Annotated in this window: 65 protein-coding genes and 1 other RNA gene (1 of these 66 only partly in view); 35 read left to right on the forward strand and 31 right to left on the reverse strand. The window is 40.9% G+C overall.

Going from position 1 to position 56775, the window contains the following annotated elements; genetic code table 11:
• Positions 1-219 precede the first annotated feature (219 nt).
• Positions 220-492 (reverse strand): oxidative damage protection protein, encoded by a 273-nt coding sequence (locus Q0V26_RS06145; protein ID WP_297479347.1) that lies wholly within the window; start codon positions 490-492, stop codon positions 220-222.
• 118 nt (positions 493-610) lie between these two features.
• Complete coding sequence (gene mutY, locus Q0V26_RS06150) at positions 611-1663, reverse strand: A/G-specific adenine glycosylase (RefSeq protein ID WP_297479349.1); 1053 nt, start codon at positions 1661-1663, stop codon at positions 611-613.
• A 250-nt stretch (positions 1664-1913) separates the two neighbouring features.
• Here mutY and trmB point away from each other — a divergent pair, with 250 nt between their 5' ends.
• The 3 genes from trmB (at position 1914) to Q0V26_RS06165 (ending at position 4134) form a co-directional block, all read left to right on the forward strand.
• Complete coding sequence (trmB, locus tag Q0V26_RS06155) at positions 1914-2651, forward strand: tRNA (guanosine(46)-N7)-methyltransferase TrmB (RefSeq protein WP_297479351.1); 738 nt, start codon at positions 1914-1916, stop codon at positions 2649-2651.
• Between the two features lie 104 nt (positions 2652-2755).
• A complete protein-coding gene (gene glsB / locus Q0V26_RS06160; protein ID WP_297479354.1) occupies positions 2756-3676 on the forward strand; it encodes a glutaminase B in 921 nt (306 codons plus the stop codon).
• A gap of 113 nt (positions 3677-3789) precedes the next feature.
• Entirely contained in the window at positions 3790-4134 is a 345-nt protein-coding gene (locus Q0V26_RS06165; protein ID WP_297479357.1) for a DUF2884 family protein, read from the forward strand.
• Positions 4135-4254: 120 nt separating this feature from the next.
• Here the strand turns inward: Q0V26_RS06165 and hemW are convergent, their stop codons facing one another.
• The 6 genes from hemW to Q0V26_RS06195 all read right to left on the reverse strand — a co-directional run bounded on the left by hemW (position 4255) and on the right by Q0V26_RS06195 (position 8669).
• Positions 4255-5415 (reverse strand): radical SAM family heme chaperone HemW, encoded by a 1161-nt coding sequence (gene hemW, locus Q0V26_RS06170; RefSeq protein WP_297479360.1) that lies wholly within the window; start codon positions 5413-5415, stop codon positions 4255-4257.
• Between the two features lie 3 nt (positions 5416-5418).
• On the reverse strand, positions 5419-6009 hold the full coding sequence (locus Q0V26_RS06175; protein ID WP_297479363.1) for an XTP/dITP diphosphatase: 591 nt from the start codon (positions 6007-6009) through the stop codon (positions 5419-5421).
• A 172-nt stretch (positions 6010-6181) separates the two neighbouring features.
• Positions 6182-6478: a DUF167 family protein YggU gene (gene yggU / locus Q0V26_RS06180; protein WP_045037795.1), complete on the reverse strand. Its 297-nt coding sequence runs from the start codon at positions 6476-6478 to the stop codon at positions 6182-6184.
• Entirely contained in the window at positions 6475-7032 is a 558-nt protein-coding gene (locus Q0V26_RS06185) for a YggT family protein (RefSeq protein ID WP_080158262.1), read from the reverse strand. Before Q0V26_RS06185 ends, yggU begins: the two co-directional genes overlap by 4 nt.
• Positions 7033-7041: 9 nt before the next feature.
• Positions 7042-7860 carry a pyrroline-5-carboxylate reductase gene (proC, locus tag Q0V26_RS06190; RefSeq protein ID WP_297479371.1) on the reverse strand — a complete coding sequence of 273 codons (819 nt, stop codon included), beginning with the start codon at positions 7858-7860 and terminating at the stop codon, positions 7042-7044.
• A 98-nt stretch (positions 7861-7958) separates the two neighbouring features.
• A complete protein-coding gene (locus tag Q0V26_RS06195) occupies positions 7959-8669 on the reverse strand; it encodes a YggS family pyridoxal phosphate-dependent enzyme (protein WP_297479374.1) in 711 nt (236 codons plus the stop codon).
• 25 nt (positions 8670-8694) lie between these two features.
• On the opposite strand from Q0V26_RS06195, the gene Q0V26_RS06200 reads away from it, so the two are divergent.
• Together Q0V26_RS06200 and Q0V26_RS06205 are read left to right on the forward strand one after the other, a co-directional pair.
• On the forward strand, positions 8695-9732 hold the full coding sequence (locus Q0V26_RS06200; RefSeq protein ID WP_297479377.1) for a type IV pilus twitching motility protein PilT: 1038 nt from the start codon (positions 8695-8697) through the stop codon (positions 9730-9732).
• A gap of 16 nt (positions 9733-9748) precedes the next feature.
• A complete protein-coding gene (locus Q0V26_RS06205; protein WP_297479556.1) occupies positions 9749-10855 on the forward strand; it encodes a PilT/PilU family type 4a pilus ATPase in 1107 nt (368 codons plus the stop codon).
• 357 nt (positions 10856-11212) lie between these two features.
• Here the strand turns inward: Q0V26_RS06205 and ruvX are convergent, their stop codons facing one another.
• The 6 genes from ruvX to metK all read right to left on the reverse strand — a co-directional run bounded on the left by ruvX (position 11213) and on the right by metK (position 15948).
• Positions 11213-11644: a Holliday junction resolvase RuvX gene (gene ruvX, locus Q0V26_RS06210; RefSeq protein ID WP_297479380.1), complete on the reverse strand. Its 432-nt coding sequence runs from the start codon at positions 11642-11644 to the stop codon at positions 11213-11215.
• A complete protein-coding gene (locus tag Q0V26_RS06215) occupies positions 11641-12204 on the reverse strand; it encodes a YqgE/AlgH family protein (protein WP_080158257.1) in 564 nt (187 codons plus the stop codon). Before Q0V26_RS06215 ends, ruvX begins: the two co-directional genes overlap by 4 nt.
• A 120-nt stretch (positions 12205-12324) precedes the next feature.
• Positions 12325-13275: a glutathione synthase gene (gene gshB / locus Q0V26_RS06220; protein WP_297479383.1), complete on the reverse strand. Its 951-nt coding sequence runs from the start codon at positions 13273-13275 to the stop codon at positions 12325-12327.
• A 17-nt stretch (positions 13276-13292) separates the two neighbouring features.
• Positions 13293-14024 (reverse strand): 16S rRNA (uracil(1498)-N(3))-methyltransferase, encoded by a 732-nt coding sequence (gene rsmE, locus Q0V26_RS06225; RefSeq protein ID WP_297479385.1) that lies wholly within the window; start codon positions 14022-14024, stop codon positions 13293-13295.
• Positions 14025-14156: 132 nt separating this feature from the next.
• Complete coding sequence (locus tag Q0V26_RS06230) at positions 14157-14642, reverse strand: SprT family zinc-dependent metalloprotease (RefSeq protein WP_297479388.1); 486 nt, start codon at positions 14640-14642, stop codon at positions 14157-14159.
• A gap of 151 nt (positions 14643-14793) precedes the next feature.
• The gene (metK, locus tag Q0V26_RS06235; protein WP_297479390.1) at positions 14794-15948 is read right to left on the reverse strand and encodes a methionine adenosyltransferase; all 1155 of its coding nucleotides are present in this window, start codon (positions 15946-15948) and stop codon (positions 14794-14796) included.
• A 392-nt stretch (positions 15949-16340) separates the two neighbouring features.
• On the opposite strand from metK, the gene tkt reads away from it, so the two are divergent.
• The 4 genes from tkt (at position 16341) to Q0V26_RS06255 (ending at position 20226) form a co-directional block, all read left to right on the forward strand.
• Positions 16341-18353 carry a transketolase gene (gene tkt / locus Q0V26_RS06240; protein WP_297479393.1) on the forward strand — a complete coding sequence of 671 codons (2013 nt, stop codon included), beginning with the start codon at positions 16341-16343 and terminating at the stop codon, positions 18351-18353.
• 634 nt (positions 18354-18987) lie between these two features.
• The gene (locus tag Q0V26_RS06245) at positions 18988-19332 is read left to right on the forward strand and encodes a hypothetical protein (protein ID WP_297479396.1); all 345 of its coding nucleotides are present in this window, start codon (positions 18988-18990) and stop codon (positions 19330-19332) included.
• Positions 19333-19632: 300 nt separating this feature from the next.
• The gene (locus Q0V26_RS06250) at positions 19633-19911 is read left to right on the forward strand and encodes a beta/gamma crystallin-related protein (protein WP_297479399.1); all 279 of its coding nucleotides are present in this window, start codon (positions 19633-19635) and stop codon (positions 19909-19911) included.
• A gap of 12 nt (positions 19912-19923) precedes the next feature.
• Entirely contained in the window at positions 19924-20226 is a 303-nt protein-coding gene (locus tag Q0V26_RS06255; protein WP_297479401.1) for a hypothetical protein, read from the forward strand.
• A gap of 349 nt (positions 20227-20575) precedes the next feature.
• On the opposite strand, the gene Q0V26_RS06260 is transcribed toward Q0V26_RS06255, so the two are convergent.
• The 4 genes from Q0V26_RS06260 to Q0V26_RS06275 all read right to left on the reverse strand — a co-directional run bounded on the left by Q0V26_RS06260 (position 20576) and on the right by Q0V26_RS06275 (position 23599).
• Positions 20576-21748 (reverse strand): HAMP domain-containing sensor histidine kinase, encoded by a 1173-nt coding sequence (locus Q0V26_RS06260; protein WP_297479404.1) that lies wholly within the window; start codon positions 21746-21748, stop codon positions 20576-20578.
• Positions 21748-22443, reverse strand: a complete 696-nt coding sequence (locus Q0V26_RS06265) for a response regulator transcription factor (RefSeq protein WP_297479407.1) — start codon at positions 22441-22443, stop codon at positions 21748-21750. The genes Q0V26_RS06260 and Q0V26_RS06265 overlap by 1 nt, the downstream gene beginning before the upstream one ends.
• 297 nt (positions 22444-22740) lie before the next feature.
• Positions 22741-23154, reverse strand: a complete 414-nt coding sequence (locus tag Q0V26_RS06270) for a NirD/YgiW/YdeI family stress tolerance protein (RefSeq protein ID WP_297479411.1) — start codon at positions 23152-23154, stop codon at positions 22741-22743.
• Between the two features lie 232 nt (positions 23155-23386).
• A complete protein-coding gene (locus Q0V26_RS06275) occupies positions 23387-23599 on the reverse strand; it encodes a cold-shock protein (protein ID WP_297479413.1) in 213 nt (70 codons plus the stop codon).
• A gap of 723 nt (positions 23600-24322) precedes the next feature.
• Here Q0V26_RS06275 and epd point away from each other — a divergent pair.
• The 5 genes from epd to Q0V26_RS06300 all read left to right on the forward strand — a co-directional run bounded on the left by epd (position 24323) and on the right by Q0V26_RS06300 (position 30056).
• Entirely contained in the window at positions 24323-25375 is a 1053-nt protein-coding gene (gene epd / locus Q0V26_RS06280) for an erythrose-4-phosphate dehydrogenase (RefSeq protein WP_297479416.1), read from the forward strand.
• A gap of 85 nt (positions 25376-25460) precedes the next feature.
• Entirely contained in the window at positions 25461-26624 is a 1164-nt protein-coding gene (locus Q0V26_RS06285) for a phosphoglycerate kinase (RefSeq protein WP_297479419.1), read from the forward strand.
• A gap of 161 nt (positions 26625-26785) precedes the next feature.
• Positions 26786-27862, forward strand: a complete 1077-nt coding sequence (gene fbaA, locus Q0V26_RS06290; RefSeq protein WP_297479422.1) for a class II fructose-bisphosphate aldolase — start codon at positions 26786-26788, stop codon at positions 27860-27862.
• 330 nt (positions 27863-28192) lie between these two features.
• On the forward strand, positions 28193-29077 hold the full coding sequence (gene mscS / locus Q0V26_RS06295; protein WP_297479425.1) for a small-conductance mechanosensitive channel MscS: 885 nt from the start codon (positions 28193-28195) through the stop codon (positions 29075-29077).
• Between the two features lie 262 nt (positions 29078-29339).
• Entirely contained in the window at positions 29340-30056 is a 717-nt protein-coding gene (locus tag Q0V26_RS06300) for an oxidative stress defense protein (protein WP_297479427.1), read from the forward strand.
• A gap of 92 nt (positions 30057-30148) precedes the next feature.
• On the opposite strand, the gene serA is transcribed toward Q0V26_RS06300, so the two are convergent.
• The 5 genes from serA to zapA all read right to left on the reverse strand — a co-directional run bounded on the left by serA (position 30149) and on the right by zapA (position 33644).
• Positions 30149-31381 (reverse strand): phosphoglycerate dehydrogenase, encoded by a 1233-nt coding sequence (gene serA / locus Q0V26_RS06305; RefSeq protein ID WP_297479430.1) that lies wholly within the window; start codon positions 31379-31381, stop codon positions 30149-30151.
• Between the two features lie 238 nt (positions 31382-31619).
• Positions 31620-32279: a ribose-5-phosphate isomerase RpiA gene (rpiA, locus tag Q0V26_RS06310; protein WP_297479433.1), complete on the reverse strand. Its 660-nt coding sequence runs from the start codon at positions 32277-32279 to the stop codon at positions 31620-31622.
• Between the two features lie 184 nt (positions 32280-32463).
• Positions 32464-33072, reverse strand: coding sequence for a 5-formyltetrahydrofolate cyclo-ligase (locus Q0V26_RS06315; RefSeq protein ID WP_297479435.1), 609 nt, complete (start codon positions 33070-33072; stop codon positions 32464-32466).
• A gap of 81 nt (positions 33073-33153) precedes the next feature.
• Positions 33154-33337, reverse strand: a non-coding RNA gene (ssrS, locus tag Q0V26_RS06320) — 6S RNA.
• A 7-nt stretch (positions 33338-33344) separates the two neighbouring features.
• Entirely contained in the window at positions 33345-33644 is a 300-nt protein-coding gene (zapA, locus tag Q0V26_RS06325) for a cell division protein ZapA (protein ID WP_297479438.1), read from the reverse strand.
• Positions 33645-34036: 392 nt separating this feature from the next.
• Here zapA and Q0V26_RS06330 point away from each other — a divergent pair, with 392 nt between their 5' ends.
• From Q0V26_RS06330 to gcvH, 4 genes are all read left to right on the forward strand, one after another.
• Entirely contained in the window at positions 34037-34618 is a 582-nt protein-coding gene (locus Q0V26_RS06330; protein WP_080158236.1) for a YecA family protein, read from the forward strand.
• Between the two features lie 27 nt (positions 34619-34645).
• Complete coding sequence (ubiH, locus tag Q0V26_RS06335) at positions 34646-35833, forward strand: 2-octaprenyl-6-methoxyphenyl hydroxylase (RefSeq protein ID WP_297479441.1); 1188 nt, start codon at positions 34646-34648, stop codon at positions 35831-35833.
• A gap of 2 nt (positions 35834-35835) precedes the next feature.
• Entirely contained in the window at positions 35836-37047 is a 1212-nt protein-coding gene (locus Q0V26_RS06340) for an FAD-dependent 2-octaprenylphenol hydroxylase (protein WP_162841606.1), read from the forward strand.
• A 159-nt stretch (positions 37048-37206) separates the two neighbouring features.
• The gene (gene gcvH / locus Q0V26_RS06345; RefSeq protein WP_297479444.1) at positions 37207-37629 is read left to right on the forward strand and encodes a glycine cleavage system protein GcvH; all 423 of its coding nucleotides are present in this window, start codon (positions 37207-37209) and stop codon (positions 37627-37629) included.
• Between the two features lie 39 nt (positions 37630-37668).
• Here the strand turns inward: gcvH and Q0V26_RS06350 are convergent, their stop codons facing one another.
• Complete coding sequence (locus tag Q0V26_RS06350; RefSeq protein WP_080158233.1) at positions 37669-37872, reverse strand: DUF1107 domain-containing protein; 204 nt, start codon at positions 37870-37872, stop codon at positions 37669-37671.
• A gap of 690 nt (positions 37873-38562) precedes the next feature.
• On the opposite strand from Q0V26_RS06350, the gene Q0V26_RS06355 reads away from it, so the two are divergent.
• Positions 38563-39825, forward strand: a complete 1263-nt coding sequence (locus Q0V26_RS06355; protein ID WP_297479446.1) for a hypothetical protein — start codon at positions 38563-38565, stop codon at positions 39823-39825.
• Positions 39826-40112: 287 nt separating this feature from the next.
• On the opposite strand, the gene Q0V26_RS06360 is transcribed toward Q0V26_RS06355, so the two are convergent.
• Positions 40113-40268 carry a DDE-type integrase/transposase/recombinase gene (locus Q0V26_RS06360; protein WP_297479449.1) on the reverse strand — a complete coding sequence of 52 codons (156 nt, stop codon included), beginning with the start codon at positions 40266-40268 and terminating at the stop codon, positions 40113-40115.
• A gap of 214 nt (positions 40269-40482) precedes the next feature.
• On the opposite strand from Q0V26_RS06360, the gene Q0V26_RS06365 reads away from it, so the two are divergent.
• The 3 genes from Q0V26_RS06365 to nqrM are packed head-to-tail and all read left to right on the forward strand — an operon-like array spanning position 40483 to position 41456.
• Entirely contained in the window at positions 40483-40782 is a 300-nt protein-coding gene (locus tag Q0V26_RS06365; protein ID WP_297479450.1) for a DUF134 domain-containing protein, read from the forward strand.
• A 3-nt stretch (positions 40783-40785) separates the two neighbouring features.
• Positions 40786-41253: a NifB/NifX family molybdenum-iron cluster-binding protein gene (locus tag Q0V26_RS06370; RefSeq protein WP_297479452.1), complete on the forward strand. Its 468-nt coding sequence runs from the start codon at positions 40786-40788 to the stop codon at positions 41251-41253.
• Positions 41253-41456, forward strand: a complete 204-nt coding sequence (nqrM, locus tag Q0V26_RS06375; protein ID WP_297479558.1) for a (Na+)-NQR maturation NqrM — start codon at positions 41253-41255, stop codon at positions 41454-41456. The genes Q0V26_RS06370 and nqrM overlap by 1 nt, the downstream gene beginning before the upstream one ends.
• 70 nt (positions 41457-41526) lie before the next feature.
• Here nqrM and Q0V26_RS06380 read toward each other — a convergent pair whose 3' ends face one another.
• The 3 genes from Q0V26_RS06380 to ygfZ form a co-directional block, all read right to left on the reverse strand.
• A complete protein-coding gene (locus Q0V26_RS06380; protein ID WP_297479455.1) occupies positions 41527-42480 on the reverse strand; it encodes a LysR family transcriptional regulator in 954 nt (317 codons plus the stop codon).
• A gap of 70 nt (positions 42481-42550) precedes the next feature.
• The gene (locus tag Q0V26_RS06385) at positions 42551-43036 is read right to left on the reverse strand and encodes a YbaK/EbsC family protein (RefSeq protein WP_297479457.1); all 486 of its coding nucleotides are present in this window, start codon (positions 43034-43036) and stop codon (positions 42551-42553) included.
• The gene (ygfZ, locus tag Q0V26_RS06390; protein WP_297479460.1) at positions 43026-44006 is read right to left on the reverse strand and encodes a tRNA-modifying protein YgfZ; all 981 of its coding nucleotides are present in this window, start codon (positions 44004-44006) and stop codon (positions 43026-43028) included. Before ygfZ ends, Q0V26_RS06385 begins: the two co-directional genes overlap by 11 nt.
• A gap of 251 nt (positions 44007-44257) precedes the next feature.
• On the opposite strand from ygfZ, the gene Q0V26_RS06395 reads away from it, so the two are divergent.
• Together Q0V26_RS06395 and Q0V26_RS06400 are read left to right on the forward strand one after the other, a co-directional pair.
• On the forward strand, positions 44258-44518 hold the full coding sequence (locus Q0V26_RS06395; RefSeq protein WP_297479463.1) for a succinate dehydrogenase assembly factor 2: 261 nt from the start codon (positions 44258-44260) through the stop codon (positions 44516-44518).
• Positions 44487-44921, forward strand: a complete 435-nt coding sequence (locus Q0V26_RS06400) for a protein YgfX (RefSeq protein WP_158258950.1) — start codon at positions 44487-44489, stop codon at positions 44919-44921. Before Q0V26_RS06395 ends, Q0V26_RS06400 begins: the two co-directional genes overlap by 32 nt.
• Positions 44922-44980: 59 nt before the next feature.
• Here Q0V26_RS06400 and nadB read toward each other — a convergent pair whose 3' ends face one another.
• Both nadB and Q0V26_RS06410 read right to left on the reverse strand, forming a co-directional pair.
• The gene (nadB, locus tag Q0V26_RS06405) at positions 44981-46597 is read right to left on the reverse strand and encodes an L-aspartate oxidase (RefSeq protein WP_297479467.1); all 1617 of its coding nucleotides are present in this window, start codon (positions 46595-46597) and stop codon (positions 44981-44983) included.
• 26 nt (positions 46598-46623) lie between these two features.
• Positions 46624-46779 carry a hypothetical protein gene (locus tag Q0V26_RS06410; RefSeq protein ID WP_297479470.1) on the reverse strand — a complete coding sequence of 52 codons (156 nt, stop codon included), beginning with the start codon at positions 46777-46779 and terminating at the stop codon, positions 46624-46626.
• 337 nt (positions 46780-47116) lie between these two features.
• Between Q0V26_RS06410 and rpoE the strand changes: the two genes are divergently transcribed.
• From rpoE to acpS, 11 genes are all read left to right on the forward strand, one after another.
• Entirely contained in the window at positions 47117-47695 is a 579-nt protein-coding gene (gene rpoE, locus Q0V26_RS06415) for an RNA polymerase sigma factor RpoE (protein ID WP_297479472.1), read from the forward strand.
• Positions 47696-47721: 26 nt separating this feature from the next.
• A complete protein-coding gene (locus tag Q0V26_RS06420; RefSeq protein ID WP_297479475.1) occupies positions 47722-48369 on the forward strand; it encodes an RseA family anti-sigma factor in 648 nt (215 codons plus the stop codon).
• Entirely contained in the window at positions 48369-49382 is a 1014-nt protein-coding gene (rseB, locus tag Q0V26_RS06425) for a sigma-E factor regulatory protein RseB (RefSeq protein WP_297479478.1), read from the forward strand. Before Q0V26_RS06420 ends, rseB begins: the two co-directional genes overlap by 1 nt.
• Before the next feature lie 2 nt (positions 49383-49384).
• Entirely contained in the window at positions 49385-49882 is a 498-nt protein-coding gene (locus tag Q0V26_RS06430; protein ID WP_297479482.1) for a SoxR reducing system RseC family protein, read from the forward strand.
• Between the two features lie 75 nt (positions 49883-49957).
• Positions 49958-51754, forward strand: coding sequence for a translation elongation factor 4 (gene lepA, locus Q0V26_RS06435; RefSeq protein ID WP_297479484.1), 1797 nt, complete (start codon positions 49958-49960; stop codon positions 51752-51754).
• Positions 51755-51897: 143 nt separating this feature from the next.
• The gene (gene lepB, locus Q0V26_RS06440) at positions 51898-52797 is read left to right on the forward strand and encodes a signal peptidase I (RefSeq protein ID WP_297479486.1); all 900 of its coding nucleotides are present in this window, start codon (positions 51898-51900) and stop codon (positions 52795-52797) included.
• A gap of 15 nt (positions 52798-52812) precedes the next feature.
• Positions 52813-53487 (forward strand): ribonuclease III, encoded by a 675-nt coding sequence (gene rnc, locus Q0V26_RS06445; RefSeq protein WP_297479487.1) that lies wholly within the window; start codon positions 52813-52815, stop codon positions 53485-53487.
• Positions 53484-54389 carry a GTPase Era gene (gene era, locus Q0V26_RS06450; protein ID WP_080158218.1) on the forward strand — a complete coding sequence of 302 codons (906 nt, stop codon included), beginning with the start codon at positions 53484-53486 and terminating at the stop codon, positions 54387-54389. Before rnc ends, era begins: the two co-directional genes overlap by 4 nt.
• An 8-nt stretch (positions 54390-54397) precedes the next feature.
• Positions 54398-55108 (forward strand): DNA repair protein RecO, encoded by a 711-nt coding sequence (gene recO / locus Q0V26_RS06455; protein ID WP_297479489.1) that lies wholly within the window; start codon positions 54398-54400, stop codon positions 55106-55108.
• Positions 55105-55836: a pyridoxine 5'-phosphate synthase gene (gene pdxJ / locus Q0V26_RS06460; RefSeq protein ID WP_297479491.1), complete on the forward strand. Its 732-nt coding sequence runs from the start codon at positions 55105-55107 to the stop codon at positions 55834-55836. The genes recO and pdxJ overlap by 4 nt, the downstream gene beginning before the upstream one ends.
• Complete coding sequence (gene acpS, locus Q0V26_RS06465; protein ID WP_297479495.1) at positions 55836-56216, forward strand: holo-ACP synthase; 381 nt, start codon at positions 55836-55838, stop codon at positions 56214-56216. The genes pdxJ and acpS overlap by 1 nt, the downstream gene beginning before the upstream one ends.
• Positions 56217-56318: 102 nt before the next feature.
• Here the strand turns inward: acpS and barA are convergent, their stop codons facing one another.
• Positions 56319-56775, reverse strand: partial view of a two-component sensor histidine kinase BarA gene (gene barA / locus Q0V26_RS06470; RefSeq protein ID WP_297479498.1) — the final stretch only. 2330 nt of this gene lie beyond the right edge of the window; only the last 457 of its 2787 coding nucleotides appear in the window; its start codon lies beyond the right edge, outside the window; the stop codon is at positions 56319-56321.

A 56775-nucleotide genomic window follows, 5' to 3' on the forward strand; every position in this document is an offset into this window, starting at 1 on the left:
CCGACACGAGGATTTTCAATCCTCTGCTCTACCGACTGAGCTATCAAGGCAACGGGGCGCTATTAAAAGGTTTTTGAGCCTTTTCGTCAACCCTTTTTTTAATAAAAAATGATTATTATATTTGAGTGTTGACTTTTTGTTCGTTGTGGTTTGATTTTTTACTTTTTTTAATGTTTTCCGCCGTTTGAGTCACGGCGGAATATCTCTTTGATCTTAATATTATTTTGTAGGTGGTGTGTAACCATCAATTACGACATCTTTACCTTCAAACAAAAAATTGACCATTTCTGTCTCAAGTAACTGGCGATGTTCAGGATTCATCATATTCAATTTTTTTTCATTGATCAGCATAGTTTGCTTTGCTTGCCATTGTGCCCATGCCTGCTTTGATACCGTATCAAAAATGCGTTGGCCAAGTTCACCTGGGTACAATTGAAAATCTAGACCTTCAGCTTCTTGCTGTAGACGAACACAAAAAACAGTACGGCTCATGGAATATTCCTTATGCATTCATTATTAAATTACAGCGGGATAGCTGTATTTATAGTAATAGTTATACCAGACTCGGCCTGTAGCGGCTAGGGTCGAGACTGTAATAACAACCGTGTAATTATTGAGGGTATAATAATCCATCAAGGATCTTTTGCACTGGCGCTGCGAGACCAATTTTAGCGGGATCATGCAGATCATACCATTGCCCTTGGCGCTCATGAACCACCTTTGGAAGAGTGTTTAAGGTAAATAAAACTGGCACAATATCAAGGTGATAATGACTAAATGTGTGTCTGAATGCAATGAGTTGCTGTTGGTTGGCGATCATGGTTTGAGGTTGTCCGAGCTGCTGTAACAGCAAATCATCAAGATCGTCATTGTCATGTTGAGGGAAACACCATAAGCCACCCCAAATCCCCACTTGTGGCCGCTGTTCAAGCCATACTTTGTCGCCATAACGTAAAATCGCGAACCAAGTTTGTTTTTCTGGCATTACTTTTTTAGGTTTTTTGCCTGGAAATTCAGTTTGGCGCTGTTGGGCTTTAGCAATACATTGGGCCTCAATGGGGCACAAATCGCATTTAGGTTTGCTACGAGTACAAATCATCGCGCCCATATCCATCATCGCTTGGTTGTAACGTTCCACGCCAATGGCTGGTGTATTTTCAGTTGCGATGTCCCACAATGCATTTTCAACGGTTTTTTTCCCCGGCCAGCCTTCAATCGCATAGCAACGAGCAAGAGTACGCTTAACATTGCCATCTAAAATAGGGTGGTGTTGGTTTAATGATAGCGATAATACCGCGCCAGCCGTTGAGCGTCCGATACCGGGCAGGGCTTCAACGTCTGCAATCGTTGTCGGAAATTCACCATTATGCTCAGCGACAATTAATTGGGCTGCTTTGTGAAGATTACGAGCACGAGCGTAATAGCCTAGGCCGGTCCATAAATGCAGTACTTCATCTTGCTCGGCAGCGGCTAAATCTGTCACCGTTGGAAAGCGTGCCATAAAACGTTCAAAATAAGGGATCACGGTAGCAACTTGAGTTTGTTGTAACATGATTTCAGATAACCAGACTTTATAGGGCGTCTTTTGATGTTGCCATGGCAGGGTTTTACGGCCGAATTTGTCATACCACGCTAAAATAGCGTCGGAAAAAGCTGTACTCACGTTGGGCTCACTTTACTTATAGACATGAAAAAATGTCAGGTTGCGCTTTATTGTTGAATGAGCTTGCGGAAAGTTGGAGTCCGTGGGAACGATCCCTTATACTGCAAGTCATCAATGTTATGGCGTCTATAATGACGTTATTGACTAAGGTTGCATCATAAACTGGCGATTGTCACACTTGATAGACTTGAATTGAGCCTATAAGTTTGGATAATGCCGTTCCGTTTCTTTTTTTGTTTGGATAGTTAGCATGAGCGAAGTTTCAAAAAAGTCAGGTGACGTAACTCTGACTGAATTTACCGATGAAGGCAAAATGGTTCGTAAGATCCGTAGTTTTGTTCGTCGTGAAGGCCGTTTAACCAAGGGTCAAGAACATGCGATGGAAAAAAACTGGCCAGCCATGGGTATTGATTTCGCCACTGAAATGCTTGACTGGACACAAGTCTTTAACCGTGAAGCGCCAGTTGTGTTAGAAATTGGCTTTGGCATGGGTGCATCATTAGTTGAAATGGCACAAGCTGCGCCAGAGAAAAACTATGTGGGTATTGAAGTTCATAGTCCAGGTGTTGGTCACTGTTTAATGGGCGCTGAAGCGGCTAATTTAACTAACTTACGCGTAATGTGTCATGACGGTGTGGAAGTGTTTGAACACATGATCCCTGATGGCAGCCTTGATATGGTACAGTTGTTCTTCCCTGACCCATGGCATAAAGCACGTCACCATAAGCGCCGTATTGTTCAGCCTGAATTTGCTGAGATGCTACGTAAAAAGCTTAAAATTGGTGGTATTTTCCATATGGCAACTGATTGGGAAAACTACGCAGAGCATATGGTTGAAGTAATGGATGCGGCACCTGGCTACAAAAACACTGCCACTGATGGTGCTTACATTGTTCGCCCTGAAGATCGTCCTTTAACCAAGTTTGAAGCACGTGGTCATCGCCTAGGTCATGGCGTATGGGATATGAAGTACATGCGTACTGAATAATTGCAGAGATTGCTGTGACCGTCGAGTAGGGTGACAGCAGTGATTGCGTTATTTATTTAGAAAGCCAACTTTTGTTGGCTTTTTTGTTATTGGAGATGAAATAAATGAAGCCGACAGAGACCTTACTCAATGGCATTTTAGATGAAGTTAGACCATTGATTGGTCAAGGGAAAGTCGCTAACTATATTCCAGCTTTAGCTGAAGTTCCTGCGAATAAATTAGGCATCGCTGTGTGTTATAACGATGGTGAAATTATTCAAGCTGGCGATAGCCAAGAAAGCTTTTCTATTCAATCAATCTCCAAAGTTTTATCACTGACATTAGCGATGGCACTTTATGAACCCGATGAGTTATGGGCGCGAGTAGGGAAAGAGCCTTCAGGTCAGGCATTTAATTCAATGATTCAGTTGGAATTAGAAAATGGTATTCCTCGAAATCCATTTATTAATCCCGGGGCGATTGTGATTTCTGACATGTTGTATAGCCGCTTGTGTGCGCCGCAATATCGCATGCTTGAATTAGTACGTGAATTATCCTGTAACCCACAGATTGTTTACGACAAAATTGTAGCGAACTCAGAGATGCAACACAGTGATCGTAATGCTTCGATTGCTTATCTGATGCGGTCATTTGGTAACTTCAATAATGAAGTCATGCCAGTGTTAAATAACTACTTTAGCTACTGTGCATTAAAAATGAGTTGCGTCGATTTAGCGCGTACATTTTCTTATTTAGCAAATAAAGGTCAGCCTTTAGGTGCAAAAATGCCAATTATTAGCCAAACTCAAAGTAAGCATATAAATGCATTGCTTGCGACATGCGGGTTATATGATGGCGCGGGAGAGTTTGCTTACCGCGTTGGTATGCCGGGTAAATCAGGTGTTGGTGGCGGTATTGTCGCGATTGTACCGGGAGAAATGACAATCGCGGTGTGGTCGCCAGAATTGGATCAATCAGGGAATTCTCTGGTGGGTACCGCAGCATTAGAAAAGTTATCAGCACGGATTGGACGTTCTATTTTTTAGTGGGTAGATATCGAAATGATATGTCGCAACCCACTTTTTCAGGGAAGCGAGTATTATTTATGAATATTAAACAATATATAAAAAATGGTTGTGGGTTATTATTTGGATTGAGCATGAGTTCATCCGTTATGGCTGTCGAGTGTCAGCCATTGTGGCAAAATAATGTCAGTTTTACCGATGAAAAATTAATACTAGAGCAAGACACACAGACCTTTACGATTAAAGATAATGGTCAGCTTTATTTTGATATTCATAAAGTAAATTTAGCCCCACAACAAACTGAATTATTGGCACAATACTATCAGACGATCACCACTGATTTGCCATATGTTTTATCTCATGGTCAACATATTGATACGACATTATGTGATTTTGCAGCGGTGCGTATTGATAAAGAAAATCAAATTCGACAACAGATCCCAGCATTGAAAAATTGGCGGAGTGTCAGTTTAGAATAAGATTTTTATTTTTGGGGTTAGCTTTGATTACAGATGACTAAAAAAAGCGATTCACTGGGGGATATCGCTTTTTTATGATTATTTTTTGAGGTTATGCTGAACAATAATTCGGTGGGTTAACTACTCATCATCTTCAACAAAAGCGGCTAATAAATCATTTAAGAATAATTTACCATGCTCAGTGATCTGCCACTGATCGCCATTATCTTGTAAATAATTTTGCTCAATTGCCCAATCAATATTGGCTTCAATGATCGTCAACGGTAAACCAGTACGATCAATGAAGTCTTGCTTTGGACACGCTTCTAATAATCGAAATCTGTTCATGAAAAACTCAAATGGACGTTCGCTATCAGCCACCGCAATTTGCTCGCTTAAATAAGGCTTATCCGCTTGTAAATATCCACGAGGATGTTTGACCTTTACGGTACGAATAATACGCCCATCATCAAAACTGATTTTTCCATGCGCGCCACAGCCAATACCTAAGTAATCGCCAAAGCGCCAATAATTAAGATTATGTTGGCATTGCTTTCCGGGCTTACTGTAACCAGAAATTTCATATTGCTGGTAACCCGCAGCAGTTAGCAAGGCATGACCTTGCTCAAAAATATCCCATAAATCATCGTCATCAGGCAATGTTGGTGGTTTTGAGTAATAGAGGGTATTGGGTTCAATCGTAAGTTGATACCAAGACAGATGCGGTGGATCGAGTGCGATCGCTTGTTTAAGATCGCTGATCGCATCAGCAATCGATTGATCAGGTAAGCCATGCATCAGATCAGTATTAAAACTGTTTAATTCGGCAAGTTTTGCCAGTTCAATCGCTTTAATTGCTTCTTGACTGCCATGAATACGGCCTAAACGCTGTAATTTATCGTCTTGGAAACTTTGAATGCCAATTGAAATTCGGTTTACCCCTGCTTGACGATAACCGTCAAAACGTCCGGCTTCAACCGTGCCCGGATTGGCTTCCATGGTGATTTCAATAGTGTCACTAAATGGAATACGGCTTTCAATGGCGGCCAGTAAGCGACCAATTTCAGAGGGAGAAATTAAACTTGGCGTACCACCACCAATAAAAATTGAATGCAGTGGTCGTTGACCATTCACTAATTGATATGCCATCAGATCGGTTTCGAGATCATCAATGAGCGCATCAATATAATCAAGTTCTGGCAATTCAGTTTTTAGCGCATGCGAATTAAAGTCGCAATAGGGGCACTTTTGGACACACCAAGGAATGTGAACATATAAGCTGAGTGGTGGAGGAACAAGCATGAGTTAGCCTTTTAGTGCACTGAAAAGTTGTTGAAGTGCTTTACCACGGTGTGATAGTTGCTTTTTACGACTTGGGTCAAGTTGCGCTGAAGCACATTGATCTTCAGGTACCCAGAAAATCGGATCATAACCAAAGCCATTGTCGCCATGACGTTCAGTTAAAATACTACCTTCCCACGAGCCATGACACACAAGAGGCGTTGGATCATTTTTGTGACGCATCATCACTAAGACACAATGGAAACGCGCACTACGTTGTGCTTCTGGAACACCGTCCATTGCTGCAAGTAATTTATCAATGTTTTCGGCATCCGTTGCACCTTCACCGGCAAAACGAGCTGAATAAATACCCGGCGCACCTTGTAGGAAATCAACCTCAAGTCCTGAATCATCAGCAATCGCAGCACAACCGATTTCTTTGGCAGCATGGCGCGCTTTGATGATCGCATTTTCAATAAACGTGGTGCCTGTTTCTGCTACTTCTGAAACATTAAAATCGCTTTGAGCGACCACATCAAATCCAAAGTCAGCAAGTAGGGAAGCCATTTCTTTTACTTTGCCTTGATTGCCTGTTGCCAGTACCAGTTTGCTCATATTGATGCCTTTTGAAAACGTTCATTCGTTAATGACCGCTATGATAGCCGTTGTGGGAATAATAACAAAGTCGAGCACTCAGCAAGGTTATGTTATGAGGGATGATTGAATATAAAAAAAGCGAACATCAGAATGATATTCGCTTTTTTAACAATAGTAACTGGCAGCAAAGCTATTGCATTAAATTAGCGATAGTTTCAGGGATCTGCTTAGGATCTTCGATACGGATTTGCTTATGGCGACCTTGAAAGCCTTTTTCCACGTGCACTAATCCTTTTGCTACTTTAAATTGCTTGGCTAAGTATTTGGCTAAATGTGCATTCGCTTTACCATCAACAGGGGGGGCTGTAATGGCAATTTTAACTTCACCACCATGCAGACCAACTATTTGATCACGGCTGGCTTTAGGTTGAATGTAAAGTCGAATAACGACATCATCACCTTGGCGAAATACAGCATTATCACTCATAACTGGAACCAAATTGGACCAATTAAATCACCCATTAAATAGTTAGCAAACTGCAAGCCTAAGAAGATCACCAGAATACTTAAATCAAGACCACCCATCGCTGGCAGAACGCGACGAATCGGTGCCATTAGTGGTTCTGTTAGTTGGTGCATGACATATTCCATTGGGCTGCGACCTTGGCTTACCCAACTTAAAATGGCACGAATTAATAGTACCCAGAATAATAAACCGCCAGCGGCTTTTAAGAATGCTAATAGACCAAAGAATAAGAACATTGGACTAAATGCTGATGCTCCACCTGTTAGCGCCAATTGCAGTAAAACAAACTTAGCCACACACAATAGGTAACCAAACAAGATGGTTGCCATATCAAATGAACCCACTGATGGGATCACACGACGTAGCGGTGCCACAACTGGTTGAGTTGCTTTGACAATAAATTGTGAGAACGGGTTATAAAAATCTGCTCGTGACCATTGTAACCAAACACGTAGCAACACAATCATGATATAGAGATCAAAGACTGTGGTAATTAAAAAAGCGAGTGAATTCATAATTAAACCTTAAAACAATTGTTCCATTTCTTGAGCACGAGCAACAGTAGCTTGCATTGCTTTAGCCACGATTTCTGTTAAATGATGCTGATTGAACGTATTAATCGCTTCTGCTGTAGTGCCACCTTTAGAAGTCACTTGCTGACGTAGTGTAGCCAGATCCGTGTCAGGATTTGCTTGCACCATCTCTGCTGCGCCTAATGCGGTTTGTTGAACGAGCAGTCGTGCTGTTTGTTCATCAAAACCTTGTGCCATCGCTTGCTGTTGAATCGCTTCCATAAACAAGAAGAAGTAAGCGGGCGCACTGCCTGCTGCCGCAATAATACCATTGATATCTGCTTCTTGTTTAACCCAGCAAATTTCCCCGACGGCTTGTAATAGCTGGCTGGCAAACTGATGATCTTGCGGCGCTAATGTTGCATCTGCATATAAACCGCTCATGCCTTTACCAATTAATGCTGGTGTGTTTGGCATTACGCGTACTAAGTGTAATTGGCTATCAAGCATGGTTGCTAGCCGCGCACTATTAATACCAGCAGCAATAGAGATCACTAATTTATTACTGAAATCTACCGCTTGCAATGGCAAACACACTTCGGCCATTAATTGTGGTTTGACTGCCAGTACGATGACATCAGCTTGTTGCGCTGCACGTAGGTTATCATTATCGGTATGAATACCAAAATCAGCGTTTAACGGTGCGAGACGGGTTTTTCTTGGTGCGGTAGCCGTAATTTTACTCGCGTCATAACCACTGGCAATTAACCCTGCGATGATTGAACGTGCCATATTACCGGCACCGATAAAGGCGATAGAACGTTGTTCCATGTAATATCCTTTGCTGTTGGTACGACGTGCAAACAAGTCGGCTGAGTCGTTGACCGTTATTAAAAAACTATTGTTAGGGTTTAAAAACCATTATTAGATTAGGCTTGGTTGCTATAATCACGCGCACCAAACAGAGCAGTACCAATTCGAACCATAGTACTACCTGCTGCAATAGCAGCTTCCATGTCGCTACTCATACCCATTGATAGCGTATCAAGCTGCGGATGGTGTGGTTTCAGTTGCTCTAATAAATCTGCCAATTTTTCAAATGCGGCAAATTGGCTATCATAATCGGTTTCTGGTTGTGGAATCGACATTAATCCGCGTAAAACTAATTGAGGCATGGTTGCAATGGCTGCAGCGAGCTCTATAACGTCATTAGCAGAAATGCCTGATTTACTTGCTTCACCGCTAGTATTAACTTGTAACAACACATTTAACGGTGCCATTGTTGTTGGTCGTTGTGCATTTAAACGGGTTGCTGTTTTTAGGCGATCAATTGAATGAACCCAATCAAAATGCTCAGCAATTGGGCGAGTTTTATTTGATTGAATGGGACCAATAAAATGCCAAACTAATTGTTTTGCGATGGGATGATTCGCAAAATAATTAACTTTATCAACCCCTTCCTGAACGTAGTTTTCACCAAAAGCAAATAGACCGGCGTCAATCGCTTGTTCGATTGCAGTAACGGGCTTAGTTTTAGTTACTGCTAGCAGTTGCACTGAATCGATGTTTCTACCGCATTTTTCAGTTGCGAGTGCTATCTCATTGATGACCTGTGTAATATTTTGCTTAATACTGTTCATAATTAATTCTTGAGGAAAGTTGTTTATGGATATTACCGAATTACTCGATTTTAGTGTAAAGCATAATGCATCAGATCTGCACCTTTCTGCAGGTGTTCCACCAATAATAAGAGTCGATGGTGATGTGAGAAAGCTCAGTTTACCTGCTTTAACTCACAGTGAAGTGCATCAACTAATTTTTGATATTATGAACGATGCTCAGCGTCGAGAATATGAAGAAAAATTAGAAGTCGATTTTTCTTTTGAATTACCCGACATTGGTCGTTTTAGAGTTAATGCTTTTCATCAGTCACGTGGTGCTTCTGCTGTACTACGAACTATCCCTGTTAATATCCCTACTTTAGCATCACTGAATGTGCCGGAGGTTTTTTATGATATTGCGCAGCTTAACCGTGGCTTAGTACTGGTGACGGGCTCAACGGGCTCTGGTAAATCAACCACCATCGCGGCTTTAGTAGATTACATCAATAGCAACTATCAACGCCATATATTGACGATTGAAGATCCGATTGAATTTGTCCATACCAGTAAAAGTTGTCTGATCAACCAACGTGAAGTGCATCGCGATACACTCAGTTTCCAAAATGCATTACGGTCATCATTACGTGAAGATCCCGATGTGATTGTGGTGGGTGAGTTGCGCGATCAAGAAACCATTAGTTTGGCGTTAACGGCAGCTGAAACTGGTCATTTAGTATTAGGTACTCTGCATACTAGTTCAGCGGCTAAAACCGTTGACCGTATTATTGATGTCTTTCCTGGTAATGATAAATCGATGGTACGTTCAATGTTGTCAGAATCATTACGCGCGGTTGTGGCACAAAATTTATTGAAGTGCACTTCTGGTGGGCGTGTTGCTTGTCATGAGGTGATGATGGCAACGCCTGCGATTCGAAATTTAATCCGTGAAGATAAAATTGCTCAGATGTATTCGATGATTCAAACCGGCTCATCCCTTGGTATGCAGACGATGGAACAAAGTGTAAAAATGCTGGTGGCACAAGGAATGGTAGAAGCCGAAGAAGGACGTCGTATTCTTGATAGCAATCAACGTGGATTTTAAATAAATGAATAGTTGCATGACGTTAGATGACATTCTTGATCAAGTTGTTATTAAAAAAGCCTCTGACTTATATATTACGGTTGATTCTGCGTGTTTATTAAAAATTGACAGCAATCTGCATGATATTGGCAAGGTATTAAACCGTGATGATATCGATAGTTTGTTTGATCAAGCGATGGACACCAATATTAGACAAAAATTTATCAGTACTAAAGAAGCTAATTTTGCTTTAGTACGTAATGGACATCGATTTCGTGTCAGTGCTTTTTGGCAACGAGAATTACCCGGGATGGTGATCCGCCGTATTGAAACTCAAATACCAAAAATAAGTGATTTGCAGTTACCGATTGAGATGGAACGGTTGGCATTATCAAAACGGGGTTTAGTGTTAATTGTTGGAGCGACAGGCTCGGGTAAATCAACCTCGATGGCGGCAATGACTGGCTATCGAAATCAACATCGAAGTGGTCATATTTTAACGGTTGAAGATCCGATTGAATTTGTTCACAAGCACAACAAATGCATTGTGACTCAGCGTGAAGTTGGACTGGACACTGCCAGTTATGAAGTGGCGCTAAAAAACTCCTTACGTCAAGCGCCAGATATGATTTTAATCGGTGAAATTCGTACCCGTGAAACCATGGAATACGCGATGAATTTTGCTGAGACAGGGCACTTATGTATGGCAACTTTGCATGCCAATAATGCTAATCAGGCATTAGAACGTATTTTGCATTTAGTGCCTAAAGAACGACGAGATCAATTTTTATTTGATTTATCTCTTAATCTTAAATGTATTTTGGCGCAGCAGTTAGTGGCTGATGCGAATGGGGTGGGGCGTCATGGTGTGTATGAATTACTGCTTAATACACCGCGCGTTGCTGATTTGATTCGCCGTGGTGATCTGTATGAAATTAAAGGTGTGATGGCTAAATCGACCGATGCGGGCATGATAACTTTTGACCAATCATTATATGCGTTATTTAGTGAAGGAAAGATCAGCGAGCAAGATGCACTTTATCATGCCGACTCAGCTAATGATTTACGATTGATGATAAAAGTGGGAGATCACAGCGTTCAGCCGTTAAGTAGTTTATCGGGAGTCACGCTTGAAAAAAATTAAAGCCTATGATGATCCTTTTAGTAAAGGATCATCATGGGAATATTGCTAATAATTATATTAAAAAATGCATTCTATTTTAATTATTTGATTTTTTAATGTTTTTGTTGGTTGATGGTGCGAGGTTAGATCTTAAATGTAGCTTTTGAGTTTAAGTGATCAAAAAGCTGTACAAGCTGATCAAGCGAGTAATAATGCGGTTTGAGCAGTGAATGAAAATATTGTAGAAATAAGCTGTCAGCTTTACGATGATCTTACTAACGAAAGCTGTACTGCATAAAAAAGACAAACGAGAAAGAACGTTTGTCTTTTTTATCTGTTTTTTTTAACCGATTTTTTGAAAGGATAAATCAGATGAAATTAAGCGCCATATTGACGTTCAAACCAGCTTTCTAAAATGACCACGGCTGATTGTGAATCGATGTTACCTTTACTTAATGAACGATAACCACCGCGTTCAAATAACTCTGCTTTTGCTTCCACTGTACTTAAACGTTCATCGTGCAATTCAACCGCGTAACCAAATCGACCATGAATACGATTAGCAAATTTCTTGGCCCGTGGTGCGATAGTTTCTAGTTCTTTACCTTCAAGATCTAATGGTAATCCCACCACGATTAAATCGGGTTGCCATTCTTTAAGGATCTTTTCAATGTCATCCCAATTAGGAATACCATCTTTGGCTTTTAAAGCGGCGAGGGGACTGGCAGTACCAGTAAGTTCTTGACCGATAGCAACACCAATACTTTTGGTGCCGTAATCAAAGCTTAATACGCTGCGAGATTGACTCATGCATGGCCTATATCTGATGACAGATTCGCTGGGCTAATACCCAATTTTGCAAGGGCTTGCTGCCAGCGCTGATCTATCGGAGTGGAAAAAATAATATCGCTATCTGCTTCAATGGTTAGCCAATTATTATTCGCTAATTCTTGCTCAAGTTGACCGACATCCCAACCCGCATAACCAAGGGCCACAATAAACTGTTGTGGTGCTTGCTGGGTGCCCAGTTGAGCCAAAATATCTAATGAAGTGGTAACGGCAAGTTGAGGCGTGATAGTAATACTGGAGTTATAATCAGCTGAAATCGAGTGTAATACAAAGCCGCGATCTTCTGCGACAGGCCCGCCATTAAGTACAGGCGCTTCAATACTTATCGGGTCAATTAATGGTTGTGTACGTTCAATATTAATTTGATCAAGCATGTCGACAATTGAAATTTCAATCGGCTGATTAATGATGATACCCATTGCACCTTCATCATTATGTTCACAAACATAAATGACACTATGCTTAAAATTTGGATCTTCCATAGTGGGCATTGCCACTAGAAAATAATTGGTCAGGTTCATTTACAACACCATTAAATACACGTCAGCACCGATGATGGTGTTGATAATAAAAAGCAGCGATAAAAAATAATCGCTGCGTTCTTGGTTTGATTATGGCTGATGTTTAGCGCTTAGGTGATCTTAGTTAGCGTTAATACGGCGTTCAATCGCATCCATTAATTTACCTGTGATAGAAATATCAAATGCAGCTTCAATTTCACAAATACAGGTTGGGCTGGTTACGTTAATTTCAGTTAGCTTGTCACCAATGACATCAAGGCCAACAAAGATCAGGCCTTTCTGTTTTAAAATTGGCGCTACTGTTTCTGCAATTTTACGATCGGTGTCGCTAATTGGACGCGCTTCACCACGACCGCCAGCAGCAAGATTACCGCGAGTTTCACCTTTAGCAGGAATACGCGCAAGGCAGTATGGCATTGGTTCGCCATCAACTACTAAAATACGCTTATCACCGTTACTGATATCAGGCACGAATGTTTGTGCCATACAGTAGTTTTGACCCATTGCGGTTAGCGTTTCGATGATCACCGATACGTTAGGATCATTTTTCATTACGCGAAAGATAGACGAACCACCCATGCCATCAAGCGGTTTTAGGATCACATCACCGTGTTCTTTATGGAATGCTTTTAGTTTGTCGGCACGACGGGTCACAATCGTGGTTGGCGTTAGCTCTGGGAACCATGCGGTAAATAATTTTTCATTACAATCACGTAGGCTTTGCGGTTTGTTAACGATTAATGCACCGTTATCTTCTGCACGCTCAAGAATGTAAGTCGCATAAATGTATTCAGTATCAAACGGAGGATCTTTTCGCATTAATACCGCATCAAGATCCGCGAGTGGAATCTCTTGCTCATTATGGAATTCAAACCAGTTGTTTGGATCTTTTTTTACAGTGACAGTGCGTGTACGTGCAATTGCGACACCTTGCTCTAAAGAAAGATCACTCATTTCCATGTAGTGTAATTCCCAACCACGACGTTGAGCTTCCATCATCATGGCAAAGGTCGAATCTTTTTTGATATTGATAGACTCGATAGGGTCCATCACAATACCTAGCTTGATCATTGTTTTCTCCTGATTACTCAGCCAAGATCACCAAAGCGAACTTGCAGTGCGGTAATGGCTGTCATTGCGGTAGTCTCAGTGCGTAACACACGTGGGCCTAATAAAATTTCGTCGAATTTATATTGCTCTGTCATGCTGATCTCTTCAGCTGACAAGCCACCTTCAGGACCGATCAATAACCGTACTTTGGTTACTGGGGTCGGAAGGGTGTTAATTGAATAGTGCGCTCGCGGATGTAAATTTAGTTTTAAACCGTCATATTCTTCAGCACACCATTGCTCCAGCTTCATTACTGGGCGAATGGTGGGTACGACATTACGGCCACATTGTTCACAGGCTGCAATTGCGATTTTCTGCCATTGTTCAAGTTTCTTCTCAAAACGTTCAGCATTGAGTTTAACGCCACAACGCTCTGAAATCAGTGGCGTAATAGTATTCACACCCAGTTCAACCGATTTTTGAATGGTGAATTCCATTTTATCACCACGTGAAATCACTTGACCTAAGTGAATATCTAATGGTGATTCAATGCTATGTTCCACACGCGCTTGAATCTCAACTGCAACACTTTTTTTGCTGGCGCTACTAATAACAGCAGGGAACTCTACATTACTGCCATCAAACAGTAATACCTGTTGCCCAACTTGCATCCGCATTACACGGCCAACATGGTTAGCCGCATCGTCGCTAAGCATAACCGTACCTTGGCTAGGTAAAGGTTGTGGGTGGTAAATTCGTGGAATTCTCATGATGCGGTCATCTGTAGTAATTGTTGGGTGATAAAATATATTATCATGGTTAACGACAGAAGAGAGGGGAAAAATCAGTGTGGCGAGGAACGAATAATAAAAATCAGGAAGGTCGTTTAAATACGCTTCAAATTACGATGCTTTGAGCTGTAGCGGTTGGCGACATTTACGGCAATGGTAACTGGCTTGGCCTCGCAAAACCTTATTATGGCGGCGAATGGTTAGTGGGTATTCACTACACTGGCAGTGGTAAATAAATGTTGTTCCTGCTACTGAACTAACATTAAAGTTGTGAGTAGTTTTGGGGGCGACATTGAAAACTTCAGTCATGATTATTTGCCATTCACGGCCATGCGGACGAACGCGACCAAAGTGTTTAAATACCACTAAATGGGCAACTTCATGAGCAACCACTTCATTAAGAAACGCATCAGGGTTTTCAGTTAATAAAATAGGATTAAAGCGCAGTTCCCATTTTTGTAGATGGGCTGTGCCCGCTATTTTACCGCGTTGATTAAAATTAACCGTAGGTATCGTTAAGCGTTTATTAAGCCGTTGGTTCGCCTGTTTGATACAGCACTCTACGTGAGTAAGCACTTGCTTTTGTAGCGGGGTCATAGCCAAAAATATCCTCAGTTATTATCTATATTGGTGCAAAATAACCATAGCTGACTATACACTGCAATATAAAAATAGCGGTTATTTTATTTTAGACATAAAAAAGGGACGAATAATCGCCCCTTAATTATTGATAAACTTAAATTTATTATTATTTAAGTTTAGCGAAGTCGCGTAGTGCGTCTACTTTGTCTGTTTTTTCCCAAGGGAATTCTTCACGACCAAAGTGACCGTATGCAGCCGTCTTTTTGTAGATAGGCTGAAGTAGGTTTAGCATTTCTTGTAGGCCATATGGGCGTAGGTCGAAGTGCTGACGAACCGCTTCAATAATAATATCTTGATGTACTTTTTCAGTACCAAACGTCTCAATCATGATAGACGTTGGATCTGCAACACCGATAGCGTATGAAAGTTGAATTTCACAACGCTCAGCCATACCAGCGGCAACGATATTTTTCGCTACATAACGTGCTGCGTATGCTGCTGAACGGTCCACTTTTGATGGATCTTTACCTGAGAATGCACCGCCGCCATGACGTGCTGCACCGCCGTAGGTATCAACGATAATTTTACGACCGGTTAAACCACAGTCACCCATTGGGCCACCGATAACAAAACGACCGGTTGGGTTAATAAAGAATTTAGTATCTTTACGTAACCATTCTTGTGGTAATACTGGCTTGATGATCTCTTCCATTACCGCTTCCCGAAGATCGGCTGTTGAAATTGAATCACTGTGTTGGGTTGATAATACAACCGCATCAATACCTACAATCTTACCTTGATCGTATTCAAACGTTACTTGAGATTTAGCATCAGGGCGTAACCAAGGTAGGCTGCCATTCTTACGTACGTGCGCTTGACGTTGAACAAGACGGTGTGCATAAGTGATTGGTGCAGGCATTAATTCTTTAGTTTCGTTAGTTGCATAACCAAACATAATACCTTGGTCACCAGCGCCCTGCTCTTTAGGGTCTGCTTTATCAACACCTTGGTTGATGTCTGGTGATTGCTTACCAATGGTATTTAGAACTGCGCAAGAATTAGCATCAAAGCCCATATCTGAGTGAACATAACCGATTTCACGTACTGTTTCACGAGTGATTTCTTCGATATCAACCCAAGCAGATGTTGTTACTTCGCCACCGACCATTACCATGCCAGTTTTTACGTAAGTTTCACAAGCAACACGTGCTTTTGGATCTTGCTCTAAAATTGCATCCAAGACTGCGTCTGAAATTTGGTCTGCAATTTTATCTGGATGACCTTCTGATACCGACTCAGAAGTAAACAGATGTTTAGCCATTGATGGTCTCACTTATATTCATAAATTTGGTAGAACGGTAGCGGTAATACTGATACTGCACTGCATTCCATACGTTTATATGTATGGAGCTACCTCCGTCTAGACGTCTATAATACCCCGACCAGTTATAAAATCAACAATGTAATCTGTAAGGATTTAGCGAAAACCGGCATTGGTGAAAGAAGAAGCTTTTTATTGTTACCATTTTAAATACAAAAACTTAAATTTAGACTGATTGCATATTGTTGAATAAATTGGTTTTTTTAAAAACGAAAACGTTTGCAGTCAATGGCATCTATTTGAGACAATATTGAAACGAAATTAAGTGATCATTAATAAAAATGGTAACTATTTGTTCGTAATTTATTATTTTATGACTATTTGGAGCAGATATGTCTTCTAGCAATGCGGTGTCTCGTAAAGAACTAGCCAATGCAATTCGTGCACTTAGTATGGATGGTGTGCAACAAGCGAACTCAGGTCATCCGGGCGCGCCGATGGGAATGGCAGATATTGCTGAAGTATTGTGGCGTGATCATTTGAATCATAATCCACAAAATCCAAACTGGGCTGATCGTGATCGCTTTGTATTATCAAACGGCCATGGTTCTATGCTGATTTATTCTCTGCTTCATTTAACAGGTTATGATTTATCGATTGATGATCTTAAAAATTTCCGTCAATTACATTCAAAAACACCTGGCCATCCAGAATATGGTTATGCGCCGGGTGTTGAGACCACGACAGGTCCTTTAGGTCAAGGTATTACCAATGCGGTTGGTATGGCATTGGCAGAAAAAGCCATGGCTGAGCAATTTAACCAGCAAGGGCATGAGATCGTTGATCACTACACCTACACCTTTATGGGCGATGGCTGCATGATGGAAGGTATCTCTCACGAAGCATGTTCATTAGCAGGCACTCTAGGTCTTGGTAAGTTAATTGCTTTTTGGGATGACAATGGTATTTCAATCGATGGTGAAGTCGAAGGTTGGTTTACCGATGACACCGCCAAGCGCTTTGAAGCTTACGGCTGGCATGTTATTTCAACCGTTGATGGCCATGATGCTGATGCGATTAATGCCGCGATTGCTGCAGCACAAGCAGAAACCACTAAACCAACCCTTATTTGTTGCCAAACCATCATTGGTTTTGGCTCGCCAAATAAAGCTGGTTCTCATGATTGTCATGGCGCGCCATTAGGTGCAGAAGAAATTGCCGCCGCGCGTGAATTCCTTGGTTGGAACCACGGTCCGTTTGAAATTCCAGCAGACATTGCAGCGCATTGGAATGCGATTGAAGTCGGTAGCGCTAAAGAAACCGCATGGGATCAAAAGTTTGCCGCTTATAGCGCAGCTTACCCTGAGCTAGCCGCTGAATTTAGCCGTCGTATGAACGGTGACTTACCAACGAATTGGGAAGCGGAAACATCACGTATTATTGCGGATCTGCAAGCTAACCCAGCCAATATCGCATCACGTAAAGCATCACAAAATGCGCTAGAAGCGTACGGTCAGTTATTACCTGAATTTATGGGGGGTTCTGCCGATTTAGCGCCATCTAACTTAACTATGTGGTCTGGCTCTAAATCACTGACACCGACAGATGCATCGGGTAACTATATTCATTACGGTGTGCGTGAATTTGGTATGACAGCCATTATTAATGGTATTGCATTACACGGTGGTTTTGTTCCTTATGGTGCAACCTTCTTAATGTTTATGGAATACGCACGTAATGCATTGCGTATGGCGGCACTGATGAAGGTGCAAAATATTCAGGTATACACTCACGATTCGATTGGTTTGGGCGAAGATGGTCCAACGCACCAGCCAGTAGAGCAAGCCGCATCACTGCGTTTAACCCCGAACATGAGTACATGGCGTCCTTGTGATCAGGTTGAATCAGCGGTTGCTTGGAAATATGCGATTGAACGTAAAGATGGTCCAACAGCGTTGATTTTCTCACGTCAAAACCTTGATCAGCAGGATCGTAACGCTGAGCAAGTCGCGAATATCACCAAAGGTGGCTATATCCTTAAAGATTGTGCCACTGAGCCAGAGCTTATTTTAATTGCAACAGGTTCTGAAGTGGGTATTGCAGCGCAAGCATATGCAGAGCTAACCGCTTCAGGTCGCCAAGTACGCTTGGTTTCAATGCCTGCGACAGATTTGTTTGATAAACAGAGTGCGGCTTACCGTGAAACTGTATTACCTGCAAATATAACTGCGCGTATTGCTATTGAAGCGGGCATTGCGGATTACTGGTACAAATATGTTGGCTTGAACGGTCGCATCATTGGCATGACAACCTTTGGTGAGTCAGCACCTGCAGATGAGTTATTTAACATGTTCGGCTTTACTGTTGAAAATATTGTTAATAATGCCAATGCGTTACTAGGGTAAGTTTTCCCTATTAACCACAGTTTTTAAAGACCGCTAATTGCGGTCTTTTTTATGTTGATAATTCCTGTTAAACATTAAAAATAAAGTGGTTATATGACAGCATTTTTCATTACTAAAACTAATCCGAAACTGCTATTTTTATCACTTTTAAAGTATAGCGAAATATCTATAATGACTCTCATCGAAACACGACCGCAAGCCTTATATATTCGATGGTTAGGCTATGGTTGTCCTATTTAAAATAGCTTAGTTTATTGAGGAAAAAGAAATGACTGGTATCGTTAATAAAATTATTGCACTTTACAGCCCTGTATTCGCTCCTATGTACAAAAGCAGCAACATGACCAAGTAAAGTTTGCGTTAAGGTTTTTCCTTAACCCTCGACATATTTCTAAAAAGGCTTTGAACTTATTGTTCAAAGCCTTTTTTACGTTTGGACCTAAAGTACATTTTTTCAAAAGCCGCCTTCCTTTAAAATCATACTTTTTGGTTATATGTTGATAGCCATACATTCCACTAGCGATATATTTCGCTGACATTTGTCAATTTTTATTTTTGTTACATTATTTATCTTTTCTTTATTTTTATAATGATTAAAATAAACTCATAAGTTTACCTTTTTTTGAGTGTTGAGATGAAAAAAGCTATTTTAGGATTATTACTTGGTTTAGCCGCGATAACTTCTTTACCTAGCCATGCTGATGATTGGGGTAATTGGGGCGATACTAAAAAAGGCCGTGTTGAGAGTGCTAGAATCTGTGGTAAGAATGGCTATATCTTCAAAGTTCGTGATAGTTTTTATGTTGCAAAATATCAATCGGGTAAGCGTTTCGCCGTTGGTGTTCCTGTAAAAGCACGTTTTGGTAAAAATAAGTGGCTACGTGTTGAAGGGCTTAAAAACGACGGTAATTACCTTGTTAAGCGTAAGTATTACAGCCTTGCTAAAGCAAAAGCGAGCGCGTGTGGTTTAGCGTGGTAAGTCATCTTTGATGATATGAATTATAGAAAGGTCGCTCAGGCGGCCTTTTTTGCATCTGAATATTATTGAGGTGGTCGCTAGGAAGATATTCAAATGCGGATCGTGGCGATGATGTTAGCTGAGTAGAGAAGCGTTTCTAGGGGGAATTTGGTTAGCATTAGATTTCATATATTAAATATAAGTAATGATAGGTATTTAATATTATCTTTTCATCTAAATAAAATATGACACATGTCTCATATTGTTTGTCTATATACTCTATTATTATTTTAGGCATATTGCCTAACTGAGGATGTAGTTATGAGTAAAATAATTATATTTGAGCATATAAATTGTACTGGTAATTCTCTTGTAGTTACTACAAACACTCCGAATTTAATTCTAAAAGAATGGAATGATAAAGTATCGTCATTAATCGTGATTAATGGTGCTTGGGATTTATTTGATGATTGTAATTATAGTGGACAGCATTGTAGTGTTCATCAATTAGGCGGGCCAACTAATGATGGGGTTTATCCTAAGTGGACTGACTGGAATGGTACAAATGATGTTTTATCTTCACTAAAGCCTCAATACTAGGTTTTGAGATTCATGATTAATCATAAGGAAATGAAAAATATGAATAGCATCTATAACTCAATTGGTGGATATACCCCTTTTACAACAGATATATCAGATGAGTGTCTAACGGTTTTTGCAGTAACAATGAAAGAATTTGTTAGTGTTGGCTATAAGCCTTTTGCTGTTTCGACTCAAGTTGTTAATGGTATAAATTATCGTTTTTTATGTACAGCTACCAATACGGATAAAGAAAAGACAACTTATAGTGTAATGCTTAGCATTTATAAGCCTTCATCTGGATCTTCCATTATTAAAAGTATTAATGAGATTTAATAATTAGGAAAGTCGAAAAATAATGTAGTTATGTGTGTAAACAATGACTAACAGGTAAAGTAGCCAATTAGAACTTTATTAACAGTCATTACTGACTTTGTAATTAAGTTATTAGATGATGCAGATAATAAAGTAAAAATTTTTTGAAGTAATACGATACTGCTTTATCTCTAAATAGCCTCAATCTAAATTGGGGCTATTCTCAAAATGTGAGTGAAAATTAGTAATCTTACCTAAGAGCTACACTGTTTGTCCGCATAAAACCTGTGATGTTAAATACCGCCTCAAAGGCGGTATTTTTATTCATTTGGTGCTGTCATCTCATATTTCTATGCGATAGCAAAAGCAACTAACAGTGATAACGAATCTCGACCCCAAGTCCGGGGTGACAATCATAAAGTTTGATTTCACCTTGGTGTAAGTCTGTCACTGCTTTAACTAATGTTAGTCCAATACCTAAGCCGCCATCATTACGTGATTTGTTAATTCGATAAAGACGCTCAAATACGCGCTGTTTTTCTTGGTCATTAATCCCTGGGCCATTGTCTGCCATGGTGATCACCACATTATCTTGCTCAGTGTGGCACGAGAGTGTTAGCTGACTTGCTTGCGGGCAATAGCGCAGTGAATTTTCTACCAAATTAGCAAATTGTTGAATCAGTAACTCTTTATCGCCTTGAATGAAAATAGGCTCTTTTTGAGTATTAAGGGTCAAGGTCATGCTCGCATCTTCAGCAACATCGGTATAAATTTCAGCAATGGTATGGACAATATCAACCACGTTAATGGTTTCAAAGCGTTGGCGTCTATTACCTGATTCAATTTGAGATATACGCAGTAAAGCATCAAAGATATTCGCTAACCGGTTGGATTCTTTGAGTGACAGTTGTAGTTGTTCTGAAAAAACATCATCAAGATTATCACCGTGTGCGTCAGCCATCTCACTTAGGGTTTGTAAATTATATTGTAAGCGCGTAATCGGGGTTTTTAATTCATGAGCAATATTGGAGGATATATCGCTCATTGCAGCCACTACGCTTTGTAAGCGTGACAACATTTCGTCAACGGTTGAGCCGATACGAGTGAGATCATTTGTTTGGCTCGACATCATGGTTCTGGCTGATAACTCACCATCAGCGGCGGCGCGTAATACCGTTTCAATGCGATCAATTTTTGCTTGGTTGCGTCGCGTCATATAAATCACGATAGCTGAGCTGCAAAGTACAACTAGAATACCGGATAGGATAAAACCTGTTGCCAAAACGTCGATAACATCATCTTCATCAATGGGCTCTTTGTTGATCTCGGTGGTGGTGCCAAGCATAAAGGCTTCAACGTTATGTTCAATGTTGTTATTTACTTCATCAAGATGATAGTCAACATACGCAATAGTGAGGCTCGACATCAAAATTAAACTCACCACTGACACCATGATAAACATCAGCCCTTGCTGCATAGCAGAACTGCGTAACCATACAGGGGTCGGCAATCGTTGTTGAAGTTGCGTGATAAAAGGATGCATTAGGCGTTTTTCCCAAGTTTGTGTTCTAACTTGTAGCCAGCCCCTCGAACGGTATGAATAAGCTGATCACCAAACGGTTTTTCAAGCTTGTTACGTAAACGGCTAATGTGAGTTTCCACCACACTGGTTTGCGGATCAAAATAGATATCCCAAACGTGTTCTAATAACATGGTTCGCGTGATAACACGTCCTGGATGACGCAGAAAGAGTTCAAGAATACGAAACTCTTTTGGTTGCAGAGTTAAGACTTGTCCTTGGCGGATCGCGGTATGATCAAATAAATTAAGACTGAGATCGCCATAAACTAATTCACTGGGTTTTGCTTCAGAGAGTGTTGATGATCGACGAGATAAGGCTGATATACGCGCTAGTAATTCTGAAAAAGCAAAGGGCTTGGTTAAGTAGTCATCTCCGCCTGCTTCTAAGCCATCAACGCGATCATCAATACCACCTAATGAGGTGAGAAAGATAACCGGCATTGAAATTTTGGATGCGCGAAGTGCTTTTACAAATGATAACCCATCTAATCCTGGCAACATCCGATCAACAATGGCGATATCAAATTGTTCTGACATGCATATTGAAAGGGCAAACCGACCATTATCAATACACTGCACATGATGTCCCGCTTCTGTGAGCCCTTTTTCAATATAACGGCTTAAACTAATATCGTCTTCGACAAGCAGTATTTGCATAATGGCAGCCTTACAATCAGATAAAATCTATTGATGAAAATTTGAATAACTCGTTGATGTGCTAAAAAGGCGTAAATATTGGTGCTTTTAGCATCTAACAACTTATTACGTTATTAGAGTGTAAACGCGTATTTTTCATGCGAGGTGATATGACCTGCATTCAATTAGACGTTGGTAAACAGTGTGACAATAAAGTTTATCGTTATGTCGGCAAGATTAATATGAAATTAATACGCTATAGATGATAAGACGGCGAGTGATTGATGCACTCGCAGCCTAATGATGGTGATAAAGGGATTATCCCACAACACGAACATGGTTCACATCAATCGCGGTATGATTAAATTCTTGATCAATTTCACCTTGAATAGTGATCTTTGTTTGTGGGGTTACTTGAGCACCAAACCATTTATCATGATCAATATCGATCGTAATTGAACCAGTACCATCGGTAAATTGATAATGTTCATCACCTAATGAATTTGTAATGTGTCCGGTTAAAGTGACAGGGGTATCGTCACTGAACATGCCAGCATCAAGAACGGCTTTTACTGTTTTTAGACCCGCACTTGGACCACTAAAACCTTGCTGTTGAGTTGCTACTGCATTGATTGGTTGTACTGTTGCAGATGTTGGTGGTGTTGTCGCAAATACTGATGTTGATAACAGTACCGCAGGAACAAGTAGTATAGCAAAGCGTTTATTAGACATTGTAAAATTCTCTGTTGTGTTTTGATGTGAGAATAATAACTAACGATTTATACACTGACCTTGCCTGTAGTTTACATTTTTGTAAGCTTTCTCTGATTGATGTTTTGAACAAGACCGAGGGGGGCTTTGAATATAATGTCTAGTCTGCGTTATTGATTGTAAAAATGATAAAAAAGACCACTGACATACATAGTGGCCTTTTTGATAGCTATTATCTTTTGTTGCCTTACGGTTATAGCACTACAACATTGATTGCTTGCAGACCTTTTTGACCTTGCTCAACATCAAAAGACACTTTTTTGCCTTCTGGTAGCTTGGTTAATGCTTTATCAGCAATGCCGCTGCTGTGAACAAACACGTCAGCATTGCCTGTGTCTTGAGTTAGAAAGCCAAAACCTTTTTCTTCACTAAACCACTTCACTAAACCCGTTGCTTTATGCGACATGTGTAACCCTTAATATTCAAAAGATAAAAATGTGAGTGCTGATAAGCGTAACTATTAAATGCGACGATGAAGCTAAGGGAAACACTGAGGATGACAACATTGACGAAGATATTCTAAGGGTTTTACTTTTACTTGATGTTTCATTTATAACGCAGAACAACAGATCGCGATGATTATTTATTTAAAATGCAAGGTTGTAAAGGAGTATGTGTGATTCTGCTGAATGGTTAAACTGATTTATGTAACAGTCATGGTGTTGATTGTTGAGTTAATAAAAACAAGGATAATAAGGTTAAGCTGTATTATGGTATCGCGAAAATGACGATCAAAAATAGACATTAGCAATATCATGTTGCAATAAATAGTTTGTACGAATAGTTGAGCATTAACTGAGATAATATTGCAGGGTGTCGTGAGATTTATATTGGTAAAGCATATGGTTATTATCTCGGATAAATATGTCACCTCTTTTATTTAGTATTGTGATGGGTATTGCCAGAATGTGCCCTAAAAAAGCCAATTCTAATGATAAAGATTTGATATGAATAATTGATTAGTATGGCTAATTATTCACATTTTAGGTTTTGATTAGGGTGGTTTATGTGATTATATATTTGATTATGAACATATTTAATTAAACGCAGTGAGAGTTGTCACAATTATGGTGATTCTCAAACTTGGTTGGTATACACTAACGCCGCTTGGTTTTTTTGTAGCACGGATATGACACTAAAAGTCGCAATAAATGGATTCGGCCGCATCGGTCGCAGTGTGTTACGTGCACTGTACGAGAGCGGTAAATACCACCAGATTAACGTCGTGGCAATCAATGAATTAGCAGAGCCGGAAGCTATGGCTCATCTGCTTCAGTATGATTCAAGCCATGGACGATTCGGTAAGCCTGTCAGTCATGATCAGGAGCATCTCTTTATTGCCCATGAAAATGGTCACCGCGATCAAATTCGCCTGCTTCATCAACCGGAACTTAAATTGCTACCTTGGCATGATTTTGACGTCGATATTGTCCTTGATTGTACTGGTAAGTTTGGTTCTCGTGCTGATGGCTTAGCCCACATTGATGCTGGTGCTAACAAAGTGTTATTTTCCCATCCTGCTGCCAACGATATCGATTTTACTGTGATATATGGCGTTAACCATCAACAGTTAACCCAGCAACACACGATTGTTTCTAATGGCTCTTGTACGACGAATTGCATCGTGCCCATCATTCAAGTGTTGGATGATTGTTTCGGTATTGAAACGGGTGCTATAACTTCAATTCACTCTGCAATGAATGATCAGCAAGTTATTGATGCTTATCATCCTGATTTACGCCGAACGCGTGCTGCTAGCCAATCCATTATTCCAGTAGATACCAAATTACATTTAGGTATCGGTCGTATTTTTCCGAAGTTTTCTGACAAATTTGAAGCTATTTCTGTGAGGGTGCCCACAATAAACGTCACCGCCATGGATTTAACGGTTACTGTTACAACAAACGTGAAAGTTAATGACGTAAATCAAGCATTATTGAATGCGTCTCGTTGTACATTAAAGGGTATAGTGACTTATACCGAAGCACCCTTGGTGTCGATTGACTTCAATCATGATCCTCATAGCGCGATTGTTGACGGCACTCAAACCCGTGTTAGTGGGCAGCATTTAATTAAAATGTTGGTGTGGTGTGATAATGAATGGGGGTTTGCAAATCGTATGTTAGATACTGCGTTAGCAATGGCGGCAACAGGTAACTCTGCTGTAACGCCACAAAAATAAGTAGTAAGAATTATTGGGTTTGGCAGTGACGCCGGGCCATGAAATTTATGAACTTTTATTTTAAATAATGTTGAGAGGGCAAAACATGTCTGTAATCAAGATGACTGATCTGGATCTAGCTGGTAAGCGTGTATTTATTCGTGCTGACCTAAACGTGCCAGTAAAAGACGGTAAAGTAACTTCAGATGCACGTATCCTTGCATCTCTACCTACTATTCAGCGTTGCCTAGAAGCGGGCGCTAAAGTAATGGTTACTTCTCACCTAGGTCGTCCAACGGAAGGCGAATACGCAGAAGAATTCTCTCTACAGCCTGTAGTTAACTACTTAAACGACGCACTAGATTGTGACGTTAAATTAGCAAAAGATTACCTTGATGGTCTTGAGCTAAACGCAGGCGAGCTTGTTGTTCTTGAGAACGTACGTTTCAACAAGGGCGAGAAGAAGAACGAAGACGAACTATCTAAGAAATACGCTGCACTTTGTGACGTATTCGTAATGGATGCATTTGGTACGGCTCACCGTGCACAAGCATCTACTTACGGCGTAGGTATGTTTGCACCTGTAGCATGTGCAGGTCCACTACTTGCTGGCGAATTAGAAGCGCTAGGTAAAGCAATGGATAACCCAGCACGTCCAATGGTTGCTATCGTTGGTGGTTCTAAAGTATCTACTAAACTAACTGTTCTTGAGTCACTATCTAAGATTGCTGACCAAATCGTTGTTGGTGGTGGTATTGCTAACACATTTATCGCAGCTGAAGGCAACGATGTAGGTAAGTCACTTTACGAAGCAGACCTTATTCCTACTGCTAAAGAGTTAATGGCGCACACTGATATTCCAGTAGCAACTGATGTTGTATGTGCGAAAGAGTTCTCTGACTCAGCTGTTGCAACTATCAAAGCATCAACTGAAATCGCTGCTGACGATATGGTTCTTGACCTTGGTCCTGATTCAGCTCAAGCACTTGTTGACATCATCATGAACGCAAAAACTATTCTTTGGAATGGTCCAGTTGGCGTATTTGAAATTGAGCAATTCGGTAAAGGTACTGAAGTTGTTGCTAACGCAATCGCACAATCTGCAGGTTTCTCTGTCGCTGGCGGTGGTGATACTCTAGCTGCTATCGACAAGTACGGCATCAAAGACAAAGTATCTTACATCTCTACTGGTGGCGGTGCGTTCCTTGAGTTCGTTGAAGGCAAAAAATTGCCTGCTGTTGAAATGCTAGAAGCACGCGCTAAAGCATAATTTATTTGGCGTGGAAACTGGGTATATTTGTAATAATAGTGTCAGTTTCCGCGTTTAAATGTTTGTGATAGACGTTATGTTTCAGTAAAATAGAAGCTTATCGCAAACGTTTGCACAAGAATTTTTCCACAGACAACAAAGTAAAATATAGGACTATTGTTATGTCTAAGATCTTCGATTTTGTAAAACCTGGTGTTATTTCTGGCGACGACGTACAGAAAGTATTTGCTGTAGCAAAAGAAAACAATTTTGCTCTACCTGCTGTTAACTGTATCGGTACTGATTCAGTTAACGCTGTTCTTGAAGCTGCTGCTAAAGTTAAAGCGCCAGTTATCGTTCAGTTCTCTAACGGCGGTGCTGCATTCTTCGGTGGTAAAGGCCTTAAACTTGAAGGTCAAGGCCCTCAAATTCTTGGTGCTATCGCTGGTGCTAAATACGTTCACGCAGTAGCTGAGTCTTACGGTGTGCCAGTTATTCTTCACACTGACCACGCCGCTAAGAAACTTCTTCCTTGGATCGACGGTCTACTAGACGCGGGTGAAGAGTTCTTCGCACAAACTGGTAAGCCTCTATTCTCTTCTCACATGCTAGACCTTTCTGAAGAGTCGCTAGAAGAGAACATCGAAATCTCAGCTAAATACCTTGCGCGTATGGCTAAGATGAACATGACACTAGAAATCGAATTAGGTTGTACTGGTGGCGAAGAAGACGGCGTTGATAACTCTCACATGGACGCATCAGACCTATACACTTCTCCAGAAGACGTTGCATACGCATACGAGAAACTAAACGCAGTTAGCCCACGTTTCACTATCGCTGCATCTTTCGGTAACGTACACGGTGTTTACCAAGCAGGTAACGTTGTACTTACTCCAACTATCCTACGTGATTCTCAAACATACGTTTCAGAGAAGTTTGGTCTTCCAACTAACACGCTAAACTTCGTATTCCACGGTGGTTCAGGTTCTTCTGAAGCTGAAATCCAAGAGTCAATCGGCTACGGTGTTGTTAAAATGAACATCGATACTGATACACAGTGGGCATCATGGGATGGTATCCGTTGTTACGAAGCTGCTAACCACGATTACCTACAAGGTCAAATCGGCAACCCAACGGGTGAGTCAGCGCCAAACAAGAAATACTACGATCCACGCGTATGGTTACGTGCAGGTCAAGTATCAATGGTTGAGCGTCTAGAGAAAGCATTCTCTGACCTAAACGCAATCGACGTTCTATAATTTCGATTTTGTCGCAAGATAAAATGTGAAAAAGCCCACTTCGGTGGGCTTTTTTTGTATGTAAGACGTCGTTAGTATTGTACGTTGGTAATTTATATTTTTTTATGATTGTTCGATTTTTTTTACTAGCCATCTAGCTAATAAATGATTAATAATGCACTGTTTCTTTGATATTAGAATATTCATACTGATAATTATACTAATCGCAGCATTATTAGCGATTATTGTCTAATATCATATTTGTTGCAAAGGTGCTATTTTTACCGGTTACGGTAAGATTTACGCATCAGCGACATTTTACTATTGTTATACTTTGAGAGAGATACCTTCATGACAGAGAGCGTTACTGATAAGGTTGTTGAAAATATATCTGATAATTCATTGACTAATGGTGTTATGCACGCGAGTAATTGGATTTCTAAAAACGAAGATCTATTAGTTCAATATGCAGTGAACATTGTTTCAGCATTACTGATTTTATTTATTGGTAATATCATTGTTAAACTCATTGCGGGTTCAATTGCGAAAATTTTACGCAAAAAAGACATGGACAATGCAGTTGTTGAGTTTATCCATGGTCTAGTGCGTTATGTGCTATTCGTTATTGTTTTAATTGCAGCATTAAGTCGTATTGGTGTTCAAACTGCATCAGTGGTTGCGGTTATTGGTGCCGCAGGTCTTGCTATTGGTCTTGCACTTCAAGGGTCATTATCAAACTTTGCAGCAGGTGTGTTGATTGTTGGTTTCCGCCCATTCAAATCTGGCGATTACGTTGAAGTTGCTGGTGTTGCGGGTTCTGTAGAATCTATTCAGATTTTCTCTACTGAATTACGTACGCCTGATAACAAAACAGTTATCGTGCCGAACGCTCATATTATTGGTAACCCAATTACTAACTTCTCTCGCAATGACACTCGTCGTATCGATTTAGTGATTGGTGTTTCTTATAATGCTGATTTACAAAAAACAAAAGAAGTATTACGTCGTGTAGTAAAGGCTGATAGTCGTGTGCTTCAAGATCCTGAACCAACTATTGGTGTGGTTGCTCTTGCTGATTCTTCTGTTAACTTTGTAGTACGTCCATGGGTTAATACGCCTGATTACTGGGCAGTATATTTCGACCTAAACCAAGCGATTAAAGAAGAGCTTGATAAAGAAGGTATCGAAATCCCATTTCCACAGATGGATGTCCATGTAAATAAAGTTGGCGCTTAATTTGCCCAAGTTTTAATTATATGACACTAAAAAGAAGCCTACGGGCTTCTTTTTTTTATTCTAATAGACGCTAATTCTCGCATTAATTATGGTATTAAAACGATATTATTACTAAAGGATTGCTGAATTGTGACTAAAAACAGTGTTCATTATATTAAGGCTTTGCTAGCATAGCTTTCTCATTTACAGATAAACAGCAATGTATTTATTAATGTTGGTATCAATAAATAACCCTGTTGTGCGGTCAATAAAAGGATGAATAATGAAAAAACAATTGTTAGCGATGGTACTTGGCGCTAGTGCGTTTGTTTCAACTACTGCAATGGCAGCAGATATTCCATTTCCTCATTTAGAAACAACGGGCCGTGGCGAAGTTACGGTTAAACCGGATATGGCGGTTTTTTCTGTTAATGTGGTTGAAACTAAAAAAACGGCGGTTGATGCTAAGAAGGCTGTCGATCAAGCTGTCACTAAGTTTATTGAGCGTTTACAAGCATCAGGTGTGAATAAAAAAGACATTAATAGTGCCAATATTTCATTATCAGCACGGTACACTTACCCAAAAGACCAAAAACCGGAACTCTCAGGATTTAAAGCCAGTCGCAATATTGAGGTGACGGTACATCAACTAACGAAGCTGAATACTTATTTAGATGACGCGTTGGGTGATGGTATTAATCAAATAAATAATATTAATTTAAAAGTGTCTGATGTTGAAAAATATCAACAACAAGCACGCCAAAAAGCGATTGAAAATGCTAAGCAAGTGGCTGCTTCATTAGCGCAAGGTTTTGATAATAAAATTGATAGTGTGTGGCGGATTGACTACAACACTAATGGCCAACCAATGCCATATCGTCAAAGTAATGATGCTGTGATGAGCAGTATGAGTAAAGGCTCTATCGATAAAAGCTATGCCGATAACAGCATTGTAATTAAAGACCGAGTTAATGTGATTTTTAAATTAGCTGAAAAATAATTTGACGATAAAAATAATCAAATTAGAGATTAAATAGTAATAAAAAAGGAGAGCATGATGCTCTCCTTTATCGTTATTAAATCGTTAATATTCTAATGTAAAATACGAGCGCGAATCGTACCTTCAATAGATTTTAGTTGTTGTAATGCTTCTTTTGAACGTTCTGTTTCAACATCAATCACCACATAACCGACTTCCGCACCTGTTTGTAAGAATTGGGCTGCGATGTTAATGCCTTCCGATGCAAAAATAGTGGTGATTTGATTTAACACTCCTGGACGGTTGTGGTGAATGTGGAGTAAACGAGAACAACCACTATGATGTTCTGGTAGTGATACTTCAGGAAAACCTACTGCTGATAATGTCGATCCGTTGTCTGAGTATTTCACTAATTTCCCAGCAACTTCAATGCCGATATTTTCTTGAGCTTCATGAGTTGAACCGCCAATGTGTGGGGTTAAAAGTACGTTATCAAACTGCATTAAAGGGGATTCAAAGGGATTATTATTGGTTTGCGGCTCAATAGGAAATACATCAATAGCAGCGCCTGCAATGTGTTTGCTTTCTAATGCACTACATAACGCATCGATATCAACAACTGTTCCACGAGCTGCGTTGATAAAAATAGAACCTGGCTTCATGCGCGCGAATTCTTCAACACCCATGAGATTAGCTGTTCCTTTTGTTTCTGGTACATGTAAGCTCACCACATCAGCTTTATTAAGTAACTCTGATAAAGAATTTACTTGAGTCGCATTACCTAGCGATAGCTTGCTTTCAATATCGTAGAAGCAGACTCGCATACCTAAGTTTTCAGCAAGAATACCGAGTTGAGTTCCAATATGACCATAACCAATGATGCCAAGGGTTTTGCCTCGCGCTTCAAATGCATTGTCGGCAGATTTAAACCATTCGCCACGATGAGCTTTGGCATTTTTTTCAGGAATACCACGCAATAATAATAGAATCTCACCAAGAACAAGTTCAGCAACACTACGAGTATTTGAAAATGGGGCATTGAAAACAGGGATACCGCGTATCATTGCTTCCTTAAGATCAACTTGATTGGTACCAATACAGAAACAACCGACGGCGGTTAGCTTTTTCGCTGCGGCAAAGACTGCTGGTGTTAATTGGGTACGTGAGCGAATACCAATGAAGTGAACATCTTTGATGGCTTCTAATAGTTGTTCACCATCAAGAGAACCTTTGTGGTAGTCAATATTGCTGTAACCTGCTTGCTGCAACACTTCTACTGTTGAAGGATGGAGACCTTCAAGGAGGAGGATTTTTATCTTTTCTTTATTGAGTGATACGGTTGCCATAAGTTCTTATCCTTAAAAACGTGGCGACTGATAATGACAATTTTGCCTTAGCTTGGTTGCGGTAAATATTGCCTTTCAGTAGCTAAATGGTTAAATATTTGATTGTTCCTGTTTAATAAAGTATCAAAAATTAACCACTATGGGTAAGAATATTACAAAAAAGCCAATAAAAAACGGCAGCTAATGATTCACGAGCGATCAATAGCTGCCGTTTTGTAATCAAATAATGAAGCAATCATTATTTTGGGATGATTTTCGTGCCTTCTGGTGAGCCAACAAGTAATACATCAGCACCACGATGAGCAAATAGACCGACAGTCACTACACCGGGTAAGGCGTTGATGCTGTCTTCCATTGCTTTAGGATCAGTGATAGCCATGTTGTAAACATCAAGAATGATATTGCCGTTATCCGTGATTACACCTTCACGGTAAACAGGATCACCTCCAAGTTTTACCAATTCTCGACCAATGAAAGATCGCGCCATTGGAATCACTTCAACGGGTAATGGGAACTGACCTAAGACATCAACTTGTTTGGTATTATCAACAATACAAATAAATTTTTCTGCGATAGCCGCGACAATTTTTTCACGGGTTAATGCGGCGCCGCCACCTTTGATCATGTCAAATTCAGCATTGATTTCATCTGCGCCATCAACATAAATATCAAGACTAGCAACATCGTTAGCATCAAAGACTTTAATGCCAATTTGCTCTAGGCGCTCAGTTGAAGCAACAGAGCTTGAAACCGCCCCTTTGATCTCTTCTTTACGAGTTGCCAAGGCATCGATGAAGTGATTAACGGTTGAACCAGTACCTACACCAACAATACTGTTTTTCGTTACGTACTCAAGTGCTGCCCAACCCGCTGCTTTTTTCATTTCATCTTGTGTCATGCCGTTCTCCTCGTAATGACCTCAATTATGCGAAAGGTGATTATAGCTAACCGAAGTGATTTCGTCAGTTGGATTCTATGGTTAATGGCTGCAAACTTAAAACTAAAAATATAACTTTATGAATAACATACAATTACATTCGGTTTTTTTACCCAGAAACCAAACGTTTGCGTTGAGGGTGTGATCACTCGCTGAATTGATGGTTAGGGGTAATGATTAAGGGCAATGGCACATCCCATTCTTCGTTAGGTAATTGCGGTATATATTGGCAATCATGACCAATCCCAATTGGATAAGGCCCTTGGCGATAGAGGTGCCACTGGCTCAGGGTTCTATCATAATATCCCCCACCCATACCAAGCCGTTGGCCTGTGCTATCAAAGGCGACCAATGGGGTACAAATAATATCAAGCTCAGCAATAGGTTTAACTCGGCGTAAATCTAATTTAGGCTCACGAATATGGTAACGATTGGTGGTCATTGGCGTAGTTGCGTCGTAATGCAAAAACAGTAAATGCCCTTTGCTAAAAGGATGCAACACTGGTAAGTAAACGGATTTTCCTTGTTGCCATAACCAATCAATAAACGGCTGCGGATCTATTTCACCATCTGCCGCGAGATAAAGTGCAATATGTTGGCTGTGTTGAATTAAAGGTAAGGCTTGTAACCGTTGGGATAATTGTTGAGCAGCATGTTGTTGTTGTTGAGAAGATAACTGACGCCTAGCGTGACGAATGTGTTGTCGTAGTTGTTGGCGTAATGGTTGTGAGTTGGAAATGGGGGGCGTTATCACTTGAGTATCCAATCCATGAACGGTGAGGGTTTAGAGATTGTAGGATGCTAGCGCGTAGAAAGAAAGTGAAACTCAGAAAGGGGATGCCCCAAGGTGCCGTTGCGAAATAAGGCCCTTGAACCAGATGTTCAAGGTGGATTAGCAACATTAACCGTAGGCTTCTCAGTCGGGCTGAGCATGCTCAATAGTTAATAAAAAAGCTAATCCTGGGTATTTGCTTATCGGCTCGGGGACGTTCATTCACTGACGTACACCCCAGGGTCAATTCATTATCAACGCTTTGGCTGATTTTGCAATACTTTATCCAAATTTTCTTCTAGTGAATTGATTTTATTGGATATTAATTCAGCGTTGCGATTATGTTCTTGTCGTTCTAAATGCAATTCATTACTGATGTTCAGACCAGTAAAGATCAATAATTGTTCTACGGATACACTACTACGCGCAGACATATCTTTCAAGCGCTGGTCAAAATCTGCCGCCGCGGCACGTAATGCATCTTCTTGACCTATTGGGCAATTCACTTTTAACTTTTTGCCCAATACTTGAATTTCTACAGCCTGAGTACTCATAAATCTTCGATTTGCTCCGTGCCAGAATGGGTGTTCATTCCGCTTGCGACTAGTGCCAATATAGAAAAACCCTACTTAAGATGCAAGCGGCTATGTCTCGGTTTCGATTCAATAGCATCTGACAAGACAGATATTAATCACACTCACTATGGAGTTGGTTAAGGATTGAACGTTATCGCCAGTGTTATCATTTGCTGAACTAGGCTTAAGTGTTAGCATAACACAGTGCTCGCATTCGCTCATTGCTATTTATTATACTAACTAAGCCATAAGTGTGATTATTGTTTGGTACAATTTCAAAGTGTAATGTTAATTACTGACATCATTTTAAATTCAGTAATGGTCACAAAACTATTTATTTTAAATCGCGCCAATTAAAAAGGTGATAAGCCATGAGTGAAATAACCCTGCCAACATACCAAGCTGTAGAAGCTGAATTAAAACAACAAGGCTTGGCTGCTATGCCTGCTGAATTACATGGTTTACTTAGCGGAATGATTTGTGGTGGTTTAGCTGTTGATGATGAAAGTTGGGTCGGTCCTGTTTGTGATTACGCCAATGAAGGCCAGCCGATGACAGACGGCGCCAAAATGATGGTACGGACGCTATTTACAACGACGGCTGATGAGTTGATTGGTGGTGGATTTGAATTTTCATTATTGATGCCTGATGATGACGAGCCGTTAGCCACTCGCGCTGAAGCATTAACTGAGTGGGTAAACAGTTTTATTTCTGGTTTAGGACTAATGGATTTGCAAAAAAATCAATTATCTGAGGAAATAACTGAAGCACTGGCTGATTTACAAGAGATCTCACAACTTGGCATTGATGAAGACGAAGATCTTGAAGATCAAGCGGCTTTATTTGAACAAGTGCTTGAACATGTACGTATGTGTGTCTTGAGTTGTCATTCTGAATTAGGTCAACGCCTTGTCAATGATGATAATGCTGACGAAATGCCAACTCTTCACTAATTATTTCGATGGCGAAAGGGACAAAATGTGAAGCAATATGATGTGGTTATTGCGGGTGGCGCAATGGTGGGTGCATGTCTAGCGATAGCACTGGATGAATTAACGCAGCATCAATTACATATCGCGGTTGTTGAAGCGGTAGCGGCTGATCAGCATGGGCATCCTGGCTATGATGCTCGCAGTATTGCGTTGTCTCATGGGTCAAGTCGATTGTTAGATACGATCCAACTTTGGCCTGCTTTAGCAAAGGTTGCGACGGCAATTGAACATATTCATGTATCGGATCGCGGTCATGCTGGAATGGTTGAGCTGTCTGCGCAGCAATTGGCAGTTGATGCGCTAGGTTATGTGATTGAATTAGCTGATGCGGGGAAAATTTTTCACCATCAGTTAGCGACTCGCCCTCAAATTGATCTGTTTTGTCCCGCTAAAGTTGAACATATTGAGCGTACTCAGGCTGAGGCATTGGTGCGTTTAAATACAGGAAAACGGCTACGGACTAAATTAGTGGTTGCTGCTGATGGTGCGACGTCACATTGTTGTAACTTGTTGCGTATTGGTTGTGATGAACATGATTTTGAGCAAGTCGCGGTTATTGCTAACATTACCACTGCTAAGCCACATCAAGGCCAAGCTTTTGAACGCTTTACTAAATATGGTCCTGTGGCATTGTTGCCGATGGCTCAAGGACGGAATTCATTGGTGTGGTGTATTGAACCGCACCAACAAGCACGCATTATGGCATTATCAGATGCGCAATTTTTAGCAGAATTACAAGCCGTGTTTGGCTGGCGTTTAGGGGCACTAACTGTTGTTGGTGAGCGTTATTGCTACCCTTTAATTTTACGTCAATCACAGCGGCTAGTCTCACACCGTACTGCGGTGATTGGTAATGCGGCTCAAACGCTTCATCCTATTGCTGGACAAGGGTTTAATCTTGGTTTACGTGATGTGATGACTCTGGCGGAAGAAATTGCAGCTGGCGTTCAGCGCGGTGCTGATATTGGTTTACCTACCGTATTAGGTCGTTACCGTGAACGCCGTTTACCTGATCGTCAAGCGACGGTATCCATGACCGCCGGGCTGGTAAGCTTATTTGCAAATGATAATCCTGCACTGGTTGCTGGACGTAATCTGGGCTTGATGACCATGAGCCTTTCTAACACACTTCAAGCACCGCTGTTACGCCGTGCCATGGGACAGGTAAAACGATAGCTATGATGCAAAATGTTGATGTCGCCATTATCGGTGGTGGAATGGTTGGTTTAACACTGGCCGCAGCGTTAGCCGATACTGAATTACGTATAGCGGTGATTGAAGGTCAATTGCCGAATCCTGAATTAGCCGCTTTGCCTGATATTCGTGTATCGGCATTGAGCCGTGCTAGTGAACGCATTTTACGTAGCGTGGGGGCGTGGGAAGGTATTTGCTGTCGCCGAATGAGCCCTTACAGCAAAATGGAAGTGTGGGAGCAAGACAGTTTTGCCCATATTGATTTTGACGCTGAGCGGCTATCACAACCGGATTTAGGTCATATTGTTGAAAATCGAGTAGTGCAATTAGCATTGTTAGAACAGGTTAACAAACAACATAACGTGACCGTCATTGCCCCTGACCGCTGCCAAAATATTGCTTTTGGGGAAACGGAAGCATGGTTGACTTTAGCCTCTGGTAAAAACCTCACCGCTAAATTAGTGGTTGGTGCTGATGGTGCCAATTCATGGTTACGCCAACACGTGGATATTCCTCTGACACAGCGGGATTATGGTCATAGTGCATTAGTGGCTAATATCCGTTGTGATGAGCCTCATTTACAAACCGCCCGTCAAATTTTTCGTCCTGATGGTCCGTTGGCCTTTTTACCTTTAGCTGAAAAAGATTTATGTTCGATTGTGTGGTCATTACCACCTGAGCAAGCATTACAGCTGTGTGATGTTAGTGATGAAGAGTTTAATCAGCATTTAACGACAGCTTTTGATCACCGTTTGGGTTTGTGTCGCGTGGAAGGTGAGCGCCAAACCTTTCCTCTAAAAATGCGTTATGCTCAAGATTTTGTACGTGAACGGGTCGCGTTAGTTGGCGATGCAGCCCACACGATTCATCCGTTAGCTGGGCAAGGGGTTAACTTAGGCTTATTAGATGCAGCGGCCTTAGCGCAAGAGATCATTGGTTTGTGGCAAGCGGAAAAAGACATTGGTAAGCAGGTTAATTTACGTCATTACGAACGCTGGCGTAAAGCGGAAGCAGCGAAAATGATCACCGCGATGCAAGGTTTTAAGTCGTTGTTTGATGGCGCTCATCCAGCGAAAAAACTGGTACGTGATTTAGGAATGTTATTTGCTAATAATGCCCCAGGCGTTAAAGATGAATTCATGCGTCGAGCATTAGGATTAAGTGGCGAATTACCTGAATTAGCGCGCTATAAATAAGCTGTAATCAGCCACTGAACTGAGTGATTATTTATTAAACCGTAATAAATTTTTTGTTACGGTTTTTTTTGTTCTCAAATTGAGCAAAAGATATTTTTTCACCTACAGTAAATAGAGTGATAACGACCTATTAATTGTGAGCTTAAAAAGGATGTGAGAATGAGCTATGTGCCCTCAGAATTAAAATTTACTCATACCCATGAATGGTTACGTGATGAAGGTGATGGAATTTATACCGTTGGTATTAGTGATCATGCTCAAGCCTTACTTGGTGATATGGTATTTATTGACCTTCCTGACAGTGGGGCGGCTATTGATGGCGGAGAAGAATGTGCCATTATTGAATCCGTAAAAGCAGCATCCGATATTTATGCACCATGTACGGGCACGATTATCACTATTAATGACGAGCTCGAGGCTGCACCTGAATTAGTCAATAATGATCCCTATGGTGATGGGTGGTTATTTCAAATTCGAATTGATACAGATGCGGATGTGGATGAGTTGTTGGATGCTGAGGACTATTTAGCGACGATTGTTGATGATGAATGGCGTAAAAACATTAAAGCCCACATACTGTAGTGGGCTTTATTCGAGAGGCTTTAATTCTAAAGGATTGGCTTAGTAAATTTCACGTAGACGCTTAATTTCTAAGTTAACCTCGTTCACTGTATCGTAATGATGCTGTTGTGCTTTTAATGGCACCAACAATATTCCTTTCTCAAAATGATAGCCGCCACGGCCATCAATATAAATTCTTCCTTTAAATATACGACTAACATGCTTGGCAATTAGTTTCGGCAAGTAGCGTTTGAACATCCGCATAATACAGTTTAACTCCGACCTTCCTGGCGATTAACGCGAATAAGTATACGCTAATTATTAGAACATTTCTGTGACATTATTAGCATAAGTTTAACGATAAGTTTCATTTATTGGAGAATTGAATAAGTTTAAATCTTATGCTTGGAATAATATTCTGATTGTGGCTGTTTTTTTGGTTCTGTCGCAAAGTTTTGATGAAGTACAAACGTGCCGAATTCCAGACACAATTATGCTGCGAGCGCGTAAAACGCTCCCAAACGGGTTAACTTAAATCCCCAACTTGCCTCCGTTTTATCTGAGTCCAAATTTCTTGCCCTGACATCGTGGTCGTCGTTCCCTTAACAGATTTCCAACCCAACGCCTGAACCATCTTTTGTTTTATTGGCCTATGGCTTTGCTCAACGATGTTGTATATCTGATAGGTATTAGTAGCCTGAGAAGTCTATTTAATGCTCGAGTTAATGCAAAAAACAGAACTTTGAGTATCACATAGGCTATTTAGTCCCCTCCCATGCGACAGAACCCAAAATACATTAATGAATGTTTAGAAATATAGAAATAGACCGCCCATAGAGGCGGTCTTTTTGTATCTAGACGTTACCGCGTATCTGTATCGAATCGTTTTAGAACAATTAAGTTAAATAGAGTCAATTCTGGCCATTTTTATTTGAAACAATTCAAGGATAATCTATGAGGAAAGCAACCAAAGTTAGCGCGAAACCCAATGTTAAAATTGCAAATATTGGTCATGACAAATTAGACCCAAAGCCTGACTCAGAGCTTGATAGTAAAACTGAAACGCCTAGGGAAAAAATACAACGGCAACGACAAAAACGTCATGAGCAATCAGAAAAAATATGGGTTTATGTTCAGGATAATGACGCTCAATATGCCGCGCATAGGGCTAAAGTTTTAGCAGAGCTTGATGCAGTCAATGCTACCAAAAAGTATGAACAAACACTGAAAGAAATATCTGATAAGTTTGTGACTCAATCTCATATGCAAGCTATCAAAGAATGTGCGGATGTATTCGATATGGTGGTGACTTTCCGTGAATCTGGTGAATTTACAATAGGCGCATTAAATAGAGGTGCTTCTGCGAAAGGACACGATATTCTTGAAAAAACAATAAAACCCAAGACTATACAGGACGTGTATAATTTAACGAATAAGCATCAACAAGTTTTAGAAGCTGAAGGGCTAATGGGCATTGTGGGTCATGTTGTTAACCATGCCGAAAAAAAAACGCTTGGAGGCGTTTACAGTACCACTTATGAAGTAGATTCAACTGGTTGTCAAAAAGCTAAGATTTTTCCACTGGATACGAGCTCTATAGAGAAATTTTCTTTTAGTATAGTTACGATGAAATCTGAGCTAGGCAATAATTGGATTACTAAACTCTTTACAGGTGATTACGATACCCATGATGTATTAATAGGAGATAGAAAAGGTAAGTACCGTATTGTTGAGCCTGAGAGTAAAGAAGAACGTGAAGTTATTGAGAACATAAACTTATATGTGAGCGCTATTGATAAAAGCCGCGAATATATGCCTTTTGAACCCCATGGTAACTATGAAAAGCAAGCCCGACATATCGTGAGGCATGGCGCTCAAGTTAATTATGGATGGCATCAGATGATAGCTGAACCTAATACAAAGGTGATTAAACCAGTAGCAGAAGCTGGCGAATTTCCATTAGCCTATTATTCAGCGAAAGAAAATCGTTGGGGAATGATTAAAGATTTTAAAGGTTTAAAAGAGCTTTATGTCGACCATGGGGCAACGATGCCTTTCTATTGGACTAATACAGAGTTGAACTTAGATACTCAAGACATTCATTGGCAATCTTTCGAGCAAGACAAAAGTAGTCAAAACCCAATGCATATAACCATTAACCGAGAAGGCGTTAAGAAAGAAGATCTACAACGATGGGACAAGAACAAATCAGGTTGATAAATCTAGAGATAAAGACATATAACAGAAGGTGCTGTTAGTGTATTTTGTGACGACTTATCATGACATCCTGATAAAGTCGCAGTAATTGCGGCTATTAGTAATAGATCCTTGATGCGCATTTATAATACTGCAACTTTTATTATTACTTTAGATTATTTGGTTCTGTTGCACAGTTTTGGTGAAGTACAAACGTGCCGAATTCCAGACACAATTATGCTGCGAGCGCGTAAGCGCTCCCAAACTGGTAAACTTAAATCCCCAACTTGCCTCTGTTTTATCTGAGTCTAAATTTCTAGCCCTGACATCGTGGTAGTCGCTCCCTTAACAGATTTCCAGCTCAACGCCTGAACCATCTTTTGTTTTATTGGCCTATGGCTTTGCTCAACGATGTTGTTGAGATATTTCACATCGACGATCTCAATTAAGTACAGCCAATGCATTGGCCCCACTCTTTAATGCTCGAGTTAATGCAAAAAACAGAACTTTGAGCATCACATAGGCTATTTAGTTCCCTCCCATGCGACAGAACCGGTTAATAGAGATTTAAGGCTTTTTATTAAAAAAACGACTTAGATCATCAGTTATGATCCTAGATCAATACTGAGTTTTTGGCATATGCCAATAATAAACCTTATTAGCAAGGTTATCATCACCATGGCAAGACCTAAAATTGAAAGAAAGATCAGTTGCCGCCCAGCTTATAGTTGCTTTAAACCCAATGGGGTTCCAATGACGCAATTACCTCGACTTGTTTTAGCTAGTGATGAATTAGAGGCGCTAAGATTGGTTGATATGCTGGGTTTACAACAACTTGAAGCAGCCCAACAGTTAGGTGTTTCTCGTCAAACATTAGGTAATATTGTGGCGCGAGGGCGGCATAAAGTGGCGCAGGCGTTAGTAATGGGAATGGCATTAGAATTGGTAACCGACACCCTTAAAAACACAGAGGAATAATGTATGTTAATAGCGATAGCGTTAACGCCAAGAGATCAGATTGCAGGCCATTTCGGTAAAGCGGCAATATTTGCTATTTATGATCAACAAGGTCTGCTGGTGGATCGCATTGAAAATAGTGGTAGTCGAGAGTTGGGATGCAAACATAAAAAAATACTTCAGCGACAACTTGCAGCACTGAACGTCAATGAAATTGTTCTGGGTAATATTGGTACTCGATCTTTAGCACGTTTGTTGCAAGCTGGATTTAGTGTTAGTCGGGTACCGCCGAGAACATCATTAGCGACTTTTTTAGCGGGTGGTATTAGCAAAGAAGCATTAGTGACAGCCGATCAAGGTCGTGCTTGTAAACGTGAAAAAGGTGCATGTGGCTGTGGCTGTGGCACTAAAAAAGTGGTGCCTGCCGTGGCTAAAGTCGGTATGCTCGCGACCAGTTTTAATCAGTTAGGAAAAATTGGAGGATTAAAATGATGACTACATTTTTTCTGACGTTAGGTATTTTTTGGGTGGTGATATTAGCAATGGCGATTGGGTGGTTTGTTAAACGTCAAACCATCAGTGGTAGTTGTGGCGGTTTGGCTAATGTTGGTGTCAATAAAGAGTGTAATTGCGATGAACCTTGCGATGAACATAAACTTTATCAAATTCAAGAGCCAAATAGCCGCGCGCAGTAATTGTATTGGTATAGCAACAACAGCCATTGGCAGAGTAAATATGCTCTGCCGCGCTCTTCTCTTTATTGGTTTATTGACCCGCTCGAAGTTGTTCGACTTGGGTTATCACCGTTTGGGCAACAAGGTGGCGTAACCATTGATTGCGAGGGTGATTACTGTTGCGATGCAGCCATAGTAATCGAATATCAAAATCAGCTATCGCAACAGGGGGAAGGCATTGGGTTAATTGGTCATTGAAAATATCCAGCTGCGCCATCAAACGTGACACTACACAAATTAAATCGCGACCGCTTAGTAAGTGTCGAATGGTGAGAAAGTTATGTGATCCTACCGCGACTTGACGCACAAATCCTTGTTGTTGTAATTGGTCATCAACCTGAGTGGTTAATTTACCATCCGGACTTACAAGTGCATGGGGGTGGTGACTGTATTGATCGAGTGTAACGTTATCATTAAGCCCCGTTGCGCATTGATCATAAAGGCACACATGATCTTCGGTATATAAATATTGATGTTCAATATCCTTTCCCATATCTGTCATTGAACCTATAACCACATCTATTCGATGTTGATTAAAATCGGTGTGATAACTATGACGATCGACATTAAAAAAGCTCAGTTGACATTGTGGTGCTTGATGATGAATAGCATCATACAGTGCGGGGGCAAATAATAATTCGGCATAATCAGTTAGACCTATTTTAAAGGTGCCACAAAAATCAGCAGGAATAAATGTACTTGGTCGCAGTAGTTCATTGGTGACTAATGACAAAATCATATCGACAGTAGTGGCATGTTCTAAAGCGGTTTGAGTGGGCAGCATTTGATGACCATGACGCTCAAATAGAGGGTCATTTAATAAATTGCGTAAACGCGATAAATTATGGCTCATTGCTGATTGACCAATGGCTAATTTATTGGCGGCTTTGGTTACACTGCGGGTGTCCATTAATGCCGAAAAGGCAATCAATAAATTAAGGTCGACACCGCGCCAATTAATATCGTGGTGGTGATGGTTAGCCATAGCCTATTCCTTTACCGAGTAAGTAAACCAACGGTATTTTTATTCATACCGTTGGTCTAGGTGTCACTAATTAAGCCTGTTCTCGACAAATATCAGCGACCATAGGATCACACAATATCAATAAATCATCAGTAGCGATTTCAATGCCAGCCATGCGATCACCACTACTGATATTAACATGCTCAATCGCGGTTATAGTGGCATCAAAAACAATCACTAATGGACGCTTTAGCCCTATAGGTGCCACTGTGCCGATGACTAATCCCGTGACTTTTTCTACTTCAGTGGCATCGGTACAAGTCATTCGCTGACAACCTAATAGCGCCCGTACCTTTTTGGGATCAACCGATTGTGGCCCTGGAACACATGCTAGTACATGAAAACCTGACATATCTTTTAATAATATCGATTTCACCATGTGTTGCGGATCAACCCCGCGTTCTGCTGCGGCTTCGGCAATGGTCTTTGCCGGCTTCGTGTGTGGCAGCAAGCGGTAATCAACCCCTTCGTTATCAAGTAACTGCGTTACGGCGGTATCAATTAAATTATTCTGCATTAAGATCATACGGTAAATCGAGTTTGTGCCAAAGTGCGTCAGGCGTTGTGGCAAAACGGAACTGACTGTCATCGTCGAGATCGTTAGGTAATACCACTAATGCAATTGCTTGATCATCAGCGTAGTGATAGCCGCAAATAACCGTACCGCCTTTACGCCAATTTTCACCAACACTGCGTTCTAATGCATCACCCGCTTGTGGGCATAATGTCGCAGCGCCTGTTACGATATACATCGCACGTTTATTGATACCACGGTATTTAGCTCGTGCGACGGTTTCTTGGCCGGTATAGCAGCCTTTTTTAAAGCTAATACCATCAACCGCTTGTAAGTTTACCGCTTGAGGAATGAATTCAAGTTCGGTGGCATTATCAATGCGTGGCATGGCGGCTTTAATATCGTAGAGATTCCACAAGTCAGTGGTTGTTAAGGTTGCTGTTGGTGCCAAGGTGGTGATAACACTGTCAGCTTGTTCCGCGGTGGTGATAATTAACCAGCGCGCGTTATCGACTTTTATAGCCGTGGCAGTATCGTTATGACGTACATCGGCATCGCCATTGAAATGATTATCAATGGTGGTTTGAGCTTGGGTGCCTGTAAGCCCTAAAATAATCGCTGAACTTTGGGTTATTTCTGTTTTAGAAAATACCGCATATTTTTTTAATTCAGGTAGTTGGGTTGCCATTACACTTTGACGTTGTACTAAACCATAACCATTTTGGTAATGGAAAACGCGCATAATAGTGCGTAATTTTCCTTTGGCATCACAGTGACCGGCAAAGGTTGATTTATCGGCGCTTAATGACACTACATCACAAGTTAACTGACCTTGTAAGTAGGACTTACTGTCAGGGCCAACGAGTGTCACCATTCCCCAACCACTGAGGTTGATCATTGCTAAATCAGGTAGTGAATCAGTTGTGCTTAACGCGAACGGGGTAAAGGTGTGTTGAGTTGACCAAGTGTTCATAATGGTATCCACAAATGCTGTAATGATTACACTATGTTATACCAACTGAACAAAATAATTAACCATGGTTACACGATGGGTTAATTGGATGTTTTTGTGTGAGGCTATTATGGTGGGCTAGGTCTCATCTTGAAGGATTATTTGTGCTAGCGCATGGTCGTTATTGAGCATGGCTGTTACTCTATTTGTAACGGAAATACGCACAGTATTCGATTATCAGTGAGCCATTAGGCACGCAATAGAGGTTATGTATGTTAGGTGCAGAAGAGAAAGCTCGCGTAAAATGGGCATGTCGTCGTGGTATGCTTGAATTAGACGTGTTGGTGATGCCATTTTTTGAAGAGTGTTTTGATGATTTATCAGAACAAGAGCAACGTGATTTTATTTCTCTACTAACATGTGATGATCCTGATTTATTTAAATGGATGATGCAGCATGGGCGCAGTGATAATGCGGCTTATGCGATGATGGTTGATAAAATTGTTGCCCATAACAACAGCAAGCTACGTTGATCTAAAGCTTAACTTATCCCCGCGACTGAACACTGCGCTGAGTCTATCTTACTTCAGTGCAGTGCTATTCTTATTGATTGTCCCGCCCGTATTTTTACCACTTAGTTACTTGTTTGCTGAAGCATTGCTGTTTGAATGGCAACGAAGCTATCACTATTATTTAGCTCAACAAGGCCCTTTACGGCTTTATAGTGATGGTAATATTCGTTGGTATGATCAAGCTGGAAAGGTGATAGCGGTTAAACTGGTTACGCGCTGGCTGGTGGTGTTGTCGATTACACACCATAGAAATCAATGGTTAATTATTGGCTATGACGGTTGTGACGCAGCTCAGTATCGACAATTAAAAATGATGATCCATTTAGGGCTATTAAAACCTGACTCCGGCCACAATAAACCATGATGCTAATATTGAAATTAGCATCATGGTTATTAATAATAAAAACAGTTGATTGCTAACGATTAATGATTGTTAGGCACTAAAACCGTTGCTGTTGCTTGTTCATCAAGCTCTGGATAATCAAGCGTATAATGTAGCCCTCGGCTCTCTTTACGCGCCATTGCACAACGGACAATGAGTTCGGCAACTTGCAATAAATTACGTAGTTCCAGCAGGTTATTTGATACACGAAAATGGCTGTAGTATTCATCGATTTCATGTTTTAGTAACTCAATTCGATGCATGGCTCGTTCTAAACGTTTGGTAGAACGTACAATACCAACGTAATCCCACATAAATAAGCGTAATTCATGCCAGTTATGTTGGATCACCACTTCTTCATCTGAATTGGTCACTTGGCTATCATCCCAAAATGGTAACTGTTGTGGCTGCAAAATTGTCTTAAATAGGCGTTCAATATCTCGTGAGGCTGACCACGCATAAACCACACACTCAAGCAGAGAGTTTGACGCCATACGATTAGCACCATGCAGGCCAGTATAGCTCACTTCTCCAATGGCATATAAACCATCAATATCAGTTTTACCTGATTTATCAACCATGACTCCGCCGCAAGTGTAGTGCGCAGCAGGAACAATTGGAATCATATCGGTGGTGATATCAATGCCATAACCATGCAGTTTTTCAGCAATCATTGGAAAGTGGTTTTTGACAAAATCGGCGGGTTTATGGCTAATATCAAGGTACATACAGTCAGCACCAAGTCGCTTCATTTCATAGTCGATAGCGCGAGCGACGACATCCCGTGGAGCCAGTTCTGCGCGTTCATCAAAATCAAGCATAAAACGGCTACCATCAGGGCGACGTAAATAAGCGCCTTCGCCACGTAAAGCTTCACTTAATAAGAAGGTTTGTGCTTTAGGGTGAAATAAACACGTAGGGTGGAATTGATTAAATTCAAGGTTAGCAACACGGCAGCCTGCGCGCCATGCCATAGCAATACCATCGCCCGATGAAACATCAGGGTTAGAAGTATATTGATACACTTTTGATGCGCCGCCTGTGGCTAAGACCACAAATTTAGCCGCGAGGGTTTCAACACATTCTTTATCACGGTTCCACACATAGGCACCTAGTGCTCGGTTGGTTTCTGATTGCGGATTTATTTTTTTCTCGGTGATAATATCAAGTGCATTATGACGTTCAAGAATAGTAATATTAGGGTGGTTGCGGGCTTGTTCTTGAAGCGAGGTTTGCATTGCCATTCCGGTGGCGTCAGCAGCGTGAAGGATACGACGATGGCTATGACCACCTTCAAGTGTGAGATGATAACGTGGATGATCATCTGAATCTGATTCTTCACGATCAAATGGTACCCCACCATCAATAAGCCACTGCACACATTGCTTGGCGTTTTCAGCAATAAATTGTACGACGTCTTGGTTACAAAGGTGAGCACCTGCAATTAAGGTATCTTCAACATGGGATGCAATACTGTCTGATTCATCAAAAACGGCAGCGATACCTCCTTGAGCATAATAGGTTGCTCCTTCATTGAGTGGTCCTTTGCATAAAATTGTGACTTTACCAAGATGCGCTAAGTGGAGTGCGAGCGATAATCCTGCTGCGCCACTACCAATGACTAAAATGTCGCTATCGTGTTGATGAGGTTGGTTCATAGTGATTACATGTCCATGTGATAATCTTATTTCATGCTACCAAATTTGTTATTAAAGCGCATTTTTGTTTGGGTTTTAGTTGCATAACTATCACGAAAAGATGGTGTTTTAGCTGTTGTATTGTTAGAAATGAGTAAGGCGATTATTTCATGTCTTTGTGATTTTTTACTTTTTTCCGTCATAGATCCTCGTTAGTGTTATTATTTCAGGTAAAATGACTGATGTAATTAGATCTGCTTTTTGTGTGTTTTTGTTAAAGAGAATAACTTCACGGTAACCAAAACATAAAATTATTTTTTAACGGTGGAACTTTGCCATTATCCATCGGTCTTAATTAGTGCTCATGCTCATAAATATTTCATAAGTCAGTGTTTTATTTACGGTGAGACTAACGCTTATAGTGGCAGGACAATCTAAATAAACCATTGTGCATCAATAACGAATCTGCGCCATTATTGCGTAAGTTATCGTGAGATGAATGCAATATTACTAATCGTAGACATGGGAGTACACGCTCGAATGAGCGAGCAGCAAACTGATCAGGTATTAATTGAGCGAGTACAGCGGGGAGATAAGCAAGCATTCAACCTTCTGGTTATTAAGTACCAGAATAAAGTTTGTAACCTTGTTTCTCGTTACGTTAGCAATTCTGGTGATGTACCAGATGTTGCTCAAGAAGCGTTCATTAAAGCATATCGAGCCTTACCCACATTTCGTGGCGAAAGTGCATTTTATACATGGCTTTATCGTATCGCGGTTAATACGGCAAAAAACTATTTAGTCGCTCAGGGGCGTCGTCCGCCTGCATTTGATGTTGATGCCGAAGACGCGGAATATTATGAAAGTGGAAATGCGCTTAAAGAAATTTCGAACCCTGAGAACCAAATGTTGTCAGAAGAATTAAGGCGGGTTGTTTTTAGTACGATTGAAGCATTACCCGATGATCTTAAAACAGCGATCTCATTGCGTGAACTGGATGGTCTAAGTTATGAGGAAATCGCTGAAGTAATGGGATGTCCAGTAGGTACAGTTCGCTCACGTATATTCCGTGCTCGAGAGATGGTCGAAAAACGTATTCGTCCCCTTATGCAACAATAATAATGTTGCACCAAACGGTGGAAAAAATGGCTGATAAAGAAAAAATTTCGGCATTGCTTGATGGCGAAGATTTGGATCAGAGCATTATTAATGCGCTGACCGTTGACAAAGATAGCGAGCAAAGTTGGTATGACTTCAGCTTAATTGGTGATGTTATGCGTGGCGATGCACCGCAATGCATAGAATGGAATATTGCAGGAAATGTCGCGTTAGCGTTAGAGGCTGAACCTGCACACACAGGTGCAGTGATCGCTCATATTGAGATGGTTACTCAGCCAATGATTACTGAAGAGCAACCGACTCCATTTAAAGCAAAGCGGACATTACCTGCTTGGCTCTCCCAGTTTGGTCAGGTTGCAGTGGCTGCATGTGTATCATTAGCGGTAATTGTTGGTGTTCAACAATACGACGGTAATGGTAATAACTTTACAACGGCAACCAGTAATGATGTGCCTGTATTACAAACGATTCCATTTACAGGTAAAGCTGAACCTGTGAGCTTAAATACCAGTATGGTTGATAATAATCAAACACCATCTGAATCACAGTTAATGGAACAACGACGTCGTATTAACTCGATGTTACAAGATTATGAGCTTCAGCTTCGGTTTAATGCCGAAGATGGTAGTATCGATCATTCACGCTTACACCCAAATAACTCAGTGGCGGATTAATGAACAAAATACTGGTCGGTGCGCTTGCATTGGTCAGCCTATTATTGCCACTCCAAGCCTCTGCTGAAGCGGTTAAACCTTCAACAGAGGCTTTGTTGCATCAAATGGGCCAAGCCAGTCGCGATCTTAGTTATGAGATGTCTTACATTTGGGTAAAGAAAAATAGCATTGATACTTTGCGCTATCGACATGCACTAGAGAATGGTCAAAGTTATGCTCATTTGTTGTTCCTCAGTGGGCCACCACAAGAGGTTATCCAACGGGGCGATGAAGTTAGTTACTTTGAGCCAGGACTTGATCCTTTTACTATTAAAAGTAATAAAATGGTCGCACCAATATTGCCGTTAATGAAAGCCAATATAGATAGACTTGCTCATTTTTACGACTTTATTGCGATGGGACGCGCCCGTGAAGCGGGTGTTGCTTGTGATGTTGTTCGCGTTGCCCCTAAAGATGGTAATCGCTATTCTTACTTATTGTGGATTGATCAAACTACACACTTAGTAATGCGGGCTGATTTATTGGATCGTGAAGGCGAGCTACTTGAACAATTTAGAGTGGTGTCATTTGTTGTGAACCCTAAAGTAGCTGAAATGCTCAGTAAGCTAGATCAAGTTAAATTGCCAGCTGTGGTACAATTGCCACAACAGCCACAACAGCCACAACAGCCACAACAGCCACAGAAAAAACTTGAATGGGCAGTGAAGTGGTTACCTAATGGCTTTGCATTAATTGCCGGTAATCGTCATCGCTTGTTATTAACTGAACGTGCGGTTGAAAGCCGAATGTACAGTGATGGTTTATTTAGTTTCTCTGTGTATGTTTCTGATGTTGATAATTTTGTTGGGCGAGGACAATTAGTTCGCCAAGGACGCCGTACCTTAACCACCAGAGTTGATGGCAGCAAAGAAATAACGGTTGTCGGTGATATTCCACCAGAAACAGCGCGACGAATTGCAGAAAACGTAACCTTTGATAATACTAAAACTGAGGTTACTCAGACGAGTAAATAATCATGATGAGAACATTAGCGACAGTTGTCGCTGTTGAAGCTAGCCATATAACTGTGAGTTGTCAGCAACAAACCAGTTGTGGTCATTGTGCTTCGAGTGATAGTTGCGGCACAGGTATTGTGACAAAAGCCATGCCTGGGCGTTCTCATCAAATAAATATTGCGACCAATGAAAAAATAACTCTCGGACAAGTGGTTGAAATCGGCTTGTCTGAGCGTAGTATGTTGAGTTCAGCATTATTAGTTTATATGTTGCCGCTGTTATTTTTAATCGGCGGAAGTTTAATTGGACAATACATTTTTATTGATTTAGCAGCCAGTAACCAACTCGGTGTTATTGTGTCGGCTGCTGTTGCTACCACGGTAGGATTAATGATTGCACGGTATTATGCCAAGAAATTCGATGGGGATGCAGCCTACAAACCAAGCCTTATTCGAGTGCTAGGGTTACCCATTTCAGCAGATAAGCTGATAAATGCCGCATCGAAAGATAGCGAGTAGCGTTTAAATTCGGTAGAATCCGTCAACTTGATCGTAAGATCCCATTCATTTTAATCACGAGCAGTCACGCCATTCATGAAGCACATTCGTAACTTTTCGATTATCGCACATATCGACCATGGTAAGTCGACCTTATCCGACCGTCTAATTCAAGTCTGTGGCGGCCTTTCTGATCGAGAAATGGCTGCACAGGTTTTAGATTCAATGGATCTTGAACGCGAACGCGGTATTACTATCAAAGCCCAAAGCGTTACGCTTGATTACACGGCTAAAGATGGTGAAACTTATCAATTAAACTTTATCGACACCCCTGGACACGTTGACTTCTCGTATGAAGTATCGCGTTCACTTGCAGCTTGTGAAGGTGCATTGTTGGTCGTTGATGCGGGTCAGGGCGTAGAAGCTCAGACTTTAGCTAACTGTTATACCGCTATGGAAATGGACTTGGAAGTCGTGCCGATTTTAAATAAAATCGACCTTCCTGCTGCCGATCCTGAGCGTGTGGCTGAAGAAATTGAAGACATTGTTGGTATTGATGCGCTTGATGCTGTGCGTTGTTCAGCAAAAACAGGTGTCGGTGTCGATGAGGTTTTAGAAAAAATCGTTGAAGCAATTCCAGCACCTGTAGGTGATCCGGATGCGCCATTACAAGCACTAATTATTGACTCATGGTTTGATAATTACTTAGGTGTTGTTTCTTTAGTCCGAGTTAAAAACGGTAAGCTAAAGAAAAACGACAAAATTAAAGTGATGACCACAGGTCAAATCTGGGGTGTTGATCGTCTTGGTATCTTTACACCAAAACAAATTGATACCACTGAATTAAATACCGGCGAAGTTGGCTGGGTTGTTTGTGGTATTAAAGACATTTTAGGTGCGCCAGTTGGTGATACATTAACGCTAGCTAAAGGCGGTTGTGAGACAGCATTACCTGGCTTTAAGAAAGTAAAACCTCAGGTATACGCAGGTTTGTTCCCAGTATCATCTGATGATTACGAGAACTTCCGTGATGCGTTGGGTAAATTAAGCCTAAACGATGCGTCATTGTTTTATGAACCAGAAAGCTCGACAGCACTTGGTTTTGGTTTCCGTTGTGGTTTCTTGGGTATGCTCCACATGGAGATTATTCAAGAGCGTCTAGAGCGTGAATATGATCTGAACTTGATTACTACTGCACCAACAGTAGTGTATGAAGTGAAGAAAACTGACGGCACCATGTTGTATGTTGATAGCCCGTCAAAATTACCAGCTGTCAATGACATTGAAATTATGGGTGAGCCGATTGCTCGCTGTAATATTCTGGTACCAAGCGAATACCTAGGTAATGTTATTACACTATGTATTGAAAAGCGTGGCATGCAGGTTGATATGGTTTATCACGGTAATCAAGTAGCATTAACTTATGATATTCCAATGTCAGAAGTGGTACTGGATTTCTTTGATCGTTTGAAATCAACATCGCGCGGTTATGCATCGCTAGATTACAATTTCCAGCGTTACCAAGAATCAGACATGGTTCGAGTCGATATTCTGTTAAATGGCGAACGTGTTGATGCGTTAGCTATCATTACTCATAAAGAAAACTCACAGACTCGTGGTCGTGATGTTGTTGAAAAAATGAAAGAATTTATCCCTCGTCAAATGTTTGACATTGCTATTCAAGCAGCGATTGGTGCTCATATCATTGCACGTTCAACTGTGAAGCAATTACGTAAAAACGTAATCGCAAAATGCTATGGCGGCGATATTAGCCGTAAGAAAAAGCTGCTACAGAAACAGAAAGATGGTAAGAAGCGCATGAAGCAAATTGGTAATGTTGAATTACCACAAGAAGCTTTCTTAGCGATTCTTCATGTGGGCAAAGATAAGTAGTAACCTTTCTTTGTTTATAACAGTCTTATAATTAGAAAGTGCTTATTTAATCTGTTAAATAGCACTTTCTTTTACTTAGACGTTTTAAATTATCCTAAATAAACAAATAGTTGTGGGTAGTTGCATTAAACCTAAGGAATAACATGGCAAATACATTTTCAATAATATTGGTCTTAGTGACGATTTTTACCGGTATTATTTGGGCGCTAGATAAATTTTCATGGGCACCGAAGCGACAATTAAAGATTGCCGCCGCAGCTAAAAAAGCCGGTGATCAAGTGGATGCTGAAGTACTTGCACGAGTTGCGCCTCAGCCAAGTTGGATTGAATCTGCAAGTTCAATGTTCCCTGTGATTGCATTGATCATGATCTTCCGTTCATTTATTTATGAGCCGTTCCAGATTCCATCAAAGTCAATGTTACCAACCCTGTATGTGGGGGATTTCATTCTTGTTCAAAAATTTGCTTATGGATTGCGTGATCCTGTTTTTGATCATAAATTTTTAAATACTGGTGAGCCTAAACGTGGTGATGTAGTTGTATTCCGTTACCCACCTAATCCAAAGATTGACTATATTAAACGTGTTGTTGGTTTACCTGGTGATTTAATTCGTTACAGCGCTGACAAAAAACTATGCATTCAGCCACAAGGCACTTCTGTTTGTAAGCCTGTGAAATTAACGGATATGAAAGACAGTGATTTTACGCAAGATATGACTCGTCTGATTGAATATAACGAACATCTTGGTGATATAAATCATCATATTTTGATCAATCCGTCACGACATGATAACCGTATGGCTTATGTACCTCGTCCGGGAATCGGTGAGTGGATTGTACCAAAAGGTGAATATTTTGTTATGGGTGACAACCGTGACAATAGTGCTGATAGTCGTTACTGGGGTTTTGTACCAGAAGCGAATTTAGTCGGCAAGGCAGTTGCTATTTGGATGAGCTTTGATTTTGATCGCAAGCCTGATAGTTTTCTTCCATCTTGGATCCCTACCGGCGTACGTTTTAATCGTATCGGTAGCATTAAATAAAATAATCGAGAGAAAATGACAACTCCAGCGAATAGGCTTCAGCGCAAGCTGGGCTACCAGTTTAATAATTGTGAGTTGATGACATTAGCACTGACACATCGCAGTGCTAATGGCACCCACAACGAGCGCCTAGAGTTTCTAGGCGATTCTATTTTAAGTTTTGTTGTTGCTGATGACTTATATCACCGTTTTCCTAATGTGGATGAAGGTGATATGAGCCGAATGCGCGCAACACTAGTCCGTGGTAAGACCTTGGCTGAGTTAGGACGTGAGTTCGAATTAGGTGACTACTTACTATTAGGTCCAGGCGAGTTGAAAAGTGGCGGTTTCCGTCGTGATTCTATTCTGGCTGACTGTGTTGAAGCAATCATTGGCGCGGTTTATCTAGATAGTGATGTTGAGACAGTGCGTCAAGTCGTATTGGCTTGGTATAAATCACGTCTTGATACAATTGAACCAGGCATCAACCAAAAAGATCCAAAAACACGCCTGCAAGAATGCTTACAAGGTCGCCGTTTACCATTACCTGCATATACTGTAACTAAGGTACAAGGTGAAGCTCATAACCAAGAGTTCACTGTACAGTGTGATGTCACAGGTTTGGACAAGCCTGTAATCGGTAAAGGCGGCAGTCGGCGCAAGGCAGAGCAGGCAGCAGCAGAAATTGCACTTAATCAGTTGGAATCATGACAGATAAACAACATTGTGGCTTTATTGCCATCGTTGGTCGACCGAACGTCGGAAAATCAACCTTGCTTAACCGTTTAGTGGGACAAAAACTGTCTATCACTTCACGTAAACCTCAAACGACACGTCACCGTATTATGGGGGTTGACACTCGTGATGGGTATCAAGCTGTTTATATTGATACTCCAGGTTTGCACATTGAAGAAAAACGTGTGATTAACCGTTTAATGAACCGTGCTGCTAGCAGTTCATTAACCGACGTTGAATTAGTATTATTCCTAGTTGATGGCACGACGTGGACGGCAGATGATGAGATGGTACTGAATAAGCTTATGAAAAGTGAGCTACCAACAGTATTGTTGATCAATAAAGTCGACAACATTAAAGAAAAGCATGAGTTATTTCCGCATTTACAGGAATTAGCGAAAAAAATGCCGTTTGTTGATGTTATTCCAATGTCGGCAAAGAAAGGCACCAACATTGCGGCAATTGAAAAAATTGTTCATGATCATTTACCTGAATGTGAATACTACTTCCCTGAAGAGTATGTAACGGATCGTTCACAGCGCTTTATGGCGTCAGAAATTATTCGTGAAAAACTAATGCGCTTTACGGGGGAAGAATTACCGTATTCAGTCACCGTTGAAATTGAGCGTTTTGATTTCAATCCTGAAACAAATGGTTTTGATATCAATGGGTTGATTCTAGTTGAGCGTAAAGGCCAGAAGAAAATGGTAATCGGTAAAGGCGGCGATAAGATCAAAGTTATTGGCCGTGAAGCCCGTTTAGATATGGAAGACTTATTTGAACGTAAAGTGTATTTAGAACTTTGGGTTAAAGTAAAATCAGGTTGGGCAGATGACGAACGTGCACTGCGCAGCTTAGGTTACATTGACGATCTATAAGGATAGTAATGGAGGGCTTACAGCGTTGTTTTGTCCTTCATTATCGTCATTATAGTGAGACGAGCCTGATCCTCGATGTATTTAGCGAGGATTATGGCCGTCTTACCCTACTAGCTAAAGGCGCGCGTCGTAAGCGTTCTAATCTTAAGGGTACATTACAACCTTTCACGCCATTGTTTATGAAATGGAGTGGTAAAGGAAGTATGCCTGTCCTTACCCATGCTGAACCCATCAGTATCGGTCTGCCACTGCGCAGCTATATTTTATATTCCGCGATGTACGTTAATGAAATATTAGTGCGAGTATTAGAAAATCACACTCCTTATCCGGTGTTGTTTCTTGATTATTTGAATGTGTTACGGGAGCTTGCACAAGCGGATAATCCAGAGCCAGCATTGCGTCGTTTTGAACTCGCTTTACTACATCATCTTGGTTACGGTATCGACTTTCTGCATTGTGCTGGCAGTGGGTTAGCGGTTGATGATCTAATGACATACAACTACCGTGAGCAACGTGGTTTTATTGCCTCAATGAAAATAACCCAACTGACTTTTCGTGGTAATGAATTAAAGGCGATTGCAGCGAGATGCTTTGAAACCCCTGAACAACTTCGTGCGGCGAAACGCTTTACAAGGATGGCCTTAAAGCCGTATCTTGGCTCAAAGCCATTAAAAAGTCGGGAATTGTTTATCCCACGAGCAAGGAGCATCGGAAAATGAACAACATTCTATTGGGTGTCAATATCGATCATATTGCAACGTTACGTAATGCTCGCGGTACACGTTACCCCGATCCCGTACATGCTGCAGAAGTGGCTGAGCGTGCTGGCGCTGATGGTATTACGGTCCATTTGCGTGAAGATCGTCGCCATATTAATGATCGTGATGTGCGAATTTTACGAGAAACATTGCAAACACGGATGAATCTAGAAATGGCTGTCACTGATGAAATGGTGGCGATTGCAATAGAAACGCAACCTGAATATGTGTGTTTAGTACCGGAAAAACGTGCGGAACTTACCACTGAAGGCGGTTTAGATGTTGCCGGGCAACGTGAGAAAATTACAGCAGCAACAGCCAAACTTGCAGCGGTTGGTATTAAAGTGTCATTATTTATTGATGCAGATAAGCGTCAGATTGATGCTGCGCTTGCAACGGGTGCCCCATTTATTGAATTGCATACTGGCCATTATGCCGATGCTATCACCGAAGATATTCAAACGGCTGAACTTGCAAAAATCGCTGAAGCAGCAACGTATGCTGCTAGTCTGGGAATTAAAGTCAACGCAGGACATGGTTTAACTTACCATAATGTTAAAGCTATTGCGGCATTACCTGAGTTGTATGAGCTTAATATTGGTCATTCTATTATGGGACGTGCAATGTTTGATGGTCTTGAAAAAGCAGTCACAGATATGCGTTCATTGATGCAGGAAGCGCGTGGTTAATGGCTATTTTAGGTTTAGGGACTGATATCGTTGAAATTGAACGGATTGAGAAAGTGCTCACTCGTGCTGGTGATGGATTTGCTGAACGGGTGTTATCAGCCTCTGAACTTGAACAATACTATCGATTAAAGTTGCGGGCTCGGTTTGTAGCAAAACGGTTTGCGGTTAAAGAAGCGGCCTCTAAGGCATTAGGAACGGGCATTGCGTGTGGCGTGTCTTTTCAAGATTTTAGCGTGACTAACGATGAACGTGGTAAGCCCGTGGTTGCTTTTTCGGGTCAGGCATTATCATTACTGACGACAATGGGAGGGCAACACGTGCATCTGACTATTGCCGATGAGCGTCGTTATGCGGTAGCAACCGTGATCATTGAAAGTTGATCTCATCGTAATGATGAGTAATAAAAAAGCGCGAGTCTTATCAGCTGGCGCTTTTTTATTATCTTATTTATGGCCATATGATGCTATCAGATAAGTGTAGTATTAATGTCGATATTGCTTAGAAGCTTTAACCACATTATCCATTTCATCGATAAGCTCTAATAATTCCGGTTCAATATCTACTATAATTGCATTTGCTTTTAGCTCAGTCTCAATGGTGTGGCAGAGGTATTTTAAGCGTGGTACGCCACTGTAAGCACAGCTACCGTGGAGTTTATGGATTGAAGGCCATAACTCGACTTGTTTACCATCCAGCGCTTCATTGACTAATAATTCCACCTCAGGCATATAATCCAATAGCATTTGCAGCATGTCACGGGCTAAATCTTCTTTTCCTGCCGCTTGTTTAAGTGCCAGTGACCAATCAAAGCTAATACTATTATCAATGGTTAATGGTGTATTTTGCTGCGCCTGAATAATATCAATGGTGGTATTGGGGGAGGATATTGATACTGCACCTTGATGATCACTTGGCGTGATCCACTTCGCCAAAATTTGT

It is taken from the genome of uncultured Photobacterium sp. (genome assembly GCF_947039875.1).
GTDB lineage: Bacteria > Pseudomonadota > Gammaproteobacteria > Enterobacterales > Vibrionaceae > Photobacterium.

Bases quoted from the DNA above. Each gene is read 5' to 3' on its own strand.
- Q0V26_RS06205 (WP_297479556.1), top strand. From the start codon at position 9,749: ATGACGTTAGATGACATTCTTGATCAAGTTGTTATTAAAAAAGCCTCT.
- Q0V26_RS06380 (WP_297479455.1), bottom strand. From the start codon at position 42,480: ATGGCTAACCATCACCACCACGATATTAATTGGCGCGGTGTCGACCTT.
- glsB (WP_297479354.1), top strand. From the start codon at position 2,756: ATGAAGCCGACAGAGACCTTACTCAATGGCATTTTAGATGAAGTTAGA.
- ruvX (WP_297479380.1), bottom strand. From the start codon at position 11,644: ATGAGTCAATCTCGCAGCGTATTAAGCTTTGATTACGGCACCAAAAGT.
- gshB (WP_297479383.1), bottom strand. From the start codon at position 13,275: ATGATCAAGCTAGGTATTGTGATGGACCCTATCGAGTCTATCAATATC.
- mscS (WP_297479425.1), top strand. From the start codon at position 28,193: ATGACAGAGAGCGTTACTGATAAGGTTGTTGAAAATATATCTGATAAT.
- Q0V26_RS06385 (WP_297479457.1), bottom strand. From the start codon at position 43,036: ATGCAGAATAATTTAATTGATACCGCCGTAACGCAGTTACTTGATAAC.
- Q0V26_RS06265 (WP_297479407.1), bottom strand. From the start codon at position 22,443: ATGCAAATACTGCTTGTCGAAGACGATATTAGTTTAAGCCGTTATATT.
- Q0V26_RS06365 (WP_297479450.1), top strand. From the start codon at position 40,483: ATGGCAAGACCTAAAATTGAAAGAAAGATCAGTTGCCGCCCAGCTTAT.
- Q0V26_RS06165 (WP_297479357.1), top strand. From the start codon at position 3,790: ATGAGTTCATCCGTTATGGCTGTCGAGTGTCAGCCATTGTGGCAAAAT.
- rpoE (WP_297479472.1), top strand. From the start codon at position 47,117: ATGAGCGAGCAGCAAACTGATCAGGTATTAATTGAGCGAGTACAGCGG.
- Q0V26_RS06340 (WP_162841606.1), top strand. From the start codon at position 35,836: ATGATGCAAAATGTTGATGTCGCCATTATCGGTGGTGGAATGGTTGGT.
- lepA (WP_297479484.1), top strand. From the start codon at position 49,958: ATGAAGCACATTCGTAACTTTTCGATTATCGCACATATCGACCATGGT.
- Q0V26_RS06175 (WP_297479363.1), bottom strand. From the start codon at position 6,009: ATGAGCAAACTGGTACTGGCAACAGGCAATCAAGGCAAAGTAAAAGAA.
- fbaA (WP_297479422.1), top strand. From the start codon at position 26,786: ATGTCTAAGATCTTCGATTTTGTAAAACCTGGTGTTATTTCTGGCGAC.
- Q0V26_RS06215 (WP_080158257.1), bottom strand. From the start codon at position 12,204: ATGAACCTGACCAATTATTTTCTAGTGGCAATGCCCACTATGGAAGAT.
- metK (WP_297479390.1), bottom strand. From the start codon at position 15,948: ATGGCTAAACATCTGTTTACTTCTGAGTCGGTATCAGAAGGTCATCCA.
- Q0V26_RS06330 (WP_080158236.1), top strand. From the start codon at position 34,037: ATGAGTGAAATAACCCTGCCAACATACCAAGCTGTAGAAGCTGAATTA.
- trmB (WP_297479351.1), top strand. From the start codon at position 1,914: ATGAGCGAAGTTTCAAAAAAGTCAGGTGACGTAACTCTGACTGAATTT.
- Q0V26_RS06300 (WP_297479427.1), top strand. From the start codon at position 29,340: ATGAAAAAACAATTGTTAGCGATGGTACTTGGCGCTAGTGCGTTTGTT.
- Q0V26_RS06260 (WP_297479404.1), bottom strand. From the start codon at position 21,748: ATGCATCCTTTTATCACGCAACTTCAACAACGATTGCCGACCCCTGTA.
- ygfZ (WP_297479460.1), bottom strand. From the start codon at position 44,006: ATGAACACTTGGTCAACTCAACACACCTTTACCCCGTTCGCGTTAAGC.
- rnc (WP_297479487.1), top strand. From the start codon at position 52,813: ATGACAACTCCAGCGAATAGGCTTCAGCGCAAGCTGGGCTACCAGTTT.
- Q0V26_RS06145 (WP_297479347.1), bottom strand. From the start codon at position 492: ATGAGCCGTACTGTTTTTTGTGTTCGTCTACAGCAAGAAGCTGAAGGT.
- Q0V26_RS06420 (WP_297479475.1), top strand. From the start codon at position 47,722: ATGGCTGATAAAGAAAAAATTTCGGCATTGCTTGATGGCGAAGATTTG.
- Q0V26_RS06255 (WP_297479401.1), top strand. From the start codon at position 19,924: ATGATTAATCATAAGGAAATGAAAAATATGAATAGCATCTATAACTCA.
- recO (WP_297479489.1), top strand. From the start codon at position 54,398: ATGGAGGGCTTACAGCGTTGTTTTGTCCTTCATTATCGTCATTATAGT.
- Q0V26_RS06200 (WP_297479377.1), top strand. From the start codon at position 8,695: ATGGATATTACCGAATTACTCGATTTTAGTGTAAAGCATAATGCATCA.
- tkt (WP_297479393.1), top strand. From the start codon at position 16,341: ATGTCTTCTAGCAATGCGGTGTCTCGTAAAGAACTAGCCAATGCAATT.
- rseB (WP_297479478.1), top strand. From the start codon at position 48,369: ATGAACAAAATACTGGTCGGTGCGCTTGCATTGGTCAGCCTATTATTG.
- gcvH (WP_297479444.1), top strand. From the start codon at position 37,207: ATGAGCTATGTGCCCTCAGAATTAAAATTTACTCATACCCATGAATGG.
- epd (WP_297479416.1), top strand. From the start codon at position 24,323: ATGACACTAAAAGTCGCAATAAATGGATTCGGCCGCATCGGTCGCAGT.
- rsmE (WP_297479385.1), bottom strand. From the start codon at position 14,024: ATGAGAATTCCACGAATTTACCACCCACAACCTTTACCTAGCCAAGGT.
- Q0V26_RS06395 (WP_297479463.1), top strand. From the start codon at position 44,258: ATGTTAGGTGCAGAAGAGAAAGCTCGCGTAAAATGGGCATGTCGTCGT.
- Q0V26_RS06370 (WP_297479452.1), top strand. From the start codon at position 40,786: ATGTTAATAGCGATAGCGTTAACGCCAAGAGATCAGATTGCAGGCCAT.
- Q0V26_RS06285 (WP_297479419.1), top strand. From the start codon at position 25,461: ATGTCTGTAATCAAGATGACTGATCTGGATCTAGCTGGTAAGCGTGTA.
- nqrM (WP_297479558.1), top strand. From the start codon at position 41,253: ATGACTACATTTTTTCTGACGTTAGGTATTTTTTGGGTGGTGATATTA.
- Q0V26_RS06410 (WP_297479470.1), bottom strand. From the start codon at position 46,779: ATGACGGAAAAAAGTAAAAAATCACAAAGACATGAAATAATCGCCTTA.
- lepB (WP_297479486.1), top strand. From the start codon at position 51,898: ATGGCAAATACATTTTCAATAATATTGGTCTTAGTGACGATTTTTACC.
- Q0V26_RS06250 (WP_297479399.1), top strand. From the start codon at position 19,633: ATGAGTAAAATAATTATATTTGAGCATATAAATTGTACTGGTAATTCT.
- Q0V26_RS06270 (WP_297479411.1), bottom strand. From the start codon at position 23,154: ATGTCTAATAAACGCTTTGCTATACTACTTGTTCCTGCGGTACTGTTA.
- proC (WP_297479371.1), bottom strand. From the start codon at position 7,860: ATGGAACAACGTTCTATCGCCTTTATCGGTGCCGGTAATATGGCACGT.
- nadB (WP_297479467.1), bottom strand. From the start codon at position 46,597: ATGAACCAACCTCATCAACACGATAGCGACATTTTAGTCATTGGTAGT.
- Q0V26_RS06275 (WP_297479413.1), bottom strand. From the start codon at position 23,599: ATGTCGCATAAAGCAACGGGTTTAGTGAAGTGGTTTAGTGAAGAAAAA.
- Q0V26_RS06185 (WP_080158262.1), bottom strand. From the start codon at position 7,032: ATGAATTCACTCGCTTTTTTAATTACCACAGTCTTTGATCTCTATATC.
- Q0V26_RS06195 (WP_297479374.1), bottom strand. From the start codon at position 8,669: ATGAACAGTATTAAGCAAAATATTACACAGGTCATCAATGAGATAGCA.
- hemW (WP_297479360.1), bottom strand. From the start codon at position 5,415: ATGCTTGTTCCTCCACCACTCAGCTTATATGTTCACATTCCTTGGTGT.
- Q0V26_RS06355 (WP_297479446.1), top strand. From the start codon at position 38,563: ATGAGGAAAGCAACCAAAGTTAGCGCGAAACCCAATGTTAAAATTGCA.
- acpS (WP_297479495.1), top strand. From the start codon at position 55,836: ATGGCTATTTTAGGTTTAGGGACTGATATCGTTGAAATTGAACGGATT.
- Q0V26_RS06350 (WP_080158233.1), bottom strand. From the start codon at position 37,872: ATGCGGATGTTCAAACGCTACTTGCCGAAACTAATTGCCAAGCATGTT.
- rpiA (WP_297479433.1), bottom strand. From the start codon at position 32,279: ATGACACAAGATGAAATGAAAAAAGCAGCGGGTTGGGCAGCACTTGAG.
- pdxJ (WP_297479491.1), top strand. From the start codon at position 55,105: ATGAACAACATTCTATTGGGTGTCAATATCGATCATATTGCAACGTTA.
- Q0V26_RS06430 (WP_297479482.1), top strand. From the start codon at position 49,385: ATGATGAGAACATTAGCGACAGTTGTCGCTGTTGAAGCTAGCCATATA.
- era (WP_080158218.1), top strand. From the start codon at position 53,484: ATGACAGATAAACAACATTGTGGCTTTATTGCCATCGTTGGTCGACCG.
- serA (WP_297479430.1), bottom strand. From the start codon at position 31,381: ATGGCAACCGTATCACTCAATAAAGAAAAGATAAAAATCCTCCTCCTT.
- yggU (WP_045037795.1), bottom strand. From the start codon at position 6,478: ATGAGTGATAATGCTGTATTTCGCCAAGGTGATGATGTCGTTATTCGA.
- Q0V26_RS06245 (WP_297479396.1), top strand. From the start codon at position 18,988: ATGAAAAAAGCTATTTTAGGATTATTACTTGGTTTAGCCGCGATAACT.
- zapA (WP_297479438.1), bottom strand. From the start codon at position 33,644: ATGAGTACTCAGGCTGTAGAAATTCAAGTATTGGGCAAAAAGTTAAAA.
- Q0V26_RS06230 (WP_297479388.1), bottom strand. From the start codon at position 14,642: ATGACCCCGCTACAAAAGCAAGTGCTTACTCACGTAGAGTGCTGTATC.
- Q0V26_RS06360 (WP_297479449.1), bottom strand. From the start codon at position 40,268: ATGCATTGGCTGTACTTAATTGAGATCGTCGATGTGAAATATCTCAAC.